Origin of the sequence: Streptomyces sp. 8N616 (assembly GCF_052246385.1) — a bacterium.
In the GTDB taxonomy this organism is placed as follows: Bacteria; Actinomycetota; Actinomycetes; order Streptomycetales; family Streptomycetaceae; genus Streptomyces.
Window position 1 is genome coordinate 1 of sequence record NZ_JBQQBY010000018.1, and the last position, 57,033, is coordinate 57,033.

The 57,033-nt window shown below is 69.8% G+C and carries 51 protein-coding genes and 1 pseudogene (1 of these 52 only partly in view); 35 read left to right on the forward strand and 17 right to left on the reverse strand.

Annotated elements, in window-relative coordinates; translation table 11 throughout:
• Positions 1-437 precede the first annotated feature (437 nt).
• Positions 438-2,111, forward strand: a complete 1,674-nt coding sequence (locus ACTWQC_RS18035; protein ID WP_443316842.1) for a protein kinase domain-containing protein — start codon at positions 438-440, stop codon at positions 2,109-2,111.
• Positions 2,108-2,977, forward strand: coding sequence for a hypothetical protein (locus ACTWQC_RS18040; protein WP_443316734.1), 870 nt, complete (start codon positions 2,108-2,110; stop codon positions 2,975-2,977). The genes ACTWQC_RS18035 and ACTWQC_RS18040 overlap by 4 nt, the downstream gene beginning before the upstream one ends.
• A gap of 260 nt (positions 2,978-3,237) precedes the next feature.
• Here ACTWQC_RS18040 and ACTWQC_RS18045 read toward each other — a convergent pair whose 3' ends face one another.
• The 3 genes from ACTWQC_RS18045 to ACTWQC_RS18055 form a co-directional block, all read right to left on the reverse strand.
• Positions 3,238-3,657: a BBE domain-containing protein gene (locus ACTWQC_RS18045; protein WP_443316735.1), complete on the reverse strand. Its 420-nt coding sequence runs from the start codon at positions 3,655-3,657 to the stop codon at positions 3,238-3,240.
• Between the two features lie 100 nt (positions 3,658-3,757).
• Positions 3,758-4,579: an SCO6745 family protein gene (locus tag ACTWQC_RS18050; protein ID WP_443316736.1), complete on the reverse strand. Its 822-nt coding sequence runs from the start codon at positions 4,577-4,579 to the stop codon at positions 3,758-3,760.
• Between the two features lie 3 nt (positions 4,580-4,582).
• Positions 4,583-5,455, reverse strand: a complete 873-nt coding sequence (locus tag ACTWQC_RS18055; RefSeq protein ID WP_443316843.1) for an alpha/beta fold hydrolase — start codon at positions 5,453-5,455, stop codon at positions 4,583-4,585.
• A gap of 258 nt (positions 5,456-5,713) precedes the next feature.
• Here ACTWQC_RS18055 and ACTWQC_RS18060 point away from each other — a divergent pair, with 258 nt between their 5' ends.
• From ACTWQC_RS18060 to ACTWQC_RS18125, 14 genes and pseudogenes are all read left to right on the forward strand, one after another.
• On the forward strand, positions 5,714-6,913 hold the full coding sequence (locus ACTWQC_RS18060; protein ID WP_443316737.1) for an acetyl-CoA C-acyltransferase: 1,200 nt from the start codon (positions 5,714-5,716) through the stop codon (positions 6,911-6,913).
• A gap of 118 nt (positions 6,914-7,031) precedes the next feature.
• Entirely contained in the window at positions 7,032-7,670 is a 639-nt protein-coding gene (locus ACTWQC_RS18065) for an HAD family hydrolase (protein WP_443316738.1), read from the forward strand.
• 210 nt (positions 7,671-7,880) lie between these two features.
• A complete protein-coding gene (locus ACTWQC_RS18070; RefSeq protein ID WP_443316739.1) occupies positions 7,881-9,407 on the forward strand; it encodes an AMP-binding protein in 1,527 nt (508 codons plus the stop codon).
• Between the two features lie 59 nt (positions 9,408-9,466).
• Positions 9,467-10,432 carry an NAD(P)H-dependent flavin oxidoreductase gene (locus tag ACTWQC_RS18075; protein ID WP_443316740.1) on the forward strand — a complete coding sequence of 322 codons (966 nt, stop codon included), beginning with the start codon at positions 9,467-9,469 and terminating at the stop codon, positions 10,430-10,432.
• Between the two features lie 2 nt (positions 10,433-10,434).
• On the forward strand, positions 10,435-11,184 hold the full coding sequence (locus tag ACTWQC_RS18080; RefSeq protein WP_443316741.1) for a TetR/AcrR family transcriptional regulator: 750 nt from the start codon (positions 10,435-10,437) through the stop codon (positions 11,182-11,184).
• Between the two features lie 312 nt (positions 11,185-11,496).
• Positions 11,497-12,315: an SDR family oxidoreductase gene (locus ACTWQC_RS18085; RefSeq protein WP_443316742.1), complete on the forward strand. Its 819-nt coding sequence runs from the start codon at positions 11,497-11,499 to the stop codon at positions 12,313-12,315.
• Positions 12,312-13,124 carry an enoyl-CoA hydratase-related protein gene (locus tag ACTWQC_RS18090; protein ID WP_443316743.1) on the forward strand — a complete coding sequence of 271 codons (813 nt, stop codon included), beginning with the start codon at positions 12,312-12,314 and terminating at the stop codon, positions 13,122-13,124. Before ACTWQC_RS18085 ends, ACTWQC_RS18090 begins: the two co-directional genes overlap by 4 nt.
• On the forward strand, positions 13,111-14,340 hold the full coding sequence (locus ACTWQC_RS18095; protein ID WP_443316744.1) for an acyl-CoA dehydrogenase family protein: 1,230 nt from the start codon (positions 13,111-13,113) through the stop codon (positions 14,338-14,340). Before ACTWQC_RS18090 ends, ACTWQC_RS18095 begins: the two co-directional genes overlap by 14 nt.
• A 1-nt stretch (position 14,341) precedes the next feature.
• Entirely contained in the window at positions 14,342-15,124 is a 783-nt protein-coding gene (locus ACTWQC_RS18100) for an SDR family oxidoreductase (RefSeq protein WP_443316745.1), read from the forward strand.
• Complete coding sequence (locus tag ACTWQC_RS18105; protein WP_443316746.1) at positions 15,117-16,151, forward strand: phosphotransferase family protein; 1,035 nt, start codon at positions 15,117-15,119, stop codon at positions 16,149-16,151. Before ACTWQC_RS18100 ends, ACTWQC_RS18105 begins: the two co-directional genes overlap by 8 nt.
• Positions 16,152-16,230: 79 nt before the next feature.
• Positions 16,231-17,889 carry an AMP-binding protein gene (locus tag ACTWQC_RS18110; protein ID WP_443316747.1) on the forward strand — a complete coding sequence of 553 codons (1,659 nt, stop codon included), beginning with the start codon at positions 16,231-16,233 and terminating at the stop codon, positions 17,887-17,889.
• A 20-nt stretch (positions 17,890-17,909) separates the two neighbouring features.
• On the forward strand, positions 17,910-18,791 hold the full coding sequence (locus ACTWQC_RS18115; protein ID WP_443316748.1) for an acyl-CoA thioesterase: 882 nt from the start codon (positions 17,910-17,912) through the stop codon (positions 18,789-18,791).
• Between the two features lie 62 nt (positions 18,792-18,853).
• The gene (locus tag ACTWQC_RS18120) at positions 18,854-20,929 is read left to right on the forward strand and encodes a 3-hydroxyacyl-CoA dehydrogenase NAD-binding domain-containing protein (protein WP_443316749.1); all 2,076 of its coding nucleotides are present in this window, start codon (positions 18,854-18,856) and stop codon (positions 20,927-20,929) included.
• Between the two features lie 12 nt (positions 20,930-20,941).
• Positions 20,942-21,079 (forward strand): annotated as a pseudogene (locus ACTWQC_RS18125) (excalibur calcium-binding domain-containing protein); the annotation flags it as partial.
• A gap of 278 nt (positions 21,080-21,357) precedes the next feature.
• Here ACTWQC_RS18125 and ACTWQC_RS18130 read toward each other — a convergent pair.
• The 5 genes from ACTWQC_RS18130 to ACTWQC_RS18150 form a co-directional block, all read right to left on the reverse strand.
• Positions 21,358-22,407 (reverse strand): NADP-dependent oxidoreductase, encoded by a 1,050-nt coding sequence (locus ACTWQC_RS18130; protein WP_443316750.1) that lies wholly within the window; start codon positions 22,405-22,407, stop codon positions 21,358-21,360.
• 47 nt (positions 22,408-22,454) lie between these two features.
• Positions 22,455-23,774 carry an aldehyde dehydrogenase family protein gene (locus ACTWQC_RS18135; protein ID WP_443316751.1) on the reverse strand — a complete coding sequence of 440 codons (1,320 nt, stop codon included), beginning with the start codon at positions 23,772-23,774 and terminating at the stop codon, positions 22,455-22,457.
• A gap of 84 nt (positions 23,775-23,858) precedes the next feature.
• Positions 23,859-24,563, reverse strand: a complete 705-nt coding sequence (locus ACTWQC_RS18140) for a type 1 glutamine amidotransferase domain-containing protein (protein WP_443316752.1) — start codon at positions 24,561-24,563, stop codon at positions 23,859-23,861.
• Positions 24,564-24,661: 98 nt separating this feature from the next.
• Positions 24,662-25,588, reverse strand: coding sequence for an NADP-dependent oxidoreductase (locus ACTWQC_RS18145; protein WP_443316753.1), 927 nt, complete (start codon positions 25,586-25,588; stop codon positions 24,662-24,664).
• Between the two features lie 74 nt (positions 25,589-25,662).
• Positions 25,663-27,165, reverse strand: coding sequence for an MFS transporter (locus ACTWQC_RS18150; protein WP_443316754.1), 1,503 nt, complete (start codon positions 27,163-27,165; stop codon positions 25,663-25,665).
• A gap of 151 nt (positions 27,166-27,316) precedes the next feature.
• Here ACTWQC_RS18150 and ACTWQC_RS18155 point away from each other — a divergent pair, with 151 nt between their 5' ends.
• The gene (locus tag ACTWQC_RS18155) at positions 27,317-27,787 is read left to right on the forward strand and encodes a MarR family winged helix-turn-helix transcriptional regulator (protein ID WP_443316755.1); all 471 of its coding nucleotides are present in this window, start codon (positions 27,317-27,319) and stop codon (positions 27,785-27,787) included.
• Positions 27,788-27,845: 58 nt separating this feature from the next.
• On the opposite strand, the gene ACTWQC_RS18160 is transcribed toward ACTWQC_RS18155, so the two are convergent.
• The 4 genes from ACTWQC_RS18160 to ACTWQC_RS18175 all read right to left on the reverse strand — a co-directional run bounded on the left by ACTWQC_RS18160 (position 27,846) and on the right by ACTWQC_RS18175 (position 33,066).
• The gene (locus ACTWQC_RS18160) at positions 27,846-28,499 is read right to left on the reverse strand and encodes a TetR/AcrR family transcriptional regulator (protein ID WP_443316756.1); all 654 of its coding nucleotides are present in this window, start codon (positions 28,497-28,499) and stop codon (positions 27,846-27,848) included.
• A 141-nt stretch (positions 28,500-28,640) separates the two neighbouring features.
• On the reverse strand, positions 28,641-29,885 hold the full coding sequence (locus ACTWQC_RS18165; protein ID WP_443316757.1) for an MFS transporter: 1,245 nt from the start codon (positions 29,883-29,885) through the stop codon (positions 28,641-28,643).
• Between the two features lie 89 nt (positions 29,886-29,974).
• A complete protein-coding gene (locus ACTWQC_RS18170) occupies positions 29,975-31,537 on the reverse strand; it encodes a long-chain-fatty-acid--CoA ligase (RefSeq protein WP_443316844.1) in 1,563 nt (520 codons plus the stop codon).
• A gap of 362 nt (positions 31,538-31,899) precedes the next feature.
• Entirely contained in the window at positions 31,900-33,066 is a 1,167-nt protein-coding gene (locus tag ACTWQC_RS18175; RefSeq protein WP_443316758.1) for an acyl-CoA dehydrogenase family protein, read from the reverse strand.
• 283 nt (positions 33,067-33,349) lie between these two features.
• Between ACTWQC_RS18175 and ACTWQC_RS18180 the strand changes: the two genes are divergently transcribed.
• The 4 genes from ACTWQC_RS18180 to ACTWQC_RS18195 all read left to right on the forward strand — a co-directional run bounded on the left by ACTWQC_RS18180 (position 33,350) and on the right by ACTWQC_RS18195 (position 37,457).
• Positions 33,350-34,537 carry an acetyl-CoA C-acyltransferase gene (locus tag ACTWQC_RS18180; protein WP_443316759.1) on the forward strand — a complete coding sequence of 396 codons (1,188 nt, stop codon included), beginning with the start codon at positions 33,350-33,352 and terminating at the stop codon, positions 34,535-34,537.
• Positions 34,538-34,568: 31 nt separating this feature from the next.
• On the forward strand, positions 34,569-34,703 hold the full coding sequence (locus ACTWQC_RS18185) for an SDR family oxidoreductase (protein WP_443316760.1): 135 nt from the start codon (positions 34,569-34,571) through the stop codon (positions 34,701-34,703).
• Positions 34,704-34,786: 83 nt separating this feature from the next.
• Positions 34,787-35,944 (forward strand): acyl-CoA dehydrogenase family protein, encoded by a 1,158-nt coding sequence (locus tag ACTWQC_RS18190; RefSeq protein WP_443316845.1) that lies wholly within the window; start codon positions 34,787-34,789, stop codon positions 35,942-35,944.
• Positions 35,945-35,960: 16 nt separating this feature from the next.
• Positions 35,961-37,457 carry an AMP-binding protein gene (locus tag ACTWQC_RS18195; protein ID WP_443316761.1) on the forward strand — a complete coding sequence of 499 codons (1,497 nt, stop codon included), beginning with the start codon at positions 35,961-35,963 and terminating at the stop codon, positions 37,455-37,457.
• A gap of 60 nt (positions 37,458-37,517) precedes the next feature.
• On the opposite strand, the gene ACTWQC_RS18200 is transcribed toward ACTWQC_RS18195, so the two are convergent.
• Positions 37,518-37,775 (reverse strand): hypothetical protein, encoded by a 258-nt coding sequence (locus ACTWQC_RS18200; RefSeq protein ID WP_443316762.1) that lies wholly within the window; start codon positions 37,773-37,775, stop codon positions 37,518-37,520.
• 211 nt (positions 37,776-37,986) lie between these two features.
• Here ACTWQC_RS18200 and ACTWQC_RS18205 point away from each other — a divergent pair, with 211 nt between their 5' ends.
• The 3 genes from ACTWQC_RS18205 (at position 37,987) to ACTWQC_RS18215 (ending at position 41,186) form a co-directional block, all read left to right on the forward strand.
• Positions 37,987-38,589: an LmbU family transcriptional regulator gene (locus tag ACTWQC_RS18205; RefSeq protein WP_443316763.1), complete on the forward strand. Its 603-nt coding sequence runs from the start codon at positions 37,987-37,989 to the stop codon at positions 38,587-38,589.
• 164 nt (positions 38,590-38,753) lie between these two features.
• Positions 38,754-39,794, forward strand: a complete 1,041-nt coding sequence (gene aroF, locus ACTWQC_RS18210; RefSeq protein WP_443316764.1) for a 3-deoxy-7-phosphoheptulonate synthase — start codon at positions 38,754-38,756, stop codon at positions 39,792-39,794.
• Positions 39,795-40,319: 525 nt separating this feature from the next.
• Complete coding sequence (locus ACTWQC_RS18215) at positions 40,320-41,186, forward strand: hypothetical protein (RefSeq protein ID WP_443316765.1); 867 nt, start codon at positions 40,320-40,322, stop codon at positions 41,184-41,186.
• Between the two features lie 80 nt (positions 41,187-41,266).
• On the opposite strand, the gene ACTWQC_RS18220 is transcribed toward ACTWQC_RS18215, so the two are convergent.
• Both ACTWQC_RS18220 and hppD read right to left on the reverse strand, forming a co-directional pair.
• Complete coding sequence (locus ACTWQC_RS18220) at positions 41,267-42,361, reverse strand: alpha-hydroxy acid oxidase (protein ID WP_443316766.1); 1,095 nt, start codon at positions 42,359-42,361, stop codon at positions 41,267-41,269.
• Positions 42,345-43,445 (reverse strand): 4-hydroxyphenylpyruvate dioxygenase, encoded by a 1,101-nt coding sequence (hppD, locus tag ACTWQC_RS18225; protein WP_443316767.1) that lies wholly within the window; start codon positions 43,443-43,445, stop codon positions 42,345-42,347. Before hppD ends, ACTWQC_RS18220 begins: the two co-directional genes overlap by 17 nt.
• A gap of 187 nt (positions 43,446-43,632) precedes the next feature.
• Here hppD and ACTWQC_RS18230 point away from each other — a divergent pair, with 187 nt between their 5' ends.
• From ACTWQC_RS18230 to ACTWQC_RS18265, 8 genes are all read left to right on the forward strand, one after another.
• Positions 43,633-44,727, forward strand: coding sequence for a prephenate dehydrogenase (locus ACTWQC_RS18230; protein ID WP_443316768.1), 1,095 nt, complete (start codon positions 43,633-43,635; stop codon positions 44,725-44,727).
• Positions 44,728-44,910: 183 nt separating this feature from the next.
• On the forward strand, positions 44,911-46,227 hold the full coding sequence (locus tag ACTWQC_RS18235) for an aminotransferase-like domain-containing protein (RefSeq protein ID WP_443316769.1): 1,317 nt from the start codon (positions 44,911-44,913) through the stop codon (positions 46,225-46,227).
• A 79-nt stretch (positions 46,228-46,306) separates the two neighbouring features.
• Positions 46,307-47,386 carry a 3,5-dihydroxyphenylacetyl-CoA synthase DpgA gene (gene dpgA, locus ACTWQC_RS18240; RefSeq protein ID WP_443316770.1) on the forward strand — a complete coding sequence of 360 codons (1,080 nt, stop codon included), beginning with the start codon at positions 46,307-46,309 and terminating at the stop codon, positions 47,384-47,386.
• A 14-nt stretch (positions 47,387-47,400) separates the two neighbouring features.
• The gene (gene dpgB, locus ACTWQC_RS18245) at positions 47,401-48,060 is read left to right on the forward strand and encodes an enoyl-CoA-hydratase DpgB (protein WP_443316771.1); all 660 of its coding nucleotides are present in this window, start codon (positions 47,401-47,403) and stop codon (positions 48,058-48,060) included.
• Positions 48,057-49,334, forward strand: a complete 1,278-nt coding sequence (dpgC, locus tag ACTWQC_RS18250; RefSeq protein ID WP_443316772.1) for a (3,5-dihydroxyphenyl)acetyl-CoA 1,2-dioxygenase DpgC — start codon at positions 48,057-48,059, stop codon at positions 49,332-49,334. Before dpgB ends, dpgC begins: the two co-directional genes overlap by 4 nt.
• Complete coding sequence (gene dpgD, locus ACTWQC_RS18255; protein WP_443316773.1) at positions 49,331-50,134, forward strand: enoyl-CoA-hydratase DpgD; 804 nt, start codon at positions 49,331-49,333, stop codon at positions 50,132-50,134. Before dpgC ends, dpgD begins: the two co-directional genes overlap by 4 nt.
• 44 nt (positions 50,135-50,178) lie before the next feature.
• Positions 50,179-51,672, forward strand: a complete 1,494-nt coding sequence (locus tag ACTWQC_RS18260; protein ID WP_443316774.1) for a tryptophan 7-halogenase — start codon at positions 50,179-50,181, stop codon at positions 51,670-51,672.
• Between the two features lie 2 nt (positions 51,673-51,674).
• Entirely contained in the window at positions 51,675-52,535 is an 861-nt protein-coding gene (locus tag ACTWQC_RS18265; RefSeq protein WP_443316775.1) for an alpha/beta fold hydrolase, read from the forward strand.
• Here ACTWQC_RS18265 and ACTWQC_RS18270 read toward each other — a convergent pair.
• Complete coding sequence (locus ACTWQC_RS18270; RefSeq protein WP_443316776.1) at positions 52,465-53,745, reverse strand: sensor histidine kinase; 1,281 nt, start codon at positions 53,743-53,745, stop codon at positions 52,465-52,467. The genes ACTWQC_RS18265 and ACTWQC_RS18270 overlap by 71 nt on opposite strands.
• A gap of 8 nt (positions 53,746-53,753) precedes the next feature.
• Positions 53,754-54,407 carry a response regulator transcription factor gene (locus ACTWQC_RS18275; RefSeq protein ID WP_443316777.1) on the reverse strand — a complete coding sequence of 218 codons (654 nt, stop codon included), beginning with the start codon at positions 54,405-54,407 and terminating at the stop codon, positions 53,754-53,756.
• 211 nt (positions 54,408-54,618) lie between these two features.
• On the opposite strand from ACTWQC_RS18275, the gene ACTWQC_RS18280 reads away from it, so the two are divergent.
• The 3 genes in view from ACTWQC_RS18280 to ACTWQC_RS18290 are tightly spaced (at most 54 nt apart) and all read left to right on the forward strand, a layout consistent with a single transcriptional unit that may run on beyond the window.
• Positions 54,619-54,825 carry an MbtH family protein gene (locus ACTWQC_RS18280; RefSeq protein WP_443316778.1) on the forward strand — a complete coding sequence of 69 codons (207 nt, stop codon included), beginning with the start codon at positions 54,619-54,621 and terminating at the stop codon, positions 54,823-54,825.
• Between the two features lie 54 nt (positions 54,826-54,879).
• Positions 54,880-56,916, forward strand: a complete 2,037-nt coding sequence (locus ACTWQC_RS18285) for an ABC transporter ATP-binding protein (protein ID WP_443316846.1) — start codon at positions 54,880-54,882, stop codon at positions 56,914-56,916.
• Between the two features lie 51 nt (positions 56,917-56,967).
• A protein-coding gene (locus ACTWQC_RS18290; protein WP_443316779.1) for an amino acid adenylation domain-containing protein crosses the window boundary here: on the forward strand, positions 56,968-57,033 show its beginning. It continues 10,746 nt past the right edge of the window; the window shows 66 of its 10,812 coding nt (coding positions 1-66); it begins with the start codon at positions 56,968-56,970; its stop codon lies beyond the right edge, outside the window.

The following is a 57,033-nucleotide window of genomic DNA, read 5'->3' on the forward strand; positions in this document are numbered from 1 at the left end:
CGCTACCGAACTCAACGGCCGCCCACGCAAGACGCTCGGCTGGGAAACCCCAGCCGAGCGCCTGTCTAAACTGCTCACCACCACACGTCAGTGATCACGTGTTGCGACGATCCCTTGAATCCAAGCAACACGAGCGGCAGCACGACGAACAGCGGCTTGCCCAACCATGACGGCATCCGGTCCACGGAGCTCCCCCTGCCCAGTGCTCTGGCGGAATCACGTCACCGCCGACGGATCAAGGCCTAGAACCTATCAACGCCGTAGCCCTACGAGTTGGGCATATAGCGGCCGCTCCCCGCGGACCGGCCGTAGTCCTTCCCCACGGAATCAGCGGGGGATCAGCCGGGAACCAGTCGCAACGCAATCGTGTCTCTGCCGGCGACGGCGGACGGCCTTTTGTCGGCTACGGTGCCGTACGTCCAGGGGGGTAGAGCGTGATGCGCGGATGGGTCGTACCCGGCTACAGCGAGTCCAGAGAGCTGGGCTCCGGTGCGAGCGGACGTGTCGTACTGGCCGTTCATGACGCCACCGGCACGCCGGTGGCCGTGAAGTATCTCAATGAGAAACTGCGGGCGGACGCCCGCTTCCTCCGCGAGTTCCGCGCGGAAGCCCGCCTGCTCGGCGACCTCGACTCCCTGCATGTGGCACGCCTCTACGAATACGTGGAGGCGCCCCAGGGCGCGGCGATCGTCATGGAACTGGTCGACGGCGTTGCGCTGCGCGCGCTCCTGCGGCAGGAGGGAGCCACCGGGCCCGAGGCGGCGCTCGTGGTGCTCAAAGGCTCGCTTCTCGGCCTGGCCGCCGCTCACGGTGCCGGTGTCGTGCATCGCGACTACAAGCCCGAGAACGTTCTGGTGGCGGCGGACGGCTCCTCCAAGCTCGTCGACTTCGGTATCGCCGCGCGCAGTGGTGACAGCGCCGGTGCGGCGGGAACCCCTACCTATATGGCGCCCGAGCAGTGGAGCGGGGAGCCGGCCTCACCTACGGCCGACGTCTACGCGGCGACCGCCACCTTCTACGAGTGTGTGACCGGCCGGAAGCCGTACACCGGTGAGAACTTCGCCGAGCTGGCCCTCCAGCACATCAACGCGCCCATCCCGGACGAGGAAGCGCCGGAGCCGGTGCGCGCATTGATCCGCCGCGGCCTGGCCAAGACCCCCGAGGAGCGTCCGGAGAACGCGGCCGCCTTCGTGGAGGAGCTCGAGTCGGTGGCCTGTGCGGCTTACGGCGAGGACTGGGAGGAGCGCGGACAGCGCAGGCTCGCGGCCCTGGCGGCGCTGCTGCCGCTGCTCTTTCCCTCGGCCGGGGGCTCGGCCGCCGGAACCACCGAACTGGCCACCACCGTGCTGCCCGACCGTGCCCGGGGCTTCGGCCGGGAACTGGGGTGGCGCGAACTGCTCACCGGTGTGGGCGTGCTGATCATCGCTGGAGTACTGACGTTCACGGCCGGGGCGACCAGTGGGAACCGTGAAGCGGTGGCCGAGACGCTCGCCACGACGAGCGCCGCCGCGAACACCGGCTCGCCGGGCGAGACGTCCCCGACCGCAGGCACTTCGTCGTCCGCCTCCCCGTCCACTTCCGCCGGCGGCACGCCTACGGGCAGCAGCTCCCCCTCCGCTTCCGCGTCCGCATCGGAAGGCGGCGACTCCGCTCCGGCCGGGGGTACGGACACGGGAGGTCTCGGCTCCCCGTCGGGGCCCGGGACAGCTACGGACCCGCCGGTCTCGAACCCGTCCACGAGCGACAGCGCGCCCAATGCCACCACAGAGCCATCCGCCACTCCCGTGCGAGTCACTTCGGTCTCCGTAGGGAGCCTGCAGCAGACCGGCTCGACGAGTGCCACCGCCTCGGTGAACGTCTCCACCACCGGGACGGGTGCCGTCACCCTGACCGTCACCTGGTACGCGAGCGACAGCAAGGGCAGTCTCGGCGAGCAGGACGGCGTTTCCCAGACTTTTGCCCTGAGCGGCCGGACGGCGTACACCATCACGGCTGATCACGTCTTCCGGAGCCCGGCCTGCTACTGGGGCGTGGTCGGGACCACCGACCCCGAGGCGGACAACGGCAGCTCATGGCAGCAGAAGCTGATCCGGCAGTGCGACATCCGATGAGCGATTCACAGAACCCGGGAACCCACGAGCCGACGGGCGCCGGCAGCGACCGCGACAACGGCTACAGCGCGACCGAGTTGGGCGACCACTGGGTCCACAGGCCCGACAGCCCGGACGCGGATCCGGATCCGGAGGATCCCGCCGCGCTCCATGAGTCCACCACGCCCACAGTGCTTCTGGGCCGTACGTCCGAGGCCGCGCCGCAGAGTGCGACTGTCCGCCTGGACGCGACCGTTCCGCAGGCGGGCACGGCCCGCCTGGATGCGAGGCTGGTGGGCGGCCGGGTCGCGAACTCCCCGGCCGCGAGCTCCCCGCCCGCCGACGCGGCGCCCCAGGGGGAGGGCATGGTGCTCCGCTTCGGCCCGGGAGTGACCGGCAGTGCCCTCGCCCGCAACAGCACCACAGCCGTGGACATCTGGCACGGCACACTCGCAGGAGAGCCCCACGGCCCCGGGCAGAGCGGGAAGCGGCGACGCGGAGGGCTGCGCCGCTACACCCTGGCCGGCGTCATCCTCATCGCCGTCATCGGGTTCCTTCTCTGGCAGCGGCTCGGCCCCGGTCTCGTCGTCGAGAGCGTGGCCGTACGAACCGACCCGAAAGGTCCCGCATGCGACGACACCGCCGATGTGATCGGCGTCGTCCGCACCAACGGCGCGCCGGGCACCATCGCATACCGCTGGGTGCGCAGCGACGGCACTATCTCCGGCACGCTGCGGGAGCGGCTCACACAGGGCCAGCGGGAAGCGCGACTGCATCTGCTGTGGACCTTCCGCGGCAGAGGCTCGCACGAGGCGCGGGCGGAACTCCGGATCACCTCACCCGGCGCCCAGACGGCCTCCACGCGCTTTACCTACAACTGCCGCTAGTGACCTCGTGGGAGAGTCGGCCCCGGCCATCCCGCAACGCCGGACAGGCACCGACGTTCGGTGCCGGCGGCGACGGGGACGCCGCCGACCACTCCTGACCGGCAGCGGAGGGACACGGGCAACACAGCGGCGTCCGAGCACAGGTCCTCGCCAGCGCCGGTCCTTCGCCGAGCTTGTTCAGCGGCACGTGGCTTGGTACGGCGACGAGTAACCGGATCAATCCGAGGGCCGGACTGCTTCGTTCGGCCGAGTGAGCTGCTTCAGTTCCGCGTCGCCTGCTGTCCGCGTGATGGCGGGCGGGTCGTTTTGACGTCTGTCAAACGGCCGAGGTTGGCGCCGTCATAGGCCTCCTTCCAGTTGGTCAGCCGCGGGTCGATGTAGTTCTGGTACGCCTGACCGCTGGCGTGCGGCCGCATGGCCTGGTGCAGGTTGTCCAGCCATGAGAAGTCGGAGCGGGCGGCGTAGGAGGCGCGCGCGGTGCGGCCGTCCGGGTGCTGACCGGGAAGGCTGCCGGGCAGGTGGCACTGTGCGGGTGGCCAGCCGCCGGCGCCGGCCATCACCAGCATCCGGGGTGACGAACAGATGCCCCGCAGTGCCTTGGGCAGCAGCCGAGCCAGTCCTGCGATCGCCGCCCGGTCGGCCCAGAACGGTTGTGGCCGGGCGACCTGGCGGCGCAGCACCGCGAGTTGGTGTCGCAGTACGACGGATCGCGGCGTCCTTCGAAGGTTTCCGATCGCGAGCAGATCAAGCAGGAAGCGGAGGGGGACGTGAAGGGCTCGGTCAGCCGATCTTGAGGAGGCCGGCTTCGACGACCGTGCGGCCGAAGGGGCTCGCAAGTTCGGCGAGGCGTTCGCAGTCGGCGTCACCCAGGGCGGCGTAGGCGGGAAGGGCCAAGTGGTCGGTGCGGTCCTCGATGTGCTGGCGCAGACGTACGCCTTCCGGGCTGAGGGAGTCGCCCTCGAGGAGACCTCGTGTGCGCAGGCGTTCCTGGGTTTCGGCCCACTCCTCCTCGGGCCAGGCGCGACTTCCCTTGAGGAAGTCGACGGGAACCTCACCGGTGGCAGCGTGCAGAATCAGGGACTCCAAGCCCCCGACGCCCTCGCTCAGCAAGCACGCGACATGGCCGTCTCCACGGAACTCCCGGAGCAGCGTCTGGGCGTGCCACAGCTGCAGTACCGGTTCCTCCGGCCAGGGCAGCGCGGCGTGCGCGGCGAACAGCGAGCGGCCCTGAGCGTGTTCGCAGGCCGCCTCGGCGGCTCTGCGGGCCAGCGCCAGGACCTCGTCAAAAGCGGGGAGTTCGTGGATCCCGGCCCGCCGCAGGGCCTCGCCCGCGGCGGCGTGCCGCGCGTCCAGCACCTGCTGCGGCGTCACCGCGTCCCAGGCCCCGTCGACCGCCTTCCGTACGAAAGCGGGGTTGAAGTTGTAGAAAGTCGAGATGACCAGATCGGCAGATGCTCGGCCGAACGCGGCGCTCCGGGAGGCGAAGTACCCGGCGCGTCCGCTGAGTCCGAGGTCCGCGTACCGTCGCCTTCCCTCGGGGGCGAAGTAGATCATGGCGTGTACGGGCTCGAGTCGGCGCCAGGCTGCTCGCGCTGTCTTCATGAGTCACCTCTTCTTGGGGTCGACAGACGGGGTATTCGCTGTGGTTCCGTACTCGCCGTGCGCTCGCAGATGGTCGAGCAGCAGGCGGCTCAGCGTCTCGGGCGCTTCCTCGGGGACCCAGTGGCTGACGCCCTGGAGGGTCTCGAACCGGTACGGCCCGTTGACCCACTGCCCGGTCTCCTGCGCGGCCGCTGGGCCGAACGCGCTGTCCTCCGTGCTCCAGACGTACAGCGTGGGCACGTCGATGACGCCGATCGCGCCGTCGGGGCGGCCGGCCCGGTACCAGTTCAGCGCGGCGGTGAGAGCGCCCGGCTGGGACAGGTGCCGCACGTAGGCCTCGGCACTGTCCTGCGGGATCTTTCCGGCGTAAGCGGCGCGAAGCTCCTCGGCATCGCCTGCGAGCATGCGCTCCTCGGTCGCGGGCGTTTCGCGCCAGTCGATCATGTAGTGCGATCGTTCGCGCTGGTCCGGGTCCGTACGCAGTGTGGTGGCCAGAGCGCCGGGGTGCGGGGTGGAGACGACCGTCAGGGTACGTACGCGGCCGGGGTGGGCATCGGCGGTCCACCACGCCACCGCGCCGCCCCAGTCATGGCCGACCAGGTCGAACGACGCCCAGCCCAATTCCTCGGTCATCGCGACGACATCCTCGACCAGGACGCTGATGCGGTAGTCCTCGGGCCGCTCGGGGCGGGCCCCGGGGGAGTACCCACGCTGGTCGGGTGCCACCACCCGGTAACCGTGCGTGGCCAACGCCGCGATCTGCCGTTGCCACACCAGTCCCGTCTGCGGGAAGCCGTGCAGCAACAGCACCGGGCGGCCCTGGGGCGGACCCGCCACGATCGCGTCGAACACGCCCGCAGCAGTGGAGATGCTCAGCTCGGTCACGATCCACCCTTCATACCGACTGGTCGGTCAGCTTTCAGTCGGGGAAATGGATTGTCAAGGTCGAGGGCACGCGCATCCCCGCAACCGCAGCTGCGCGGCCCCAGGGGAGTCTGGTTGAACTTGACGCCGGATTCAACTATAAACGATCGGGCGTTCGGTACCGCCCAACGGCATCGAGCCCGGCTCACGGTGCTGGGGATCCCCTGAAGCTCCCGAACGAACCGGACCGACAGGAAGCAGTGAGGCGACATGAGGGAAGCAGTCATCGTTTCGACGGCAAGGACGCCGATCGGGAAGGCGTACCGCGGCGCGTTCAACGACACCCAGGCGCAGGAACTTGCCGCCCATGCCCTCTCGCACGCGGTGCAGCGCGCCGGGCTCGAGGGGGGTGAGGTCGAGGATGTGATCTTCGGCTGCGCCGTGCAGCAGGGGTCCTCCGGTGGCAACGTCGCCCGCCAGGCTGCCCTCCGTGCCGGACTCCCGGACGCCGTGTCCGGGATGACGATCGACCGGCAGTGCTCGTCGGGCCTGATGGCGGTTGCGACGGCCGCCAAGCAGATCGTCGGCGACGGCATGCAGGTCGCTGTCGGCGGCGGTGTCGAGTCGATCTCCTTGGTGCAGAACGACCACATGAACACCCACCGCATGGCGGATCCCTGGCTGGTCGAGCACAAGCCGAGTATCTACATGCCGATGTTGCAGACGGCGGAGATCGTCGCCGAACGCTACGGCGTGAGCCGGGAACGCCAGGACGAGTTCGCGCTGGTGTCACAGCAGCGCACCGCGGCGGCGCAGGAGGCCGGGCGGTTCGACCAGGAGATCGTCGCGCGCGCCAGTGTCAAGAAGGTCCTGGACAAGCAGTCCGGGGAGGTTCGGGACGAGGCCGTGACCCTGACCCGGGACGAGGGCAACCGCGCGTCGACCACACTCGAGGGTCTGGCCGGGTTGGCGCCGGTGCTGCCGGACGGTCAGGTGACCGCGCATTCCAGCGTGACGGCGGGCAACTCCTCGCAGTTGTCGGACGGGGCTTCGGCGTCGGTGTTGATGGAGTCGAAGGAAGCCGAGCGCCGCGGACTGGAGCCGCTGGGCGTATACCGGGGTATGGCCGTCGCCGGTTGCGGGCCGGACGAGATGGGGATCGGTCCGGTGTTCGCCATTCCGAAGCTGCTGAAGCAGCACGACCTCTCCATCGACGACATCGGTCTATGGGAACTCAACGAGGCGTTCGCATCCCAGGCGCTGTACTGCCGCGACGAATTGAACATCGACCCGGAGCGGTTCAACGTCAATGGTGGCGGAATCTCGGTCGGCCATCCGTACGGAATGACCGGTGCCCGCCTGGTGGGGCACGCCCTGATCGAGGGCAAGCGCCGCGGCGTCCGGTATGTGGTGATCTCGATGTGTGTCGGCGGCGGAATGGGCGCAGCCGGGCTGTTCGAGGTCGCCTGAGGTCCATGTACCAGCTGGGCGCCGGCGGCGAGGGCCGGCCGGTGGTGACAGCCGGCGGAACATGGCTGCCGTCGTATGGGCCGGTGGGAAGCCGGCCGCGAGAGAGGGTGTGAATACGGTGTCGAGCGAGACGGAAAAGGCCCGAACGGCGGTCCTCGTGGACTTCGGCGGGGTCATCACCTCCAGTGTGTTGCGGGCTTTCACCGACTTCGGCGCCTCGCTCGGCGGTGACCCGCGCCTGCCGCTGGACCTCCTCAGCCGGGATCAGCCATCACGGACCCTCCTGGCCGATCACGAGTCCGGCCGCATCGACGCCGAAGCCTTCGAGCGAGGGTTCGCCGAGCGTCTCCGCGCTCACGGCGCCGACGTACAAGCAGAGGGACTCACGGCCCGGATGCAAGCGGGAATGTCGATCGACCAGGACGTGCTCGCCCTGCTCGGTGATCTCCGCACCGCCGGATATCCCGTTGCGCTGGTATCCAATTCGTTCGGAACCGGAACCTACGACAGCGTCGACCTCGCCGCTGTGGCCGACGCTGTCGTCATCTCCTCCGAGGTCGGGATCCGCAAGCCTTCCCGCCGGATTTACGCGATCGCATGTGAACGCCTCGGCGTCACCCCCGAGGAGGCAGTCATGATCGACGATCTGCAGCAGAACCTCGACGGGGCGGCGCGGATCGGGATCGGGGGCGTGCTGCACACCAGTGCCACCGACACCCGCCGCCAACTCGCCGAACACTTCAGGATCACCGTCTGACCGATCGACCGATCGACCGATCACCGATCGGCAAGATCGACGGTCGCGGGAGATCCGGTCATGCCCCGGATCGACACCGCCCGCGGGTCGAGCGGCAGTGCACTTCCGCCGTTCCGAAGACTTGAAGTCGAGGACGGATTCAAGTCTACTGGCGGACGAGGGTGGGATCCGCACCGAATCACCTGCTCACATCCCCGGAAGGCACCGCCCATGGCCAGTGTTTTCGACCCGGTCTGCCGCCACGCGGCTGCCACTCCCGACAACATCGCGCTGCGCGGCGGCGCGGATCAGTGGACCTACCGGCAGCTGCGCGACGCGAGCGTTCGGTATGCGAGTGCCCTGGCCGCCGCGGGCCTGACGCCCGGGGACCGGGTGCTGCTGGCGGCGCCGTCGGTGCCCGAGTTCGTGGTGGCCTACCTCGGGATCCAGGCCGCCGGCTGTGTTGTGGTGCCGGTCAACACGATGTCCACCCGGGCCGAGGTCGAATACGTCCTCGGCGACGCCGGGTGCTCGTTGGCGATCGCATGGCACGCTCTGGGCCCCGCCGTCACGGAGGCGGCCTCGGCGCTCAAGGTGCCCTCTTGGACGCTGTCCCCGGGCGCGACGGTCACCGATGCCGCTCCCGCCCCCGTCGTCGGCCGGGACCGCGACGAGACCGCGGCCATTCTGTACACCTCGGGTACGACAGGGCGGCCGAAGGGTGCCCAGCTCACGGTCGGGAACCTGTTGTCCGCCGGGGAGATCGGCGCCGAGTGCAGCCGCGGATCGAGCGCCGACCGTACCGGCACCGGACTCCCGCTGTTCCACGTGTTCGGCCAGGCGTCGGTCATGATGGCGACCTTGACCGTGGGCGGTTCGATGTCGTTGCTGGCCCGATTCGACCCGGCGGCGATGCTGGAGATGCTGCGCCGCGACCGGCTCACCATCATGGCCGGCGTACCGACCATGTGGAACGCGATGCTGCACGCGGCGGTTGATGCCAATCCGGCGGACTTCGCCGGGCTCCGTATCGCCGTCTCCGGGGGCGCGTCGCTGCCCGGGGAGATCGCCCGGGCCTTCGAGGCCCGCTTCGGCTGCACCATCCTCGAAGGCTATGGGCTCACCGAGACCACCGCGTTCGGCACCTTCAACGACATCGACCGCGGCGGCAAGACCGGGTACACCGGGCGGGCGGTCCCGCGGCTGCAGGTCCAGGTGCGTGACATCGAGGGCAACGAGTGCCCGCCGGGCACCGTCGGCGAGGTCCACATCAAGGGACCCACGGTGATGCGCGGATACTGGAACCGCCCCGCGGACACCGCCGCGGCAATCTCGCCCGACGGCTGGTTGCGGACCGGCGACCTGGGCGAAACCGACACGGACGGCGACCTGCGCATCGTCGACCGGATCAAGGACCTGATCATCCGCGGCGGCTACAACGTCTACCCCGGTGAGGTCGAGGAAGTTCTCTACGAGCACCCGGACATCATCGAGGCAGCCGTGGTCGGCGTTCCCGACGACCACTACGGCGAGGAGGTCGCCGCGCTGATAGCCGCCCGGCCCGGTTCGGACCTCGGTGCCGCTGAGGTGTCGAGCTGGACACGAGAGCGACTGTCCGCCTACAAGGTCCCGCGTATCATCCGGTTCGTCGACGCGCTGCCCAAGGGCCCGAGCGGGAAGATCCTCAAGCGCTCCATCGACCGTACGGAGCTGACCCGCGACCCAGCGATCGGCGACGTACCCGCCCGCCGGCACTGAACATCCGTCGACCGACGAGATGTGTCCGCCGTAGAAGAAAGACGCATGGTGAGTTACTCATGAGCCTGCCGCCCATCCTGCGGGACCGGCTTCGCCTGCCCGTGATCGCATCGCCGATGTTCATCGTGTCCAATCCGGAGTTGGTCATCGCCCAGTCGGCCTCCGGCATCGTGGGTTCCTTCCCCGCGCTGAACGCGCGGCCGCAGTCGGCGCTGCGCGAATGGCTGCAGCGCATAGCGGAGGAGTTGGCCAAGCACGACGCCGATCATCCCGAGACACCGTCCGCGCCGTTCGCGGTCAATCTCATCGTGCACAAGACCAACTCACGCCTGGAGGAGGACCTCGCGACCGTCGTGGAGTTCAAGGTGCCGATCGTGATCACCTCGCTCGGCGCCCGGGCCGATGTCAACGATGCGGTCCATTCCTACGGCGGCATCGTGCTGCACGATGTCATCAGCAACCGGTTCGCGCGCAAGGCGGTGGAAAAGGGCGCGGACGGCCTGATCGCCGTCGCCGCGGGCGCGGGCGGGCACGCCGGCACGCAATCACCCTTCGCGCTCGTCCAGGAGATTCGCGACTGGTTCGACGGCCCCCTTCTGCTGTCGGGCTCCATCGCCCACGGCCGCTCGATCCTCGCCGCGCAGGCCGCCGGCGCGGACCTCGCCTACGTGGGTTCGGCGTTCATCGCCACCGACGAGGCGAACGCGGAGGACCAGTACAAGCAGATGATCGTGGACTCCACCGCTGCGGACATCGTGTACTCCAACCTGTTCACCGGCGTGCACGGCAACTACCTCCGCGGCAGCATCGAGGCAGCGGGGCTCGATCCGGCCGCACTGCCCGGCTCCGATCCGTCCGCCATGGACTTCGGCAACCAGGACATCAAAGGGGCGAAGGCGTGGCGGGACATCTGGGGCGCGGGTCAGGGGGTCGGCGCGGTAGGGGCGGTACTTCCCGCGGCAGCGGTCGTCGAGCGCCTCGCCGGTGAGTACGCCGAGGCGAAGAATCGGCTTCAGCGCGTGTAACGGTGTGCGACCGCGCACCGGCGCGCATTTATGAGGCTGGTGTCGGATTCAAGTACACTTTAGGGATGGATACCACCGCGCCCGAGGAGAGCGAGAAGGCACCGCCGATGGCGCCCCTCTCGCCACTTCGCGAGCCGCCGACGACGAAGCGCGGAGCGCGGACACGCGCCGCTTTGGTGAAGGCCGCGCGGAAGGTGTTCGAGCGGGATGGTTACCTCGACACCCGCCTGGCCGACATCACCAAAGAGGCCCGGTGCGCGGCGGGGTCCTTCTACACCTACTTCACCAACAAGGAAGAGGTGCTTGCCGCCGTCCTCCTGGAGGCGCAGGAGGACATGCTGCACCCCGGCACGGGCCGGCTGCAGGACACCGACGATCCGTATGCGGTACTCGAGGCGAGTAACCGCGCGTATCTCGAGGCGTACAAACGGAACGCGAAGCTGATGGCACTGCTTGAGCAGGTCGCACAAGTGGAGCCGGAGTTCCGTAAGTTCCGAAGCCAGCGCACGGATGCGTTCATCCGCCGCAACGCCCGCGGCATCGCCGACCTGCAGGCGCGGGGTGTCGCAGACCGTGAGGTCGATCCGATGATGGCCTCGCGTGCGCTGTCGGGCATGGTCAGCGTCATGGCCTACAACGCCTTCGTGCTCGGCGAAAGGCAAGAAGAAGGCACGCCGGTGGACTTCGAGGAGCTCGTGTCCACGGTCACCCGGCTCTGGGCGAACGCCCTGCGGTTCCCCGGCCACCGCTGATCCGGCAGGAGCGCCGGCCGGGGCGGAGCCTGCCGCCTACGGCCGTTCGACGATCCAGGACCCGCGAGCTGCCCGCATCGGCGACGAGGACCAGCTTGCGCGAGCCTTCACACTCAACCACCTGACTCATCACGCCGTGCTACCGCAAGTCCGCAGTTCAGCGGAGGCGAGGCGGCCTTCTCCGCGTGGTCATGCGCACCAGACGGTTGAACTTGACTTCAGATTCAATTATACAGGTGGGCGGGGACCACGATCACTCATCTCGGGGCCCGTGCTCCGGCCCCGCACGCCCCGCCACGGAGAGGGTTCGCTGTGAACGTTGCAGGAAGAGTCGCCATCGTCACCGGTGGCGGTGGCGGCATAGGCGGCGCGCTGGTCGCACGGCTCGCTCGCGAGGGTGCCCGGGTCGTCGTCGCAGACCTCGACGCGGACACCGCGCGGGCGGTATCCGAGAGAGTCAACGCCGACCATCCGGGAAGCACCGTCAGCGCCGGCGCGGACGCCTCGGACACCGCCCAGATCCAGCAGTTGATCGACCTGGCGGAGAGCGCGTTCGGCTCCGTAGACCTCTACTTCGCGAACGCGGGCATCGCCGGGGCACCCGCCCTCGACGCGAGCGAGCAGGACTGGGACCTCTCGATCGACGTGAACCTGCGAGCCCACATCCGTGCGGCAACGCTGCTGGTGCCGCGGTGGCTCGAGTGCGGCGAGGGCTACTTCGTCAGCACCGCCTCGGCGGCCGGGCTGCTCACCCAGATCGGCTCCGCCACGTACGCCGTCACCAAGCACGCCGCGGTCGGCTTCGCCGAATGGCTGAGTGTCACCTATGGCGATCGCGGGGTCCATGTCAGCTGTCTGTGCCCGATGGGGGTGAACACCAGGATGCTGTCCTCGGGGAAGGACTCCGGGGACGCGCTGGGGCGAGCGGCCACGCAGGCCGTCACGTCCGCGGGTGACGTCCTCGAACCGGCCGAGGTCGCCGACGCCGTCCTCGCCGCGATCGAGGACGAGCGCTTCCTGATCCTGCCGCACGAAGAAGTTCTGGACATGTACCGGCAGAAGGGCTCGGACTACGACCGGTGGCTGCGCGGGATGCGCCGCTACCAGAGCTCCCTGCTGGCGCAGGCATGACCGGCGCGCCGGGCGAGCTCGTCCTCGCCGAACACCGCGGGCCCGTGCTGGTGCTCACGTTCAACCGGCCCGCCAAGCTGAACGCCTGGACCGACGAACTCGAGGACCGCTACTTCGCGCTGCTCGACGCCGCCGAAGACGACCCGGGCGTACGCGCCGTCGTGGTCACCGGCGCAGGCCGCGGATTCTGCGCCGGTGCCGACCTCCAGCGGCTGCAGGCGGCCGGCGAGGTCTCCGAGGCGGACAGGGCGCGGCGCCGGCCGCGCGACGTGCCGCTGACCCTGCGCAAACCGCTGATCGGTGCGGTGAACGGGGTGGCCGCGGGCCTGGGCATGGTGGAGGCGCTCTACTGCGACATTCGCTTCGGCACGCCCTCGGCCAGGTTCACCACGGCATTCGCGCAGCGCGGGCTGATCGCCGAGTACGGGATCTCCTGGCTGTTGCCCCGGCTGGTGGGGCACAGCCGGGCAACGGACCTGTTGCTGTCGAGTCGCATGGTGGACGCCGAGGAGGCATTCCGTATCGGACTCCTCGACCACCTGGTCCCCACCGGCAGTGTGGTCGATGCCGCTGTCGCGTACGCCGCCGATCTGGCGACGCGCTGCTCCCCGGCATCCATGGCCACCATCAAGAGCCAACTGCAGGGCGACGCGGACGGCACCTACGCCGATTCCGTGACCCGGGCGGAGGGCCTCATGCTCGAGGCCTTCCGCGGGGCCGATCTCGTCGAAGGCGTGGCCAGTCACCTCGACAAGCGCCCACCCAATTTTCCCTCCCTACCCGTCAGGAGTTCAGATGTCCCTGTTTGAGACGTCGGACCGCGCCAAGAAGTACCAGGCGGATCTGCTCGAGTTCATGGATTCGCACATCTACCCCGCGGAGGCGGTGTACGACGAGCAGATGCGCGCGTCGGGTGACCCGCACTTCCATCCGCCGATCCTCGAGGACCTCAAGGCGGAGGCGCGCAAGCGTGGACTGTGGAACCTCTTCCACCCGCACAAGGAGTGGGGCCCGGGGCTGACGAACCTCGAGTACGCGCCGCTGGCGGAGATCATGGGGCGCAGTCACATCGCCTCCGAGGCGTGCAACTGCAACGCTCCCGACACCGGCAACATGGAGGTGCTCACCCTCTTCGGCACCGACGAGCACAAGGAGAAGTACCTGGGGCCCCTGCTCGACGGGACGATGGCCTCGGCCTTCGCGATGACCGAGCCGCGCGTGGCCAGTTCCGACGCCACCAATATCGAGTTGCGGATGGAGCGCGACGGCGACGAGTACGTGCTCAACGGCCGTAAGTGGTTCGCCTCGAACGCGATGCACAAGAACTGCAAGGTGCTCATCGTGATGGGCAAGACCGACCCCACGGCGGCCCCGCATCGCCAGCAGTCGATGATGGTCGTCCCGATCGACGCCCCAGGGGTCACCGTGATCCGGAACCTCCCGGTGTTCGGGTACGCGGATCGCGAGGGCCACGCGGAGATCACCTTCGAGAATGTGCGGGTGCCGGCCAAGGACGTACTCAAGGGCGAGGGGGAGGGTTTCGCGATCAGCCAGGCCCGGCTCGGGCCCGGTCGTATCCACCACTGCATGCGGGCGATCGGCGCGGCCGAGCGGGCACTGGAGCTGATGTGCCGGCGCGCCCAGTCGCGGGTGACGTTCGGTCGTCCGGTTGCCGACCGGTCCAACATCCAGGACTGGATCGCCGAAGCACGTATCGACATCGAGATGATCCGGCTGCTCACGCTCAAGGCCGCGTATCTGATGGACACGGTCGGGAACAAGGAAGCGCGCACCGAGATCGCGGCGATCAAGGTGGCCGCCCCGGACATCGCGTTGAAGATCGTCGACCGCGCGATCCAGGTGCACGGGGGAGCAGGAGTGACCGAGGACTTCCCGCTGGCGATGATGTACGCGCATCTGCGGACGCTGCGGCTGGCGGACGGTCCCGACGAGGTCCACAAGCGGGCCATCGCCAGGCAGGAACTGCGGCAGTACCGCGACGCGGCCACGGCAGCGGTGAGCTGAGATGGCAGGACTGGATCTCACCGGTCGCACCGCGGTCGTCACCGGCGCCTCGCGCGGTATCGGGCTGGCTATCGCCCAGGCCATCGCCGCGGCCGGCGGAAACGTCGTCCTCACCTCCCGGTCCCAGGAGGCGGCGGACGCCGCCGCGGCCAGGGTGAGCGGCTCAGCGCTGGGGGTCGGTGCGCACGCGGTCGACGAGGAGGCGGCCCAGCGCTGTGTGGATCTGACGCTCGAGCGCTTCGGAAGCCTGGACATCCTCGTCAACAACGCGGGGACCAACCCGGCTTTCGGGCCGGTCATCGACCAGGACCACGGTCGTTTCGCCAAGACCTTCGACGTGAACCTGTGGGCTCCCGTCCTGTGGACGGGTCTGGCGACGCGGGCCTGGATGGGCGAGCACGGCGGGGCGGTCGTCAACACCGCGTCGGTCGGCGGCATGGCCTTCGAGGCGAACATCGGGTTGTACAACGCGTCGAAGGCCGCACTCATCCACCTCACGAAGCAACTGGCCCTGGAACTCTCGCCGAAGGTCCGTGTCAACTCCGTGGCGCCGGGTGTGGTGCGCACGAAGCTGGCCGAGGCCCTGTGGAAAGAGCACGAGCAGGCCGTGTCGGCGTCGACGGCGCTCGGGCGCATAGGGGAGCCTGCCGACATCGCCTCGGCAGTCGCCTTCCTCGTCTCGGATGCCGCGAGTTGGATCACCGGCGAGACCATGGTGATCGACGGCGGGCAGCTGCTCGGTGACGCGCTCCCGTTCAGGCAGGGAGCCGGCATCGGTGTCTAGCGCGGGCATCGTCGGAATCGACGCCGGGGCGGTGAGCCGCTGGTTCGGGACCCTCGGCGTCGACTTCGCCGGGCCGCCCGTCTTCGACCGGATCGGGCTCGGCCAGTCCAATCTGACCTACCTGGTACGGGACCAGGACGGCCGCAGGTGGGTGCTGCGGCGCCCACCGCTGGGTCACCTGCTGGCGTCGGCGCACGACGTGGCCCGCGAGGCGCGGATTCTGACCGCGCTGGAGGGCACCGCCGTCCCGACCCCGCGGGTGCTCGGGCTGACGGATGATCCTGCCGTGACCGACGTCCCGCTGCTGCTCATGGAGTTCGTGGACGGCCAGGTCGTCGACAGGATGTCGGTCGCGCAGTCGTTGACGCCCGAACGCCGCCGGGTGATCGGGATGTCGTTGCCACGGACGCTGGCGAAGATCCACGCGGTCGATCTCGGGGCGACCGGGCTGACCGGTCTGGCCAGCCACAAGCCGTATGCGCAGCGACAGCTCAAGCGGTGGTCGGGCCAGTGGGAGAAGTCCAGGACCCGCGAGCTGCCCGCCCTCGAGGACCTCACGCGGCGCCTTGTCGCAGCCGTCCCGGAGCAGCGCGAACTCACGCTCGTACACGGCGATTTCCATCTGCGCAACGTCATCACCTCCTACGACAGCGGGGAGGTGACCGCGGTACTGGACTGGGAGCTGTGCACGCTCGGGGATCCGTTGGCGGACATGGGCAGCCTGCTGGCCTACTGGCCGGCCAAGGGTGAGAACGCCTCAGGCGACTTCGTCGCGACCGCTCTCGACGGCTTCCCGACCCGCGAGGAACTCGTGGGGGCCTACTTGGCGGCGTCGGGACGCGACTTGACGACGCTGGGCTACTGGCACGCGCTGGGCCTGTGGAAGGTCGCGATCATCGCGGAGGGCGTCATGCGCCGCGCGATGGACGAACCGCGGAATAGGGCCGCGTCCGGTACCCCGACCGCAGAGCGCATCGACGCACTGGTGGCGAAGGCCCACGAAGTCGCGGACACGGCAGGTATCTGACCGATCGCCCGCCGTGAATGCCACCGCGCCACACAAGAACGCCCCCACACTCTCTCCCCTGAAAGGCGGTTCGGCGGCGATGAGCTGGTTCGACGACAGGCCGTGGACGGCCCAGTACACCAAGCGGATGGTGGAGGTGGAACCGGTCCCTGATCGCACCACGCTGGAACTGCTGGCCGACGCGGCGGCCACGGCACCCGACAGTCCGGCCATCACCTACCTCGGGGGCACGCTGACCTACCGGGAGGTGGACGAGCTCTCCGACGGGGTGGCGCACTACCTCCTCGAGCGCGGCTTCCGCCCCGGCGACCGGCTGGCGCTGTACTTGCAGAACGTCCCGCAGTTCGTGCCGGCCCTGTTCGGCGCCTGGAAGGCGGGGGGCGCGGTCGTCCCGCTGAACCCGATGTACCGGGACGAACTCCGGCACATCCTCACCGACGCGGGAGTGTCCGCGATCGTGTGCGATGAGCACGCCTGGGCGGAACACGTCCGTGAGCGGGCCACCGCGGCGGGGGTGACGATCGCGCTCACCGCCAACCCGCTGGACCTGCAGACCCTGGACGACCCGCGCATCTTCGCCGGCCTGACCCGGCGGCGCAGCGAGGGTGCCGACGACATCCTCGATGTGGCGAGGGCACGGGCGGGGCGGCGGCCTGCCCCTCCCGGGCTGACCCCCGACGACATCGCACTGATCTCCTACACCTCCGGCACCAGCGGACTTGCGAAGGGAGCGACCAACACCCACCGCAACCTGACCGTCAACGCGGTGCTGCTGCGGCTGTACGACGAGGTCCCCGTGGGCTCACCGATATTCGCACTGGCCCCGCTGTTCCACATCACCGGCATGGTCGTCCAGCTGCTCAACGCGGTCGACCTGGCGAGCCCTCTCGTACTCGCCTACCGCTTCGAGCCGGGGGTGGTGATCGACGCGCTGAAGCGGGAACGGCCCGCTTTCATGGTCGGGCCGTCCACCGCGTACATGGCGCTGATGGCACACCCCGACTACTCCGCAGAGGTGTTCGGCTCGCTCAGGACACTCAACTCCGGTGGCGCCCCGCTGCCCCCCGCGGTCGTCGAGCGGTTCCAAGAGCAGACGGGACGGTACATCCGCAACGGCTACGGGCTCACCGAGACCAGCGCCCCGTGCGTCGTGGTGCCCATGGACAGGGAGGCTCCCGTGGATCCCGACTCAGGCACCCTGTCGATCGGCCTGCCGCTTCCCACCGCCATGGTCCGTATCGTCAGCGAGGACGGCAAAGACCTGGGACCGAACGAGCTCGGCGAGATCGCGGTCGAGGGCCCCATGGTGGTGCCCGCGTACTGGAACAGGCCCGAGGCCACCGCGGAGTCGATCCCGAACGCGCGGCTGCTCACCGGCGACGTCGGTTTCATGGATCGGCAGGGCTGGGTGTACGTGGTCGACCGCAAGAAGGACATGATCAACGCCTCCGGCTTCAAGGTGTGGCCTCGCGAGGTCGAGGACGTCCTCTACCGGCACCCCGCGGTGCGCGAGGCCGCCGTGGTGGGGGTGCCCGACCCGTACCGCGGCGAGACGGTGGCGGCCTTCGTCAGCCTGAGGCCCGGCGGATCCGTCGAGCCCGAAGAGCTGGTCGCCTACTGCCGCGAACACCTGGCGGCCTACAAGGCCCCTCGGAAGGTCAGCATCCGCGACGAGCTGCCCAAGACCACCAGTGGCAAGATCCTGCGCCGCGAACTGCGCGGGGCGGCGTCCGCGTGACGGGCGAGAGGAGCTGAAGGATGGCCGGCCTGCCAGAGGTCCTGGCCCTCGACGAGATCGCACCGGACCGGTTCCGGTCCGGCCCGATCCCCAGCCAGTGGCCGCGGACGTTCGGTGGCCAGATCGCCGCCCAGTCGCTGATGGCCGCGGCGCGTACCCTCGACCGGTCGTACTCGGCCCACTCGATGCACGGGTACTTCCTGCGGCCCGGCCGTCCGCACGAGTCGACGGATCATCTTGTCGAGCGGATCCGCGACGGCGGCAGCTTCTGCACCCGCCGGGTGACCGCAGTCCAGGCGGGGGAGGCAATCTTCACGATGACGGCGTCTTTCCACCGCGGAGATGAAGGGTTCTCCCACCAGGTGGACATGCCGGCGGTGCCGGCACCCGGCCACATCCCGGAGTCCGACCTCATCAGCGGCTGGAGCATGCCGCGGCCCGCGGAATGGCGTGACTGGGAGATGCGGTGGGTGCCCAGAGGGGAGATCGGCCACGTTCCGGAGGCGCCGGCCTGCCAGCGGGTGTGGATCCGGTACGGACGTCAGCTGCCGGACGACGGTGCCGTCCACGCCTGCGCGCTGACCTATCTCAGCGACATGGCGCTGCTGGGATCCGCGCGGCTGCCCCATCCCCAAGCCGTCGTACAGGGTGCGTCGTTGGACCACTCGCTGTGGTTCCTGCGTCCCTTCCGCGCGGACGAGTGGCTGCTGTACGACCAGGTCTCCCCTTCGGCCGAGCACGGCCGGGCGCTCACCCGCGGAAGGCTGTTCGACACGTGCGGGCGTCTGGTGGCCGCCGTCGCGCAGGAGGGACTCATGCGCTTCGACCGGCCCCGGTCGGAGGCGGGCCGCGATACAGAGGAAGGGACGCAGGGTGCGCACGCCTCAGCGAGCGTTCCGTAATCCCCCGGCCCCGACCATCGCCGACGTCCGTTGATCAACGAATTCAGGAAGTGGTGCCACGCATGTCCACCCAGTACAGCGTCACCGGACGCACAGCGGTCCTCCGCATCGACAACCCTCCGGTCAACGGACTCGGGCACGCAACGCGGAAGGGCATCGTGCAGGGTCTGCAGCGTGCCCTGGACTCCGCCGATGTCGATGCCATCGTGCTCACCGGCCGCGAGGGATCCTTCTCGGCCGGAGCCGACATCTCGGAGTTCGGTACGCCCAGGACGACCGCCGCACCGAGCCTCGGCGACGTCATCGCGGCCCTGGAGGACGCCGGCAAGCCGGTCGTAGCGGCGATCGACGGCACCTGTTTGGGTGGCGGACTGGAACTCGCGCTGGGCGCCCACTACCGGGTCGCGACATCGAGCAGCAGGATCGGCCTCCCCGAGGTGCACCTCGGGCTGGTCCCCGGCGCCGGCGGCACGCAGCGGCTGCCCCGTGTCGTGGGAGCCGACGTCGCGGCGGACATGATCAGCGGCGGGGCACCTCGTACGGCGCGGGCGCTCGGAGACCTCCCGGGGCAACGGCTGTTCCATCGGATCGTGGACGGTGACGTGATGGCGGCGGCGATGGAACTCGCGGTCGAGGTCGCCGCGGTACGGCCGCTCCCTCGGATCCGGGACCTGAGCGTCGGTCGCGACGACGTGGGCGCGGTAAGTGCGATGCGGGAGCGCCTGCGTCGGCGCAGCCGCGGATTCGTGGCGCCCTCGGAGGCTCTGACTCTGGTCGAGAAATCGGGATCCACACCGTTCGAGGAAGGCCTGGCCGAGGAGCGCAGGACATTCCTGGAGCTGATGAACGGCGAGCAGTCGGCCGCGCTGCGCCATGCCTTCTTCGCCGAGCGGGCGGCCCGCAAGGTCTCCGACGTCCCGCCCGAGACGCCGGCACGGACGGTGGACAAGGTGGCCGTCATCGGCGCCGGAACGATGGGCGGCGGCATCGCGATGAACTTTCTGGGTGCGGGGATTCCGGTCACCATCGTGGAGAGCAGCCAGGAGGCGCTCGACCGCGGCTTGGACGTCATGCGCCGCAATTACCAACGTCAAGTGGACAAGGGGAAGTTGACGGCCGACGGGCTGGAGCAGCGCATGGCGCTCCTGACGCCGACCCTGGACTATGCGGACGTGTCGGACAGCGACCTGGTCATCGAGGCGGCCTTCGAGGATATGGACGTCAAGCGTTCGGTGTTCACCCGGCTCGACGAGGTGGCGAAACCCGGCGCGATTCTGGCCTCGAACACCTCGACCCTCGACATCGATGCGATCGCCGCGGTGACCGGACGCCCCGGGGACGTCCTCGGCATGCACTTCTTCAGCCCCGCGAATGTCATGAAACTGCTGGAGATCGTCCGCGGGGCCAAGACCGCGGACGACGTGCTGGTCACGGCCATGGCGGTGGGACAGCGGATCGGCAAGACCGGCGTGGTGGCCGGGGTATGCGACGGCTTCATCGGCAACCGGATGCTGGCCAAGTACCGGGATGCGGCGACGGCACTCCTCCGCGCGGGCGCGACACCGGCCGAGATCGACTCCGCCGCAGAGCACTTCGGTTTCGCCATGGGCCCGTTCCGGACTGCCGACCTGGCGGGCAACGACATCGGATGGGCGATCCGCAAGAGGCGCTACGCGGAGGACCCCGGCGTGCCCCGGGAGGAGATCTCCGATGCCCTGTGTGAAATGGGACGGTTCGGGCAGAAGGCTGGTGCCGGGTGGTACGACTACGCGCCCGGCAGCCGAGAGGCGATCCCGAGCCCTGTCGTCGAAGATCTGCTGGCTTCATTCCATGCCAAGCATGGCACCAAGCTCCGTACCTTCGAGGCGGATGAGATCGTGCAGCGCCTCGTCTTCGCACTCATCGACGAGGGCGCGCGCATCCTCGATGAAGGCATAGCCCTACGCGCCTCGGACATCGACGTCGTCTACATCGCGGGGTACGGCTTCCCGAGGTACCGCGGCGGACCGATGTTCTACGCCGACACGGTGGGTGCCGCACATGTCCTCTCCGGACTCAGGAGGTTCCACGGAGACGACGGTTGGGAGCCCTCGCCGTTGCTGATGCGGCTGGCCGGCGAGGCCGGGACGTTCAACTGACGCCACAGCGACAGCGGAGGTGGGGGCGTCTACTACCAGAACTGTGCAGCCGCTCGTGCCGCTGGAGCCGCCCCCGTCTACCGCGGTGAAGCCGGCTATGGTCGGCACCTCGACCGCGACGGAGACGGCGTCGGCTGTGACTGGGGCTGAGCGCACGACGCCCGCCCCCAACTCCTGGTGGGGAGCGGGCATCCGTGTCGCCCACCCAGTGGAGCCGAATTTCAGCACGGCCGTGCGCATACGGCGGTCCGCCGGTCGCTGGGTGTCGGCGTTCCCGTGACAGTGCACGGCCCGCTGCACGCGTACGTGGACACCCAGCCGCTCCTCGGGCTGGGTCGCAACCCCAGCGTGGGCCCGGCAGCAGGCCGGGCCCACGGGGTGAGCGGAGTGCGGAGTGCGGACTGCGGCGTGCGGTCCGCCCACGATGGTCAGTTGTCGACTGCGGCCCGTGTCGGCAAGGTGACGATCATCTTGCCGGTGTTGTCGCCGCGGAGCATGCCGAGGAATGCCTCGACGTTGTTCTCGATGCCTTCCACGACGGTCTCCTCGTAGTGGAGCTTCCCGTCGCGGATCCAGCCGCCGACCTCCTGCACGAACTGCTGTTGCAGGTCGTTGTGGTCGGAGACCAGCAGGCCGCGCAGAGTGAGGCGCTTGCCGATGGCGAGCGCGAGGTTGCGCGGGCCGGGGGCCGGTGCGGTCGCGTTGTACTGGGCGATGGCCCCGCACAGCGCTGCGCGGCCGTGCACGTTGAGGGTGCCGATCGCCGCCTCGAGGTGGTCGCCGCCGACGTTGTCGAAGTAGACGTCGATCCCATCCGGGGCCGCCGCCTTGAGTTGCTCGGCCACGGGCCCGTTCTTGTAGTTGAAGGCGGCGTCGAAGCCGTACTTCTCGAGGAGGAGTTCGACCTTCTCGTCCGAGCCCGCGCTGCCGATGACCCGCTTGGCGCCCTTGAGCCGGGCGATCTGCCCGACCTGGCTGCCGACCGCGCCGGCCGCGCCGGAGACGAAGACGGTGTCGCCCTCGTGGAACTCCGCCACGCGCAGCAGGCCTGCGTAAGCGGTCAGTCCGGGCATGCCGAGGACACCGAGGTACGTGCTCAGCGGAGCGTTCCCGGCATCGACCTTCACGGCGTTCGCCGCGTCGAGGAGCGCGTACTCCCGCCAGCCGAGCCCATGCAGGACGTGGTCACCGACTGCGACGGTCCCGGCGGGGGAGTCCGCGCCCACGGCGACGACGACGCCGACCGCACCCCCGTCCATCGGCTGGTCCAACTGGAAGGGAGGGACGTAGGACTTCACGTCGTTCATGCGGCCGCGCATGTACGGGTCGACCGACAGGTGCAGGTTGCGTACGAGGATCTGACCGGAGCCGGGCGCGGCGAGGGGCACCTCGCGCAGGGCGAAGTCCTGCGGCCGGGGCACACCGTTCGGGCGGGCGACCAGGTGCCATTCACGGCTGGTGGTGGGAAGGGCGTTCATGATGCGGATGTCTCTTTCCTCCGTGCTCACACACGGCTGGGGGCGGATCAGCTGAGGGGCTTGGCGAGGACGGCTTTGCGGTGGCTGAAGGTCTCGAGGGAGTAGCGGCCGTGGTAGCTGCCCATGCCGCTTTCGCCGACGCCTCCGAACGGCAGGTCGGAGATGGTGAGATGGGCCAGCGGCAGGCCGAACCCGAGGCCGCCCGAGGAGGTTTCGGCGGCGAGCCGCTCCCGGGTGGTGTCGGAGTCGGTGAACGCGTACAGAGCCAGCGGCTTGTCGCGGTCGTTGATGAAGTCGATGGCCTCGTCGAGCCCGGCCACCTCGACGATCGGGAGGATCGGGCCGAAGATCTCCTCCTGCATCACCGGCGCGTCGGGGGACACCTCGGCCAGGACGGTCGGCGCGATGTACTTCGTCTCGCGGTCGTGAGCGCCGCCGGTGACCTGGCGGCCGGAGGCGAGGAGGGCGGTCAGCCGGTCGAAGTGGCGTTCGTTGACGATACGGCCGTACTCCGGGGAGGCGGAGGCGTCCGGTCCGTACAGGCCCTCGACGGCCTTGGCCAGCGCTCCCTCAAGAGCCCGTGCGGTCTCACGGTCGGTGAGGACGTAGTCGGGGGCGACGCAGGTCTGTCCGGCGTTGAGGAACTTCCCGGCCGCGAGGCGGGCGGCGACGGTGTCCAGGTCGGTGCCCCGGTCCACGAACGCGGGGGATTTGCCGCCCAGTTCGAGGGTGACGGGGGTGAGGTACCGGGCGGCCGCGGCCATCACGATGCGGCCGACCGTGCCGTTGCCGGTGTAGAGGATGTGGTCGAAGCGCTGCTCGAGCAGGGCGGTCGTCTCCGGGACCCCGCCTTCGACCACGGCGACCGCGTCGGTGTCGAGGTACTGCGGCACGAGGCGGGCGAGGGCGGCGGAGGTGGCCGGGGCCAGTTCGCTGGGCTTGGCGACCACCGCGTTGCCCGCGGCCAGGGCACCGGCCACAGGGGCCAGCAGCAGCTGCGCCGGGTAGTTCCAGGGGGCGATGACCAGCACCACGCCCAGGGGGTCGTACTGCGTCCAGGCACTCGCCTCCCCGATGAACGCGGGGACGGGGGCCTGTTCGGGCCGCAGCCAGCCGTCGAGGTGCTCCAGGGTGTGGTCGATCTCCCGTATGACGAAGTCGATCTCCGTCCGGTATGCCTCGGTGGCGCTCTTCCCCAGGTCGGCGCGGAGGGCCGCGGCGAGCTCCTCACCGTGCTCGGTGAGCAGGGCACGCAGCCGGTGCAGTTGCCCGGTACGCCAGGCTACGGGCTTGGTGGTGCCGGTGCGGAAGGTGGCGCGCAGCCGGGCGACGAGCTCGGCGGGCTGCTCGGGCGCAGGCGTGTTCATGGTTCCCTCACAGGTCGATACGTGGACGGGGGGGTGTCGCCGGCGCCACGGGGCGGGCCCGGACGCCGGCGTCGGGCAAGGGGATCAGCCGCGGTTGAGGATCTCGATGATGTTCCGGGCGAGCTGGTCGGAGGAGGCGGGGTTCTGGCCGGTGTGCAGATTGCGGTCCGCCACGACGTGCGCGGTGAACGGGGAGGCGGCGTCGAATTCGGCACCGAGTTCCACCAGGCGGTCCTGGAGCAGCCACTTGGCCTTGTCGGCGAAGCCGGCCATGGTCTCCTCGGCGTTGGTGAAGCCGGTCAGGCGGTAACCGGCGAACGGCCAGCTGCCGTCCGCGCGCCGGGCGGCGAGCAGGGCCGCGGGGGCGTGGCACAGCACCGCGAGCGGCTTGCCGGAGTCCAGCGCCGCGGTGAGCAGGCGACCGGAGTTGGCGTCGACGGCGAGGTCCTCCATGGGGCCGTGGCCACCGGGGTAGAGGACGGCGTCGTACGCGTCGAGGTCGACCTCCTCGAGCTTGACCGGGTTCTCCAGGTCGGCGCGGATGGACTCCAGGTACGCGGCGATGGCGTCGGCCTGCTCCTTGCCGCCGGTGGACTCGGGAGCGAGGCTGGCGGCATCGACGGTCGGGGTCACGCCCCCCGGCGTGGCGATGGTGACGTCGAAACCGGCCTCGCGGAACAGCCGGTGCGGTGCGGCGAGTTCCTCCGCCCAGTAGCCGGTGGGGTGCAGGGTGCCGTCGGCGAGGGTCCAGTGGTCGGCGCCGGTGACGACGAACAGAACTGTGGTCACAACTGTCTCCTTGAAAGTGCGCACGGGTCGCGCGGTGGTGGGGTGTCTTCTCGTCCGGCAAGGGGTGTGCCGGTGGTGGCGTGCGGGCGGTGGGTGGCTCAGGCGACGGTGACGATCACCTTTCCGCGGGTGTGGCCTTGCCTGTTGAGCCGCTGTGCGTCGGCGGCATGCTCGAGCGGGAACGTGGCGGCCACTTCCACGCTCAGCTGCCCGCGCTCCGCGAGGACGGTGAGCGCCTCGAGATCCTGGGTCTCGGGTCGCACGAAGACGTACCCGCCACCGAGGCCGAGCACGGCGCCGTCCACGGCCGAGGCCAGGCGGCCGCCCTCGGCGAGCAGCCCTGGCGAGACCTTCAGGGCGTCTCCGCCGACGAGGTCGAGGACAGCATCCACGCCCTGCGGCGCCAGGGCGTTGACGCGGTCGGTGAGGCCTTCGCCGTAGGCGACCGGCTCGGCGCCGAGCCCGCTCAGGTAGTCGTGGTTGTGCTCGCTCGCCGTGCCGATGACGCGGGCGCCGAGCGCTCGGGCGATCTGTACGGCCAGCGACCCGACGCCGCCCGCCGCGGCATGCACCAGCACGGTGTCGCCGGCGCGCACCTGCAGGGACCGTGTCAGCGCCTGGTAGGCGGTGAGACCTGCCAGGGGAAGGCCGGCGGCCTCCTCGAAAGAGAGGTTGGCGGGCTTGCGGGCGAGCGTACGGATCGGGGCGGCAACGTACTCGGCGAAGGTGCCGCGTGAGACGAAGTCCTCGCGGACGTAGCCGATCACTTCGTCGCCCGGGGCGAACTCGGTGACCCCGACGCCGGCCTCCTCGACCACGCCCGCCACGTCCCAGCCGGGGATGACGGGGAAGACGGTGTCCATGACGCCGTCCAGGTATCCGGCCTGGATCTTCCAGTCGACCGGGTTGACGGAGGCGGCCTTCACACGGACCAGCACGGCGTCCGCGCCGAGCTTCGGGTTCGGGACGTCGCCGTACTCCAGGACGTCAGGGCCGCCGTAGGTGCGGTAGGTGATGGCCTTCATGGTGGTACTCCTTGGTGCGGTGGTGCGGTGGTGCGGTGGTGCGGTGGTGCGGTGGTGCAGATCGGGTTGGGACGTCAGGCAGCCGCGGTGGCGGCAGCCGGCTCGGGGGCCGTCTCGGCGGCGGGCCGGTGTTCCGCACGGGGCGCCTGCCGCTGCCGCTTCAGGCCGACCAGCGCAATGGCCAGGACGAAGGCGAAGGCGACACCGGCGATGGTGAAGCTCAGGGTGAACTGGCTCTCGGCGGGCAGCGGGGGCACTCCGGCCGGAAGGTGCTCGATGGTCCTGGAGGCGAGCAGCGTCGTGATCAGTGCGCTGCCGATCGAGCTCCCGACGGATCGGGAGATGGAGTTGATGCCGTTGGCGATGCCGGTCTGGTGGGGCGGCACCCCCGCGACGATCAGGGCGGGCATCGCGGCGTAGCCGAGGCTGATGGCTGTTCCGAGGGCCATTCCGGCGCCGATGACCGAGGGGGTCGAGGCGTGTGCAGCGGCCAGCCACGCGAACCCGACGATGCCGGTCACCGCGCTCAGGGCGAGGGTGAGGCGGGGGCCGATCCTGCGGATCAGCACGCCACCGAACTGGGAGGCGACGAGGGACGCGATCGTACCGGGCAGCAGGTACTCGACGGAGGCGCGGAGAACGGAGGCGCCGAAGCCGTAGCCCGCGATGTCCTGAGGGACCTGCGCCAGGTAGGAGATCCCGAGGAACTGGGCGAACATCCCGAATCCGACGAAGAGGCCCGCGAGGTTGCTGAAGAGCACCGGGCGGTGGAGGAACATCTTCATGTCGACCATCGGTTCGCGCACACGGCTCTCCGTGAAGGCCCAGACACCGGCCATGACGACTGCTCCGGCGAAGCTGCCCAGGGTGCGGGCGGACGTCCAGCCCCACTCGTGCCCCTGGGAGATCGGCAGCAGAAGCAGGACCAGGAAGAGCGCGAGGGTGAGCGCGCCGAGGAGGTCGGTGCGTCCGCCGGTCTTGGCGCGGCTTGCCGGTACGAGGAGGACGACGGCGAGGAGCGTGACCAGAGCCAGCCCGGCGGCCAGCCAGAAGACACGGTGGTAGTCGGCGTTGTCGCCGCTGGTCAGCAGGCCGGTGCTGACCAGCGCGAAGCCGCTGCCGAAGGCCAGGGTGCCGCTGACCAGTGACATCGCTCCGGGCAGACGGTGGGCGGGGACCTCCTCGCGGAGCACCGAGAGCGCGAGCGGGAAGATCGCTGTGGCGGCGCCCTGGAGAACTCGGCCCACGATCAGCCAGAGGAGCGAGTCGGTGGTGGCGGCCAGGACCGAGCCGGCGATCATCACCACCAGCACGCCGATCAGGGTCGGCTTCTTCCCGCGCTGGTCGCCCAAGCGGCCGAGCAGGGGGGTGAAGACGGCTGCGGAGAGCAGGGTCGCGGTCGTCACCCAGCTGACCTCGGCAGCAGTGCTGCCGAGGCTGCTCCCGATCAGACCGAGGATCGGGACCACCAGGGTCTGCATCATCGACACGACCATGGCGGCGAGGCTCAGGACCAGGACGACTGCGATCTCACGCGGGTGTCGGCGGGGCGGCGGGGGGACAAGGGTCTGGGACACGGGTGCTCTCTCCGGGCGGGACGTGGGGCCGGAGCCCGACGGGGGCTCGGCTCAACGAGTAGTTGCTTGATGCACTCAAGCAACGAGGTCCGAAGGTAGGGGTCAAAGGTTGAGGATGTCAAACTTTGATTCCTCACCTAGACTGGGAGCCATGTCCCGCACCCCCGCCGCGCACCCGGCCTCCGCGATCCCAGCCCCGCAGGGCAGCGACCCCACTTATGTCGAGCTCCTGGAGCGCCTGGCACGCGCCGCCGCCGGCTACTACCGGGACCTCACCGCGGCGGCCGCAGTGCACGGGCTCACCATGACGCAGGCCAAGATGCTCATCCTGCTTCGGCAACCGCTGCCCATGCGCGCCCTCGCAGGACGGCTCGCCTGCGACGCCTCCAACATCACCGGACTCGTCGACCGGCTGGAGGCACGTGGACTGGTCTCCAGACACCTCGACGCAGCCGACCGACGGGTCAAGAACGTGGTCGCCACCGAAGAGGGAAGGGAGGCCGTCCGCCTCATCCGCGCCGACATGCGGGCCACCTCGGCAGCCTTTGCGCGTCTGGACGAGGAGGGCCGTCGCAATCTCTACGAGCTACTGGGACGCCTGCACCCGGAGGAGACAACCTGATCGCGGCCGGGGCGCCGACCGCTGCATGTCACATCGCAGACATGCAGCGGTTCGCTCGTCAGGACTTCCCGGAATCCTCCGCGGGTGCGCCGACCCGGGCGTGCAGTGCCGTGAGACCGTCGAGGAACATGTCGAGGGCGAGTTCGAAGCTGTCGGGGTCGATCTCGTCTGCGTGCTCGCGCAAACGGTGGGCCCCGGCCAGGTGCGGGTATCGGCCGATGTAGACCTGGATATCGTCGTCGAACCCTCCGGCGAAGGAGCTCATCGCGGCACCGACCACCAGGTACTTGGTCGAAGCTCCGATCATCGTCGCGTACCGGGGCGGCCAGCCTCCGGCTACCAGACCGCCATGGACGGTGTTGGCGCGCTGCAACGACGCGTCGCGGTGCGCCGGTCCGTAGGCCAGGAACGGAACGATGTTGGGGTGAGCGGCGAGCGCAGCGCGATACGACCGTGCCCAGGACGCCACTCCATGACGCCAGTCGCCGGTCTCGAAGCCCGAGACATCCACGCTCGCCATGATGGTGTTCGCGACCTCGTGAAGGACATCGTCCTTGGTCTTCACGTGCTCATAGAGCGAGGAGACTTGGACCCCAAGGCTTCGGGCGAGCTTGCGCATCGACAGCTCGCCGAGGCCTTCCTCGTCCACGATGGCCAGCGCCGCGGTGCAGATGCGCTCCCGGCTGAGAATCGGTTTGGTCGGCCGAACCACCGATGCACCCCCCAGGGTCGTGTCGCGGGGCGGTCATCCGCAGTGCCCAGCTTCTGATCTCACCTTACAGGCAGGCCCTCCCCGCGGTCCGGGGTCCGGACCCCGGACCGAGGACCGCAGGGAGGGCACGGCGAGCGACGGCTATTCCGCCGGATCCCGAACGGGTTTGATCCGCCACAGGGACAGCAGGGCGACGGCCGCCATCACTGCCACGTATATGGAGATCGACATCGAAGTGTGCGTGGTCTCCAGCAGCAGAACCATCAGGAACGGTGCCAGGCCACCGCCGAGCACCGCGGCGATCTGGTAGCCGAGGGAGGCGCCGGAGTAGCGCACCTCAGCGCTGAACATCTCCGCGAACAGCGCCGCCTGGGGACCGTACGCCGCCGACAGACAGGTGACGCCCCCGACCACGGCAAGGACAACGAGCGGGAACTGCTTGGTGTCGACGAGCTGGAACATCGGGAACGCCCAGACACCTAGCGCGAGTACCCCGGCCGCGTAGACCCGACGGCGGCCCAGGCGGTCCGACAGCGCCGCGAAGAGCGGAAGCGCGACGATCTGGGCGGCGTTGCCCAGCAGTACGGCAGCGAGTACGGAGCTCTGGCCCATCCCCAGGTGCCTGCTGCCGTAGTCCAGCATGCCGGTCACCAGCAGGTAGAAGGTTGCATTGACGACGAGGAACGAGCCGGCGGCGAGAAGGATCTGCTTGGGCTGGGAGCGCAGCACCTCCAGTACCGGCGAGCGCCGCCGGGCTTCCTTGCTCTCGGCCATCCGCTCCTCCGCGCGCTGGAACGCCGGCGTCTCCTCCAGCCGCTTGTGAACGAACATGGCCAGCGCGATCATCACGACGCTGAAGAGGAACGGCACCCGCCATCCCCACGCCTCGAAGTCGTCCTTGGCGACCACGCTGGTCATGAAGAGGAAGGTCAGATTGCCGAGGATCAGGCCGATCGGCACGCCGAGTTGCACAAAGCTGCCGTACAGTCCTCTCCGCCCGGGCGGTGCGTACTCCGTCGCGACGAGCATCGCACCGCCCCACTGCCCCCCGACCGCCAGGCCCTGGGCGAAGCGGAGCAGAGCCAAGATGATGGGCGCGCCGATCCCGATCACGGAGAAGGTGGGCAGCAGACCGATCAGCGTGGTCGCCCCGCCCATGACGATCAGTGTCGCCACCAGAACGGGTTTGCGGCCGAACTTGTCGCCGTAGTGGCCGCAGACGATGCCCCCGAGCGGGCGGGCGGCGAAGCCGATGGCGAATGTCGCGAAAGCAGCGAGCACTCCGGCCACGGGGCTGAACGACGGGAAGAACTTGGTGCTGAACACGAGCGCGGCGGCCGTGCCGTAGATGAAGAAGTCGTACCACTCGATGGCGGAGGTGGCCATGGCGGTGAAGGCTGCACGGCGCACCTCGGAGCGCGGAACCGTCGCTGTATCGATGGGTTTCCGAGGGTCTGTCGTGGTGTTCTGAGCAGTCATGGAGTGACGGTCCTTTCCGTGGCACGGGGGGTGGCTTGCTCGGTCAGCTGCCGACGCAGTTCCCGCTTGAGCACCTTGTGGCTGGGTCCGAGCGGCAGACGGTCGACGACCTCGACGCGACGGGGGTACTTGTGGCGGCCCAACCGGTCGCGGGTCCACGCGATGAGGGCGTCGGGATCGATGCCGCGGCCGGAGCGCGGCACGACAACGGCGCAGATTTCTTCGCCGCGTTCGTCGTCGGGGATGCCGACGACGGCTGCCTCGGCGATGTCGGGATGGCGCGCCAGGGCTTCTTCGACCTCACGGGGATAGACGTTGAAGCCACCGCGGATGATGAGATCCTTCTTGCGGTCGACGATCGAGAGAAACCCGTCGGCATCCTTGAGTCCGATGTCGCCGGTACGGAACCAGCCGTCGACGATGGCGGCGTCGGTGGCCGCCGGGTCACCGAGATAACCGGCCATGACGTTGTGACCGCGAATGACGACCTCGCCCGTCTCGCCGGGCGGCAGCAGCTCGATGCAGCCCTCGATGTCCGCGTCGGCGATTTCCACCTCAACGCCCCACAGGGGATGGCCGACGGTGCCGGGCCGCCTCCCGTACCCGGGCTGGTTGACACTCGCGGTCGGGGACGTCTCCGACAGGCCGTAGCCCTCGTACACGGTGGTGGTGAAGGTCTTCTCGAAGCGCTCAAGCACTGTGACCGGCAGTGATGCACCGCCGGAGATGCACATGCCCAGCTGCGGTAGCTCCGGCCGATCCGCCGCGCTGTCCAGGAGCCTGACGAACATCGTCGGTACGCCGTAGAACGCGGTGACCCCTTCGTCCCGCATGAGGGTGATGGCGCCGTCCGGATCGAACCGGGGCTGCAGCACGAGCACGGCACCTGCGCGGAAGGTGGCGTTCATGGCCACGGTCTGGCCGAAGGTGTGAAACAGCGGCAGGCAGCCGAGTACGACGTCGTCAGAGCGCAGATGATTGGCGTCGAACGCGTTCACCGTCGCGTTCATGACCAGATTGAAGTGGGTGAGTACAGCACCTTTGGGGCGTCCTGTGGTGCCGGAGGTGTAGAAGATGACGGCTGGGTCGTCGGTATCCCGGGTGATGTACCTACGCAGAGGGTCGGCCGAGCGCGCGAGTGCGTCCAACGATCCGCTGTTGTGACGGTCCCCGAGAGGCAGGAGGGAGATCCCCGCCGTTTGCGCCGCCTTCCGGCCGAGATCGAGGTGGCTCACCTCGGCGACGAGCGTTCGGGCGCCGGAGTGCTCGAGGATATACGCGGCCTCGTCGGCGTTGAGCAGCGTCGGCACCGGCACCACGACACCGCCGAGAGCCAGGATGGCGTAGTAGGCGCGAACGAAGTCCGCAGTATTGGGGCACAGCAAGGCCACACGGTCATCGGGGTGCACGCCTTGCTTCCGCAGCGCGGCGGCGTAGCTCAGGGCCTCGGCCCACAACTCGCCATAGGTCAGGCGGACGCCGCCTTCGACCAGCGCGAGGCTGCCGGGGGAGCGACGGGCGGGTTCGGCGAGCGTAGCCGCAAGTGACAAAGCAGCCATAAGGTCTCCTGCCATCACAAAAGAGCGCTGACATGGGTCAGCGAAGGACTGGCGGACATGGGTCCTGGGTCGACGGCCGTACGAGGCTCGGAGCGTGCCTGTGGGTAGCTCGGAGAGTCGGCTGCGCCGGAGGGATGCAACAGATGAACACGAGGGGATGGGCGCCCGGTGGTGGCGCGGCAACGGTCGTGACCGCGCTCTGTGAGCCGGGCAGCGCTCGGGGGTGGCCGATCAGTGTTCGGTTATTGGGCAGAGTAAACCGAACGACGATCGGTTACAAGGGGGCGACAGACCAGCCTTGCAGGCGAGGCCCGGCCCCGGTGTGAGCAGCCGTTGCCAGGGGCCGGTCAGGAGTGCGGCGTTCAGGTTCCGGCGTCTCCGGAGAACGCGCTGACGCCGGTGAGGGCCCGTCCGATGAGCAGCTTCTGGATCTGGCTGGTGCCTTCGTAGAGGGTCATCACCCGGGCGTCCCGCAGGTATTTGCTGACGGGGTACTCGTCGATGTAGCCGTAGCCGCCGAACACCTGGATCGCCAGGTTGGAAGCCCTGACGGCGGCTTCACTGGCGAACAGCTTCGCCATCGATGCCTCGGTCCCGAACCGCTCGCCGCGGTCGATGAGGTCGGCGACCCGCCACGCCAGCAGCCGGGCGGCGTCGGTCTCCACCGCCATGTCGGCGAGCATCTCCTGGACGAGCTGGTATCCGGCGATGGGGCGCCCGAACTGCTCGCGCTCACCGGCGTACCGCAAGCTGGCCTCCAGGGCCCCGCTCGCGATGCCCACGCAGCCGGCCGCCACCGACATCCGGCCCTTGTCCAGCGCCGACATGGCGATACGGAAGCCCTGGCCACGCTCACCGAGACGGGCTGAGTCCGGCACCCTGACGCCGTCGAAGGTGAGCTCCGCGGTGGCCTGACCGCGCAGGCCGAGCTTGCCGTGGATCTCGCGCCGTGTCAGTCCTGGGCTGTCGGTCGGCACCAGGAACGCGGTGATTCCCCTCGGACCCGGGCCGTCGGTGCGGGCGAAGAGCAGCACCACGTCGGCCCAGGTGCCGTTGGTGATGAAAGTCTTCTGACCGGTGATCAGCCAGTCGGTGCCCTCGGGTTCGGCGCGGGTGACGAGCCCGGCAGCGTCGGAGCCCGTGCCGGGCTCGGTGAGGCCGAAGCACCCCAGGGCCTGGCCCGAGCAGAGCCGGGGCAGCCAGTCGCGCTTCTGCTGCTCGGTTCCGTAACTGCCGAGGGACTTGGCGACCAGCCCGAGCGAGACCGAGACGATCCCACGCACCGAAGAGTCCCCGCGGCCCAATTCCTCCATGATCAGGCAGTAGGTCAGGTGGTCGCCGCCGGAACCGCCGTACTCCTCGGGAACCGTCAGCCCCAGAAAGCCCAGGTCGCCCAGCTTGCCGACGATCCCGCGGTCGACTTGCTCGGCACGGTCCCACTCTGTGGCGTACGGGACGACATCCCGGTCCACGAAGTCACGAGCGAGTTCTCGTGCTGCGGCCTGTTCTGGGGAGAGATGCAGGTCCATCGATGTCTCCTTTGAAACCGATCGCTGTTCGGTTTCGGATGCTGGCACGCCTGTGCGGTCCGCGGCAAGAGGGGTCGACCGTTGGGTGGGCACGTATCGAGTCGCTGCTCGGGGTAGAGCCCCTTCACAACCAGCGGCGTTACGGGTTACAGTCCCAAAAAACTTGCAGCGCTAGTTTAATTTCGGCGGTACGCCGCCCTCTCAGCGCTCCCTTGCACCCGATGGCGATGTGTACCCCCACGGATCTTGAACCCCGCCACCGCCCAGCCGAACAGGAGGCCCCGTGCGCCCTGTGTACTTCGCCGCCGCCCGCCGCACCCCCATCGGTCGGCTGCGTGGCGCCCTGTCCACCGTCCGCCCCGACGACCTCGCCGCAACCGTCCTCAAAGGCCTGCTCGCGGATGTGCCCGCCCTGGACCCGGTCCGTATCGACGACGTCTATTGGGGTGCCGCCAACCAGGCCGGCGAGGACAACCGCAACGTCGCCCGGATGGCAGTGCTGCTGGCCGGCCTGCCGGAGTCCGTGCCCGCAGCCACGGTCAACCGGCTGTGCGCCTCGGGCATGGAGGCGGTCACCGCCGCTGCTCGGACCATCGCCGCGGGCGAGGCCGAGGTGGTGGTGGCCGGCGGCTCGGAGTCGATGAGCCGCGCCCCGTTCGTACTGCCGCGCCCGGACGAGGCGCTGCCGCACAACGTCGAGACGTACGACACCCGGCTCGGCTGGCGGCTGACCAACCCGCGCATGCACCAGCTGCACGGCGTGCTCTCCATGGGTGAGACCGCCGAGGAGGTCGCCGAGCGCTTCGGTGTCGGCCGCGAACAGCAGGACACCTTCGCGCTGCGCAGCCACCGGCGCGCCGCCGCCGCCCGCAAGGACGGCCTCTTCGACGCCGAGATCCTGCCCGTCACCCGGCCCGACGGGGTTGTCGTCACCGCGGATGAGGGCATCCGCGAGGACACCACCGCCGGGCGCCTCGCCTCCCTCAAGCCGGTCTTTCGCCAGGGCGGCAGCGTGACCGCCGGCAATGCCTCCCCGATGAACGACGGTGCTGCCGGGCTGCTGCTGGTCAGCGAGGAGGCGCTGCGCGAACTGGAGCTGGAGCCGCTGGGCCGCTACGCCGCCGGCGCCAGTGCCGGGGTGCACCCCGACACCATGGGCATCGGCCCGGTCCCCGCCACCCGCAAGGTGCTGGCCCGGCTCGGCTGGGACATCGCCGACCTCGAGGAGGCCGAGTTCAACGAGGCCTTCGCCGCCCAGGCACTGGCCTGTATGGACCAGTTGGGCATCGACCCGGAGCTCGTCAACCCGACCGGCGGCGCCATCGCGCTCGGCCACCCCCTCGGCTGCTCCGGCGCCCGCATCCTCACCACCCTGCTGCACCGTATGCGCCGCACCGGCGCATGCCGCGGGCTGGCCACCATGTGTGTCGGCGTCGGCCAGGGCAGCGCCGTGGTCGTCGACCGCGGCTGACACCCACTCCGCACCCGAGGAGCACCAGCGAATGGCCGCCGAGCGCACCCCGCTGCGCCGCGTCGGGCAGCCGGAGGAGATCGCCGCCGTGGTCGCCTTCCTCGCCAGCGACGATGCCTCGTACGTCAGTCGCCAGACCCTGTACGTCAACGGCGGAGCCCGCTGACCCCGATGCCCGTCACGTCATCACGTCTCATCACGTAAGGAAGCTCTGTGAGCAACAGCCATACCCTCGCTCGGTTTGACCCGATGGATCCGCTGGGTCTGGACTCCCAGCTTTCCGAGGACGAACTGGACGTCCGCGACACCGTCCGGAAGTTCTGTGCGGAACACGTGACCCCCTACGTCGCGGACTGGTTCGAGGCCGGTGATCTGCCGACCGCGCGGGAACTCGCCAAGGAGTTCGGCAAACTTGGCGTGCTCGGCATGCACCTCGAGGGCTACGGGTGCGGTGGCGCGAGCGCGGTGCACTACGGTCTGGCCTGCCTGGAACTGGAAGCCGCCGACTCGGGCATTCGCTCGATGGTCTCCGTGCAGGGCTCGCTGGCGATGTACGCGATCTGGGCGAACGGGTCCGAGGAGCACAAGCAGGAGTGGCTGCCGCGCATGGCCGCCGGCGAGGCCATCGGGTGCTTCGGCCTGACCGAACCCGACTCCGGATCCGACCCAGGCTCGATGACGACCAGGGCCCGGCGCGACGGCACGGACTGGATCCTGAACGGCCGCAAGATGTGGATCACCAACGGCAGCATCGCCGACGTCGCCGTGGTCTGGGCGTCCACCGAGGACGGAATCCGTGGTTTCGTCGTTCCGACCGGCACGCCTGGATTCAGCGCCCACAAGATCAAGCACAAGCTTTCCCTGCGGGCATCGGTGACCAGCGAACTGGTGCTGGACGACGTCCGGTTGCCCGGCAGCGCGATGCTGCCCGAGGCGAAGGGGCTCTCCGGGCCACTCGGCTGCCTGTCCGAGGCGCGGTACGGAATCATCTGGGGTGCCATGGGCTCCTCCCGGTCCGCCTGGCAGGCCGCGCTCGAATACGCCCAGCAGCGCACGCAGTTCGGCAAGCCGATCGCCGGCTTCCAGCTCACCCAGGCCAAGCTCGTCGACATGGCGGTGGAGCTGAACAAGGGCCTGCTGCTGGCTCTGCACCTCGGTCGTCAGAAGGACAAGGGGGGCCTGCGCCCCGAACAGGTCAGCTTCGGCAAGCTCAACAACACGCGCGAGGCGCTGGAGATCTGCCGGACCGCGCGCTCCATCCTCGGCGGCAACGGCATCTCACTGGAGTACCCGGTGATCCGGCACATGGTGAACCTCGAAACGGTGCTGACCTACGAGGGCACGGCCGAAATCCATCAACTGGTGCTCGGCCAGGCGTTCACCGGGCACAACGCGTTCCGCGGATAGGAGACAACGATTCCGGATGACCGCAACCCTCTGCTTCGAAGACAAGGAGATCGCCCCCGAGGAGCTGGATGCGCGGGCGCGCAAACTGGCCGGCGGACTGGCGGCGCTGGGGATGCGCGAGGGCGATGTGGTCGCGGTGCTCCTGCGCAACGACCCCGTCTACGTGGACATCATCCTCGCCTGCCGGATCGGCGGGTTCTCCTACTGCCCGATCAACTGGCACTTCACGCCGTCCGAAATCGGCTACATCCTCCAGGACTGCGGTGCCCGGGCGGTGATCGGCCACGCCGATCTGCTGGGCGCGGCACGCGCCGCGCTGCCCCACGGCGTGCCCACACTCGCCGTCGCGGGCGATGCCGGCGGAGAAGCGGCCGCGTATGAGAAGTGGCTGGTACATCAGCCGGATTACAGCGGCCCGGCCGTCGCACCGCGCGGGCACATGGCCTACACCTCGGGCACGACGGGACGGCCCAAAGGTGTGGTCCGCGCCCCCATACCCCTGGGGGAAGTGGAGCTGTACCGGAGGCGGTCCCTGGAGGTGATGGAGGCCAGCTTCGGGGTGCGGGCAGGCTGCCGTGCGCTGATACCGGCTCCGCTGTACCACAGTGCGCCGAGCGGTTTCGCGCAGTGGACGAGCCAGGTCGCCGACACTCTCGTCATCGCGCCTCGCTTCGACGCCGAGCAGACGCTCGCCCTGATCGAGCGCCACCGCGTCGACACCCTGTACTGCGTCCCGACCATGTACGTCCGCCTGCTGAAACTGCCGCGCCGTGTGCGTGAGCGCTATGACGTGTCCTCGCTGCGGTTCGTCGGATCCACGGGCGCGCCGTGTGCTCCCGAGGTGAAGAAGGCGCTGATCGACTGGCTCGGTCCGATCGTGCACGAGACGTACGCCTCCAGCGAGAGCGGCTGGATCACCGTCATCGACTCGGAGGAGGCACTTGAGCGTCCCGGCAGCGTCGGCCGTCCGGTCGGCGAGGCGCGGATCCGCATCATCTCCCCGGACGGCGTGGACTGTCCCCCCGGTGAGACGGGGATCATCTACGTGCGGCAGCCCGCGTACACCGACTTCACCTACCGGAATCACCCCGATGCGCGTGATCGCGTCGGCCTGGACGACTTGATCACCCTGGGGGACATGGGTTACCTCGACGCGGACGGCTACCTCTATATCTGCGATCGCGCGGTGGACATGGTGATCTCCGGCGGAGTCAACATCTATCCGGCCGAGATCGAGAACGCGATCCTTGCGCAGCCCGGTGTGCTCGACTGCGCGGTGTTCGGTGTGCCCGACCCGGAGTTCGGCGAGCGGCTGCACGCCCTGGTGCAGCCGGAGCGCGATGCCGTGATCGAGCCGGGGGAGCTCGGCCAGGCCCTGCGCGCCGGCCTCGCCGGATTCAAGGTGCCGCGGAACATCGAGATCGTCGACGACCTGCCGCGCGACGACAACGGCAAGATCGCCAAGCATCGCATCCGTGCGCATTACGCGGAGCCCGGGGCGCGACAGGCCTGACGGCCCGTTCAAATCCCGCCATCGCATCACGCGTTACGGACAGGACTTCTGGAAAGCCGCTCAGCCGGAACCGCCGTCGGCCGCGACGATCAGATTGAGCACGGTGATGTGCTGCCCGCAGTTCGGACACTCGTGGTCGGTGTCGAGCGAGGGCACCAGCGACCGGCGGCGATCCTGGTCCGCGGCGTCTGCGCGACGGCGGTGGGCCCGCCACCACCGGGTCTTGCACCTGGAGCCGCAGAACCTGCGCGTCGGGTTCCTGCTGGTCCAGGTGAACTCGGCGCCGCACTCGGCACACCGCCGGGCTGCGGTGACCATGTAGCCTCCTCTTCGGCTCGCGGTGAGACTGATTCCGCCTGCATGCATCCAGTAGAGCCCTGCTCCGGTTTCGGCACCGTAACGCCAGTTGTTGCCCCGGCGTCATCCGCTGCCGGTCGGCGCGGTCCGGCCGGACGAGGTGAAACCTCGCCGAAACCACCCTGCATGGAGGATGAGCGCGCCGACAACAGGGGCAGGTGAGGTGTGCACGATGTCCATCCCCGTGAATGGGCGGACGACCATGCGACGAACCGGATTGTCACTCCCTCCCGATCTGTCACTGTCCGAGTGGCGCCACCTCGGCCAGCAGATCCATATCATCGCGGACTCCTCGGCATGGTGGCTGGGCGACTGGCTCATCTTCGGCCAGGAGCACTATCCCGACCGCTACCGACGGGCGCTGAAGCAGACCTCGCTCGACTATCAGACACTCCGCAACTACGCCTGGGTGGCACGGAAGTTCGAGCCCGGCCGACGGCGGGGCAAGCTGAGTTTCCAGCACCACGCAGAGGTAGCCGCCGCCCCGGAGGCCGAGCAGGACGCATGGCTGACCCGGGCCGAGGAGGGCGGCTGGACCCGCAACGAATTACGTCGGCGCATGCGGATGGAGCGGAAATCTCCGGAAGCCTCGGATGAGTCGGCCGTGGTCCAGGTGAAAGTCTTCGCCGAGCGCAGAATCCGTTGGCAGCGCGCGGCGGACATCGCCGGGCTCGGGCTCATGGATTGGATCGTCCAGATGCTGGACGAGGCGGCCGACGACCCCGTCCCGCGTATTCCAGGACCCGCAGCCGCCCCGCCGGCCTTGGGTGTGTAACAGTTCCTCTTTGAACAACCTTGCCGATGGTTGCTGTCCCGCCGGCGGGACAGCAACGGCGGTGTTTCTGGACAGCGTTCCCGCGATTCTTCCGATGCTATCTTCGGCGGCGCTCAGGAAAACGGATGAAGCAGCCGCGGGAGGTATTTCGCATGGTCGTGGTGATGGCCCCGGAGGCCACTCAGGAAGATATCGACGCAGTGGTCCGCCGGGTGCAGGCAGCGGGCGGAAAGGCGTTTGTCAGCCGTGGCGTGACGCGCACGATCGTGGGCCTCGTGGGCGATGTCGGCGAGTTCGACGCCCTCAACCTCGGCCGCCACAGCGGGGTCGCCGACGTGGTGCGGATCTCGGACTCGCACAAGCTGGTCAGCCGCGAGCACCACCCCGCCCGGTCCGTGGTCCGGGTCGGCGGGGTGCCGATCGGCCCTGGCACCCTGACCGTCATCGCCGGCCCGTGCGCCGTCGAGACGCCGGAGCAGACCCTCGCCGCGGCCATGATGGCCAAGGCCGCCGGGGCGTCGCTGCTGCGCGGCGGGGCGTTCAAGCCGCGCACCTCGCCGTATGCCTACCAGGGGCTCGGCGAGGAAGGGCTGCGCATCCTCGCGGACGTCCGGGCCGAGGCCGGCATGCCGATCGTCACCGAGGTCATCGATCCGAGCAGCGTCGAACTCGTCGCCCGCTACGCGGACATGCTTCAGGTCGGCACCCGCAACATGCAGAACTTCGCACTGCTGCAGGCGGTGGGCTCGACAGGGAAGCCGGTACTCCTCAAGCGCGGTTTCGGCGCCACCATCGACGAATGGCTGATGGCCGCCGAGTACATCGCGCAGCGCGGCAACCTCGACATCGTGCTCTGCGAGCGCGGCATTCGGACGTTCGAGACCGCTACCCGCAACACTCTCGACATCAGCGCCGTGCCGGTTGTTCAGCGGCGTTCTCATCTGCCGGTCATCGTGGATCCCTCGCACTCCGGCGGACGGCGAGAACTGGTCGTTCCGCTGACGCGCGCGGCACTGGCCGTCGGCGCCGACGGCGTCATGATCGATGTGCATCCCGAACCGGCCGCAGCCCTCTGTGACGGCGCCCAGGCCCTTGTGGAGGCTGACCTCGACGAGATCTCGAGCATCGTCACGATTCTTTCTCCGCTCATGGGCCGCACGCTCACCCAGCCGGTGCCGCGCGGGGGTTTGAATCCGGTGGGCTGACCGGTACTCAGTTTGAACGGGCGGTGGGGGGCCAGGCGTGATGCGCGCTCGGATCTTGGAAAGCGGGTGAACGTCGAAGGGCGCCACCAGCCGTGATCACACCATCCAGCACCACGAGTTCAAATTGAGTAACTGCCGTACGCCGTCCGGACACGGGGTGTCTAACCGCCGGGCCCGCTGTTAGAGTCGGCGTCGGAAGAGGGGAACGGCCATTCGCGTTTTTTCGCGAAGTGGAGCAACGGGGGGTGGCCGAATGTGTTCGGCCATGGTCAGTGATCTTCAAATGCGGCGTCCAAAGTTCGCCCGCTTTCCCCCGATGGAATTCATTCATTTCTGGACGAGCTCGCGCTGGAGTGGGGGGTGGCGATGTTCGAGCAAGAACACGGGGAAGTGGTCGCCGAAGTCGACATCGCGTCGATTTCGACAGCTGAAACACCGCGAAGTTCAGGGGAGGACCCGGAGCACGTACGAGCGCTGGCGGAGGCTGAAGTTCCGTTACCGCCCATCATCGTCCACCGATCCACGATGCGGGTTGTCGACGGTGCCCACCGGCTACGGGCCGCGGAGCTCCGCGGCGACACAACGATCAGAGTCAGATTCTTCGACGGCAGCAAGGCCGACGCGTTCGTCCTCGCCGTCGGATCGAACATCGCTCACGGCCTGCCGCTGTCCATGGCGGACCGGAAGTCCGCGGCCGCACGCATCATCGTGTCGCACCCCCAGTGGTCGGACCGGATGATCGCGTCGGTCTCGGGGGTCTCGGCGGGCACCGTCGCCGAGATCCGCCGGCGGACGTCGGCCGAGGACGTGGGCAGTGGCAGCCGGATCGGCCAGGACGGCCGGGTCCGTCCCATCAACAGAGCCGCGGGGCGCGAACTGGCGAGCAGGCTCATCACGGCGAACCCGGGCCTGTCGCTGCGGCAGATAGCCCGGGCCGCGGGGATCTCCCCGGAGACGGCCCGGGATGTCAGAAACCGGATGAGCAGAGGCGAGGACCCCTTGCCGAAGCCGCGCGGCGCGGTAGAGGCGGCCGGGAGCCGGCGAGCCGAGGTCCTGAGCCGGGCCACGGCAGGTGCGGCCGCCGCCGAGGTGGTCCCGGTGGCCGAGCGCCTCGCGGCCGTCCACCGCCTCAAGTCGGACCCCGCCCTGCGGTTCAACGAAACGGGCCGCAGGCTGCTCCGGCTGCTCAACGTCAACATGCTCAGCGCAGAGGAATGGCAGGAGATCATCGAGAACGTACCGCCGCACTGCAGCAGCATCGTCGCCCGCCTTGCCCGTGAGTGCGCGGGGATGTGGGACGAGATCGCAGTCCGGGTGGATCTCCAGCTCGCCCAGTCAGGCACCCAACCTCGGGCGTCCAAGCAGCGAGAATCTCTGGTTGGACAGCTCTGACTGAACACATGGCCTAAAAAATCCGGCCAGGACGAAGGCACCCGTCCTGGCCGGTTCGTGTGTGCGGCGGCAGCCGCGGCTCAGCGTACGGTGCGCAGCTCCCGGGCCTCCGTGACATCGGCGCAGCCCGCCAGCCCCAGGGACGTCCGCAGCTCGGCGGCCAGCAGCTCGAACACCCGCCGGACGCCTGCCTCACCGGCCGCGGCCAGGCCCCAGATCACCGGCCGCCCCACCAGCACCCCGGCCGCGCCGAGGGCCAGGGCCTTGAGGATGTCCGTACCGCTGCGGACGCCGCTGTCGAGCAGCAGTTCACAGCGGCCGCCGAGCACGGGCGCCAGCTCCGCCAGCGCGTCGAGGCTCGGCACGGCGCCGTCGAGCTGCCGTCCGCCGTGGTTGGAGACCACCACCGCGTCGACCCCGGACTCGGCGGCGCGCACTGCGTCCTCGGGCGCCAGGATGCCCTTGAGCAGCAGCGGCAGCCGGGTGCGCTCCCTCAGCTGGGCCACCGCCGCCCAGGTCACCGCCGGGGAGAACGCCTGGCTGGTGTGCGCGGCCACGGCCGAGGCGTCGGCGGGCCGGATGTGCGCCGTCCCGCCGGCGTTGATGTTGGCGGCCCGCACCTCGGCCGGGAGCGTGAACCGATTGCGTACGTCCCGCAGCCGGCGGCCCATCCACGGCACGTCGACGGTGAGCATGACCGCCTCGCAGCCGGCGTCCTCGGCCCGGCGGGCGAGCTCCAGGGTCCGGTCGCCGTCGCGCAGCCAGTACAGCTGGAACCAGACGGACCCGCCGACCGCGGTGATCTCCTCGACCGGCACGCTGCTCAGCGTGCTGACCGTGAACGGCACCCCCGCGGCCTTCGCCGCCCGGGCGGTGGCGAGTTCACCGTCGGGGCTGACCAGCCGGTGATACGCGACCGGGGCCACGGCCAGCGGCATCCCCGCCGGCCGGCCGAGCAGCGCGGCGTCCGTCGTGCACTGCGAGACGTCCCGCAGCACCCGGGGGACGAGGAATGTGCGGTCGAACGCCGCGCGGTTGGCGGCCAGCGTCGTCTCGTCGCCGCTGCCGCCCGCCACGAAGTCCCGGACGTCGGGGGGCAGGACGGCCGCGGCGGCGTGCTCGAAGTCGGCCAGGCACTCGGCGGCGGCCGCGGGGCGGTCAGCGCCGGAACTCACGCTGCCCGGTCCTCTCCAGCTCCACGGCCTCGTACAGCGCCTTGATGTTCGCGCTGCCAAAGGTCTGGGCCCCCTGCCGCTCGATGACCTCGAAGAAGAGGGTGTGCCGCGGGTGGTTGGAGGCGGTGAAGATCTGGAACAGCTGCCCGTCGTGGTCCTCGTCGGCGAGCACCCCGGTGGCGCGCAGGTCGTCGAGGCGCTGCGGGCTGAGGTCGATCCGCTCGCCGAGCAGGTCGTAGTACGCGTCGGGCGTGGTGAGGAAGGTGACGCCGCGGCCGGCCAGGACGCGTACGGAGCGGACGGCGTCCTGTGAGGAGAAGGCGAGGTGCTGCACGCCCGCGCCCTGGTGGCTCTTCAGGAACTCGTCTATCTGCCCAGGCAGGGCCGTGCTGTCGGGCTCGATGAGCGTGAGCGTGACGGTGCCGGCTCCGCCCTGCACGACCTTCGAGTTCATCGCCTGGGCGCCGACGACGATGTGCTCCGCGAAGACGTCCCGGAAGCCGAGCGCATGCTGGTAGTACGCAACGGCCGGGCCGAGGTCGCCGGTGTTGAGGCAGACCGCGATGTGGTCGATGTCGAGCAGGCCCACGTCGGCGCTCGGCGGACCGGCCGCGGGCAGCGCCGGCACAAAGCCGACGGGCAGCCCGGGGCCGGCGTCCGGGGCGCGCTGGACGAGAGTGTGGACGACGTCCCCGAAGCCCTGCACCGCTGCGGTGACGGCCGGGCCGTCCCCGGCGTGCCGGGTCGGCTGCCGGTGGATCCGGGCGCCGTTCGCCACTGCGGCCTCGAAGGCCGCCCGCACGTCGGCGGTGCGCAGTGCGATGTCCGCGACGCCGTCGCCGTGGGTGAGCACGTACGCCGAGGCGGGGTGGTGGTCGGAGGTCGCCTCGGTGAGCACCAGGGTGATCTCCCCGTGCCGCAGCGCCAGGCTGCGGTGTTCCGCGGAACCGCCGCTGCCGACGACGGTGAACGCATACCGGTCGACCCACTGGAATGCGGCCGACTCCAGGTTCTCCACATACAACTCGATGTAGTCGATGGCGAGATCAGCGAGCGGCTCCGCTGCTTTCGATGAATTCCGCATGTCCGTCCCCAGATCCGGAAGAAAATCGAGTCCGCCGAACTCTAGGCGGCCGTTCGGGCGTCCAGCCATCCGCGCCATTCCAGCGATTACCGGGCTCGTGGACACCGGGCCTTCTCCATAAACTGTGCCGCGCTTTTGTTTCCGGGCCGCGGTCCCCTCGGACAGGTGATGTCTTGTGATTCGCTCCATGGCTGTCATCGGCACCGGCCTGATCGGTACGTCGGTCGCGCTCGCCGCCAGCAGGCAGGGCGTGTCGGTGTATCTCTCCGACCGGAACAGGGCCGCCGCCAGGACCGCCGCCGCACTCGGCGCGGGCCGGGCGGAGGACCCGCCGGAGCAGGTCGACCTGGCCGTGCTCGCGGTGCCGCCGAGCCAGATCGCCGCCGTCCTCATCGCGCTGCAGGGCCGCGGTCTGGCCCGCGCCTACACCGATGTGGCGAGCGTGAAGGCCGGCCCGGAGCAGGCCGTGCTCAGCCGCGCCCCCGAACCCGCCCGGTACGTCGGCGGCCATCCGCTGGCCGGCCGGGAGCGGTCGGGGCCGCTGGCGGCGCGGGCCGAGCTGTTCCAGGGCCGGCCCTGGGCGCTGACGCCGCACCGGCTGACGTCGCGCGCCGCCCTCGACCGGGGCCTGGAGCTGGCGGAGTTGTGCGGCGCCGCCCCGGTGGTGATGCGGAGCCGGGAGCACGACGAGGTGGTGGCACTGACCTCGCACGTTCCGCATCTGCTGGCCAGTCTGATGGCGGCCCGGCTGCGCGAGGGCCCGGCCGGGGTGCCACTGCTGGCCGGGCAGGGCCTGCGCGATGTGACCCGGATCGCCGCCGGCGACCCGCGGCTGTGGGGCGACATCCTGCAGTCCAACGCGGCCGCCATGGCCGGGGTGGTGAAGGACCTGCAGGCGGATCTGTCCCGGGTGGCGACGGCGCTCGACGTGCTCGCCGGGGCGGACGACGGGGGCCGGACCCAGGGCGTACGGACCCTGGAGGACCTGCTCGCCCGGGGCATCGCCGGGCTCGCGGAGCTCCCGCGGCCGGGCGCAGGACCGTCCGTGGGCGAGGCGGCGCTACGGGTCCTGGTCCCGGACCGTCCCGGGGAGCTGGCCCGGTTCCTGGGTGCCGTCGCGGTGCTCGGCATCTGCGTCGACGACGTCGCCGTGGAGGCCGCGGAGGAGAGCGGGCTGAGCGTGTGCATCCCCGTTCCCGCGGCCGATGCCGAGCGGATCGAGGCCAAGCTCAGCGCCGACGGATGGGACACCGTACCGGGCGAATTGGTGCCCGGGAGATAGCGCCCGACAAGGCCGTCGACAAGGCAGTCCAAGCGCGCAGTTCGGCCAGTTGGACGGCGTTGTCGAGACGCTGGCGAGCGTGTGATGCTGAGGCTTCCAAGCCCTCATTCATTGTCACCCCGGGGGAAATTCATGGCAGGAACCACCGTCGCCGCGCAGACCCGTTCGCGGGATTATCTGGAAATGGCAGAGCTGCACGGCAGCGTTTCCGCGCCGGTGCTGGACACGATGAACTTCCTCAATGAGGTGACCCATCGCTATCCGGACGCGATTTCCTTCGCCCCGGGCCGGCCGTACGACGGCTTCTTCGACACCGAGCAGGTCTTCGCCCACGTCCGGCGGTATCTGGACCACCTGGCCGAGCAGGGGAGTTCGGAGGCCGACATCCGCACCGCGCTGTACCAGTACGGGCCGACCGCGGGGCTGATCCGCGGGATCATCGCGGACTCGCTGCGCGCGGACGAGGACACCGACGTGCCGGCCGAGTCCATCGTGGTGACCGTCGGCGCCCAGGAGGCCATGCTGCTGGTGCTGCGCGCGCTCATCGCCGGCCCCGACGACGTGCTGCTGCTCTCCAGCCCTTGCTATGTGGGGATCACCGGCGCGGCCCGGCTGCTCGACGTGGCCGTGCGCCCGGTGGAGGAGCGCGAGGACGGGTTCAGCGCCGCCGACCTGGAGGCCGCGGTGCTGGCGGAGCGGGCGCGCGGCCGCCGCCCCCGCGCGTTCTACGTGGTGCCCGACCACTCCAACCCGTCCGGGAACACGATGGGGCCGCAGGCCCGGGAAGAGCTGCTGGAGCTCGCCGAGCGCCACGACTTCCTGGTGCTGGAGGACAGCCCGTACCGGCAGGTGAGCCCCGGCACGCCGCAGCCGACGCTGAAGTCCCGGGACCGTGCCCGCCGCGTCGTGCACCTGGGCTCGTACTCCAAGACCGTCTTCCCCGGCGCCCGGGTCGGCTTCGTCGTCGCCGACCAGCGGGTCCGGGACGCCGCGGGCGGCGAGCATCTGCTGGCGGACGAACTCGCCAAGATCAAGAGCATGGTGACGGTGAACACCTCGTCGCTGAGCCAGGCCGCCGTGGCGGGAGCGCTGCTCGGCGCCCGGGGCCGGCTGTCGGAGCTGAACGCCGGGGCGGCCGCGTACTACGGCGACGCGATGCGGGAGATGCTGCGGCAGCTGGACGCCCAGCTGCCCGCCGCCCGCCGGGAGGCCCTCGGGGTGCGCTGGAACAAGCCCAGCGGCGGCTTCTTCCTCACCATGCGCGTCCCGTTCCGGGTGGACAACACCGTACTGACCACGTCCGCAGAGGACTTCGGCGTGATCTGGACGCCGATGACGCACTTCTATCCCGGCACCGGCGGCCACCACGGCATCCGGCTGTCGACCAGCTGTCTGACGCCTGCCGAGATCGAAGAGGGCACGGCGAGGCTCGCACGCTTCGTCGAGGCGCACAGCACGCCGCTTATGAACCAGCAGGTTCCAACGAGCAGTTCCCAGTGAGAAAGGCGAGGCACATGTCCGGACTGAGTCGCCATCGACGACCGCGGAGCAAGCCGCGTATGTGGGGGTGGACCTTCCGATGACCCTGGCAGCCGAGTTACGGCCCCGCGCCCTCGGCGTGGGTACGGCGGTGACGCCCACGTCGTACACCCAGCAGGAGGTGCTCGACGCCTTCGAGATCACCGACCCCAAGATCCGTTCGGTCTTCCTGAACAGCGCCATCGAGCGCCGTCATCTGACGCTCCCGCCGCCGGACGGCAAGGGAGGCCGGGTCTACGAGCCGCAGGGCGACCTGCTCGACAAGCACAAGGCCAAGGCCATGGAGATGGGCGCCGACGCGCTGCGCGCCTGTCTGAAGCGGGCCGGCGCCGAGCTCTCCGATCTGCGCCATCTGTGCTGTGTGACGTCCACCGGACTGCTCACCCCGGGACTGAGCGCCCTGCTCATCAAGGAGCTCGGCATCGACCGGCACTGCAGCCGCTCCGACATCGTGGGCATGGGCTGCAACGCCGGCCTGAACGCCCTCAACGTGGTTGCGGGCTGGACCGCGGCGCACCCCGGCGAACTCGCCGTCGTGCTCTGCGCGGAGGCCTGCTCCGCCGCGTACGCCATGGACTCGACGATGCGCACGGCCGTCGTGAACAGCCTCTTCGGCGACGGCGCGAGCGCGATCGCGCTCCGCTCGGGCGCGGGCCCGGACGACGCGGCCGCCCCCGAAGGGCCGCACATCCTCAAGTTCGCCAGCTGCATCATCCCGGACGCCTCCGACGCCATGCGCTACGACTGGGACCGGGAGCAGGGCCGCTTCAGCTTCTTCCTGGACCCGCAGGTCCCCTACGTGGTCGGTGCCCACGCCGAACTGGTCGTGGACCGGCTGCTGGCGGACACGGGCCTGCGCCGGAGCGACATCTCCCACTGGCTGGTGCACTCCGGCGGCAAGAAGGTCATCGACGCCGTCGTGGTCAATCTCGGGCTGACCCGGCACGACGTCCGGCACACCGTCGGTGTACTGCGCGACTACGGCAACGTGTCGAGCGGCTCGTTCCTGTTCTCGTACGAACGGCTCCTGGACGAGGGAGTCGCCAAGCCAGGTGAGTACGGCGTGCTGATGACCATGGGGCCCGGCTCCACGATCGAGACGGCCCTGGTCCAGTGGTGAACGCGGAGGGTGTCATGGAAGAACTGCTGGCCGTTGTGATCGACGGGTCCGAGCCGCTGTCGGCCGCGACCGTGAAGGCCGTGCAGGCCGTGTGCGACGAGGCCGAGGACCGCCCCGGCTCCGGCGTCGTCGCCCTTCAGATCAGCGGGGCCCCGGCACAGGGCTGGACCAGCGGCCTCGACGTGATGCAGGTCAGCAAGTGGGAGCGGACGCTGCGCCGGCTGGAGCGGCTGCCGCGGGCCACCGTCGCGGTGGCCTCGGGCGACTGCGGCGGCGCGGCCCTGGACGCCTTCCTCACCTGCGACGTCCGGGTGGTCACCCCGGGCACCCGGCTGCTCGTCCCCGGGGACGGGACGGCGACCTGGCCCGGGATGGCCGGCTACCGGCTCGTCCAGCTGGCCGGGGCCGCGCGGGTCCGCCGGGCGCTGCTGTTCGGCTTGCCCATCGAGGCCCCCGAGGCGCTCACGCTCGGCATCGCCGACGAGCTGGCCTACGACCCGGCCGCTGCCGTCGCGACCGCCGCCGGGCTGGTCAGCGGGCTGGCCGGCAAGGAGGTCGCGATCCGCCGGCAGCTGCTCTTCGACGCCTCGACGACCAGCTTCGAGGACGCCCTCGGCCCGCATCTGGCCGCCTGCGACCGGGCGTTGCGGGTGCCCGTGGCGGAGGCGTCGTGAGCGTCCCGCTCTGGCCGGAGCTGCAGGAGGCGGCCCACCGCGTCGACGAACTCGTGGTGGCGCTGCCCGAGCCCGGCGCGCGGCTGCCCGAGGAGCGGGCGGAGATCGCCGCGGCGAAGGACGCCGCCCGGGCGCTGCGGATGCGCTATCTGCAGACGCACGCCGACGCCGTGTACGCCCACCTCACCAGCGACGGCCTCGAAGAGCTCCGCCCCGCGGAGCTCGTCAAGGCCGCCGCGGCCGAGTTCCCCGCGCTGGTGCCGACGGCCGGGCAGCTCGCGGCCGACCGCAGCAGGCGGCAGGCGGACAAGGAGGGGTACGAGATCGACCAGGGCATCTTCCTGCGCGCCGTGCTGGGCTCGCCCCAGGCGGGACCGCATCTGCTCGACGCGATGCTCCGGCCGACGCCGCGGGCGCTGCGGCTGCTGCCGGAGTTCACCCGGACCGGCGTCGTCGAGACGACGTCCGTCCGGGTGGAGCGCCGGGACGACGCGGCGTATCTGACGATGTGCCGGGACGACTGCCTGAACGCCGAGGACGACCAGCAGGTCGACGACATGGAGACCGCCGTCGACCTCGCGCTTCTCGACCCGGAGGTGAGGGTGGGTGTGCTGCGCGGCGGCACGATGACCCATCCCCGCTACCGGGGCCGGCGGGTGTTCAGCGCGGGAATCAACCTCAAGAGCCTGCACTCCGGCGGTATTTCGCTGGTCGGCTTCCTCCTGCGCCGCGAGCTCGGCTATATCCACAAGCTCCTCAGGGGAGTACGCACCGAGGACGCGCCCTGGCACTCCCGTACGGTCGAAAAACCCTGGGTCGCCGCCGTCGAGACGTTCGCCATCGGCGGCGGCACCCAGCTGCTGCTCGTCTTCGACCATGTGCTGGCCGCGTCGGACGCCTATCTCAGCCTGCCCGCGGCCCGTGAGGGCATCGTGCCCGGGGCGGGCAACTTCCGGCTCGGCCGGCACACCGGACCGCGGGTCTCCCGGCAGATCATCCTGCAGGGCCGCCGGATCCGGGCCACCGAACCCGACGCCCGGCTGCTGATCGACGAGGTCGTCGAGCCGGAGGAGATCGACGCGGCCGTGGCCGGCGCCGTGGAGCGGCTGCGCAGCCCGGCGGTCGTGCCCAACCGGCGGATGCTCAACGGAGCCGAGGAGCCGGTCGAGGAATTCCGCCGCTACATGGCCGAGTTCGCGCTGCAGCAGGCCCTGCGTCTGTACGGCGAGGACGTCATCGGCAAGGTGGGCCGCTTCGCGGGGCAGGGCGCATGACCGCCGCCCGCGCCCGGGTGCGCTACGAGAAGAAGGACAACATCGCCCACGTCACGCTCGACCGGCCCGAGGTCCTCAACGCGATGGACCGGCGGATGCACGAGGAGCTGGCCGGTATCTGGGACGACATCGAGACGGACGACCAGGTGCGGGTGGCGGTCCTCACCGGAGCGGGCGAGCGGGCCTTCTCCGTCGGGCAGGACCTCAAGGAGCGGGCCAGTCTCGACGCGGCCGGCACGCCGGTGACCACGTTCGGCAGCCGCGGGCTGCCGGGCCGGCCGCGGCTGACCGACCGCTTCACGCTGTCCAAGCCGGTGCTCGCCCGGGTGCACGGCTATGCGCTGGGCGGCGGCTTCGAACTCGCACTGGCCTGCGACCTGATCGTCGCCTCGGACCAGGCCGTCTTCAGCCTGCCCGAGGCGCGGCTCGGTCTGATTCCGGGCGCGGGTGGGGTGTTCCGGATGGCCCGGCAGCTGCCGCAGAAGGTGGCGATGGGCTATCTGCTGACCGGCCGCCGGATGAGTGCGGCGACCGCGCTTGCGCACGGGCTGGTCAACGAGGTGGTGCCGGCGGAGCAGTTGGACCGGTGCGTGGCGGAGTGGACGGACGACCTCGTCCGCAGCGCTCCGCTGTCGGTCCGGGCCATCAAGGAGGCAGCGCAGAAGTCCGTCGACATCCCGCTGGAGGAAGCGTTCACGACCACGTACGTCTGGGAGGAACGCCGCAGGCGCAGCACGGACGCCGTCGAAGGAGTCCGGGCGTTCGTGGAGAAGCGCCGTCCCGTCTGGTCCGGCCGCTGAGGGCGCGGACCGCCGCATGAGCAACTACGCCAGGAGGCGGAAGCATGGGTAGTGAGGGTCGTCAGGAGTACGACGTCGTGGTGGTCGGGGGTGGTCCCGGTGGTTCGACACTGGCCGCACTCGTCGCGATGCAGGGGCACCGGGTCCTGATTCTGGAGAAGGAGACCTTTCCGCGGTATCAGATAGGCGAGTCGCTGCTGCCGTCGACGATTCACGGCGTCTGCAAGATGACCGGGGTCTCGGAGAAGCTGGCCGCGGCCGGGTTCACGCCGAAGAAGGGCGGGACGTTCCGCTGGGGCGCCAACCCGGAGCCGTGGACGTTCTCCTTCTCGGTGTCCCCGAAGATCGCGGGGGCCACCTCGCACGCGTATCAGGTCGAACGCTCGAAGTTCGACAACATCCTGCTGGAACACGCGGTGGAGAAGGGCGCGGAGGTCCGCTTCCAGGCGTCGGTCTCCGATGTGATCGAGGACGGCGAGCGGGTCACCGGGGTGACGTACACCGACGCCGACGGGACCGCGCACGAGGTGCACGCGAAGTTCGTCGTGGACGCCTCGGGCAACGGGAGCCGGCTGTACAAGCGGGTGGGCGGCACCCGGGAGTACTCGGAGTTCTTCCGCAGCCTCGCCCTGTTCGGCTACTTCGAGGGCGGCAAGCGGCTGCCCGCCCCGAATTCGGGCAACATCCTGTCCGCGGCGTTCGAGAGCGGCTGGTTCTGGTACATCCCGCTCACCCCGGACCTCACCAGCGTCGGCGCGGTCGTCCGGCGGGAGAACGCCGACAAGATCCAGGGCGATCCGGAGCAGGCCCTGCAAGCGCTGATCGACGAGTGCCCGCTGATCAAGGAGTATCTGGCGGACGCGAGCCGGGTGAAGGACGGCCAGTACGGCCAGCTGCGGGTGCGCAAGGACTACTCGTACCACCAGACGAAGTTCTGGCGGCCCGGCCTGGTGCTCATCGGCGACGCCGCCTGCTTCGTCGACCCCGTCTTCTCCTCCGGCGTCCATCTGGCCACCTACAGCGCCTTGCTGGCGGCCCGATCGATCGGCAGCACGCTGGCCGGGCTGGTCTCCGAGGAGGCGGCGTTCACCGAGTTCGAGGCCCGCTACCGCCGGGAGTACGGCGTCTTCTACGAGTTCCTGATGTCCTTCTACGACATGCACGTCGACGAGAACTCCTACTTCTGGTCGGCGAAGAAGGTCACCCAGAACCAGCACACGGAGCTGGAGTCGTTCGTCGAGCTGGTCGCCGGCGTCTCGTCCTCGGAGTTCGACCTCGACGGGGCCGAGTCGGCCGCGCTGCGGATGAAGTCGAAGTCGGCGGAGTTCGTCTCCGCCATCGACGAGGTGTCCGCGGACAGCGAGGGGAACATGACGCCGCTGTTCCGCTCCTCCGCGGTGCGGCAGGCGATGCAGGAGGGGGCGCAGGTGCAGAGCCGGGCGTTCCTCGGCGAGGACCTCGGCGCGGACGTGCCGATGTTCCCCGGCGGGCTCATCACCTCCGACGACGGCATGCTCTGGCAGCCCGGACCGGCCTGACGATGCCTGTCGTCCGGATCAACGGGAGCCGGGTGAGCTACGAGGAGCACGGAGCGGGGGACCCGGTCGTCATGGTCACGGGCACCGGGGCCCCCGGCCGGATGTGGCGTACGCACCAGGTCCCCGCCCTCAAGGCGGCCGGCTTCAAGGTGGTCACCGTCGACAACCGCGGGATCCCGCCGAGCGATCCGTGCCCCGAGGGCTTCACCCTCGACGACATGGCGGCGGACGTCGCGGGCCTCATCGAGCACCTCGGCGCGGGCCCGTGCCGGGTCGTGGGCTTCTCCCTGGGCGGCATCGTCGTCCAGGAGCTGATCCTCGCCCGGCCGGAGCTCGTCCGGTCGGCCGTGCTGATGGCGACCAGCGGCCGGGCCGACACTTTCGCGACCGCCCAGGCGGTCGCGGAGATGGACCTGGCCGACAGCGGGGTGAAACTGCCGCCCCGCTACGCAGCCTATGTGAACGCGCTGCAGAGCCTCTCCCCGCAGACCCTGGGCGACGAGGAGCAACTGCGCGACTGGCTGGACATCTTCGAGATCTCCGCCGTCGACCTGGCCTCGGTCCGCGGCCAGCTCGGCCTGCAGCTGATCCCGAACCGGCTGCCGGCGTACGGGGCCATCCGCTGCCCGTGCCTGGTCCTGGGGTTCCAGCACGACCTGACCGTACGGCCGCAGCTCACCCGGGAGGTCGCCGACAGCATCCCCGGGGCCGTCTTCACCGAGATCCCCGGCTGCGGGCACTACGGCTACCTGGAGAAGCCGGCCGCGGTGAACGCCGCGCTCGTCGACTTCTTCACCGCTCCGGCTCCTGCTGGGGTGCCGTCCCGGACCCGTGGGCAGGCGGGTGCGGAAAGCCGACCGTGAAGACGAGGCCGCCCTCCGGGCGGGCCTCGGCGGCGAGGGTGGCGTCGTGCGCGGCCGCGATGGCCTGCACGATCGACAGCCCCAGGCCGAGGCCTTCGCCGTTGGTCCGGGGGTCGCCGAGCCGCTGGAACGGCTGGAAGATCTGGTCGACGGCGCTCGGCGGCACCACCGGACCGGAGTTGGCCACGGTCAGGACGGCCCGGCCGTGCGCATCCGCCGTGGCGACCTCCACCCAGCCGTACGGCTCGTTGTGCCGCAGCGCGTTGTCGACCAGGTTGATGACGAGCCGCTCGGCCAGCGGCCGGTGTCCCGCCGCGAACGTGGCCGACAGCGAGCAGCGCAGCGTGACCAGCCACTGCTCCGCATCCGTCCGGCGGGCGGCGACGACCTCCTGCGCGAGCCGGCCCAGGTCGAACGGCCGGCTCACCTCGATGCCCGCGTTGCTGCGGGCCAGGGTGAGCAGCGCCTCGATGAGCCGCTCCTGCTGGGAGCCCGCAGCGAGGATCCGCTCGTGCGCCGCGCGCAGCGACTCCACGTCCGCGTCGGGGTCCGACAGGGCGAGCTGCCCCAGCGTCCGCTGCCGGGCGAGGGGGGTGCGCAGCTCGTGCGAGGCGTTGGCGACGAACCGGCGCTGTGCCTCGAACGACGTCTCCAGCCGGCCGAGCAGACCGTCGAAGGTGTCGCCCAGCTCCTTGAGTTCGTCGCTCGGGCCGTCGAGGGCGAGGCGCTGGTGCAGGCTCGTCGCCGAGATGTCCCGGGCGGCAGTGGTGATCGTACGCAGGGGGCGCAGTATCCGCCCGGAGACGACCCAGCCCAGCGCGATCGAGATCACCGACATCAGCGCGAGCGCGATGGCGGACTGCACAAGGAGGTCGTCCAGCACGGCGTCCCGCTGCAGTTCCATGATCTCCCGCGCCTGGGCCGGGAGGACGTCCCGGGTGCTTTCCCCGCCGCGCCCCTGGGGCGGCGGCACAGGCGGAGTGCTTCCGGCGGTCTCGGCCGGCCGCGTGCCGCCGCCGCCCGGGGCGGACTGGCCGCCGGAGAGAGAGCCGCTGTCGGAGTTGAGCACCAGCAGATACGTCATCGTCAGCAGCGCCGCCCCGGAGACGAGGAACAGCGCCCCGTACAACAGGGTCAGCCTCAGCCGGACCGTACGCCGTGGCAGCAGCGGGTTCGTGAGCCGGCTGGTGAGCCGGGAGAGCAGCGGCATCGGCGGCCTCAGATCCGGTAGCCGCGCTTGGCGACGGTCTCGATCACCGGCGGATCCCCCAGCTTGGCCCGCAGCCTGCTGATGGTGATCTTCACGGCGCTGGTGAACGGATCGGCGGCCTCGTCCCAGACCCGCTCCAGCAGCTCCTCCGCCGAGACGGCCCGGCCCTTGGCCGACAGCAGCAGCTCCAGCACGCCGAACTCCTTGGGCGCAAGCTCCAGCGGCCGGCCCGCCCGGGTGGCCTTGCGGCGCGCCGTGTCGACGACGAGGTCGCCGTGGCGCACCACCGGCGGCACGGCCGGATGCGTCCGCCGCGCCAGCGCGCCGATCCGGGCGACCAGCACCGGGAAGTCGAACGGCTTGGCCAGGTAGTCGTCGGCCCCCAGATTGAGCCCGTCGACGAGCTCCTCCGCCGAGGCGGCGGCGGTCAGCATCAGCACCTTGCTGCGGCAGCCGGACGCGATCAGCTCGGAGCAGATCTCGTCGCCGTGCCTCCCGGGCAGATCCCGGTCGAGCACGATCACGTCGTAATCACTGAACAGGGCGCGCTCCAGACCGCTCTCCCCGTCGTACGTCACATCGACGGCCATCTGCGCCCGCCGCAGGCCGACGGCCACCGCCTGCGCCATCTCCTGGTCGTCCTCCACCACGAGCACCCGCACTCGCTGCCCCCCTGCGTATGTCCAACCGGCCAAGAACATCTTGACGACGGGATTCAGAATGTTCCAGCCCTGGTTTCCGCAGGGTTTCAGCCGTTGTCCAAGAGTCGAGATTGCGCGGTTGGACGCCACTTCAATAGTCGACCTTGCCGCTCACGGCGGCTCTCGTTAGTTTGAATTCCGGCCTGCCCCAGGGAAGTTGAGAGGAGTGGTTATGACCAACCCGTTCGACGACGAAAACGGTTCTTTTCTGGTCCTGCTGAACGAAGAGGGCCAGTATTCGCTGTGGCCCGCCTTTGCCGAGGTGCCGGCCGGCTGGCGTGCCGTATTCGGCGAGGACGCCCGCAAGAGCTGCCTGGACTACATCGAGGAGAACTGGCAGGACATGCGCCCGAAGAGCCTCATCGACCAGCTCACATAGCCCGGAACGACCGAAGCCGAGGAGAGCGTCGTGTCCATAGGCGGCCCAGGGCCGATGATGATACGCGCGGTGGGCCCCGACCCATCCGTGACCAAGCAGAAAATAAAAGCCGGGACCGCGAAACGGATACTTCCGCTCACCCGGCCGTACCGCGTCAGCATAGGTCTGCTGCTGCTCATGACCCTGCTGAACGCCGCCATTGTGGTGGCCACTCCTGTCCTCTTCAAATACCTCATCGACAATGGCATCGCCAAGCACGACTCCGATGTCGTCGTGGGCATCGCCATGGCGGTCGCCGGGCTGGCCGTGTTCGGCGCCCTGCTGGGGCTCGGGGAGGCCTGGTACTCGGCCCGGGTCAGCGAGGGGCTCGTCTACGGGCTGCGCACCAAGGTCTTCGACCACGTCCAGCGCCAGCCGCTGGCGTTCTTCACCCGGGCCCAGACCGGCGCCCTCGTCAGCCGGCTGAACGCGGATGTGGTCGGGGCGCAGCAGGCCCTCACATCGCTGCTGTCCACGGTCGTCTCGGCCGCGCTGACCCTGCTGTTCGTCCTCGTCACGATGTTCTACCTGTCCTGGGTGATCACCCTGATCTCCCTGGTCGTGCTCCCCCTCTTCATCCTGCCCGGCAAGGTCGTCGGGAGCCGGCTCCAGCGGCTCATGCGGTCCCAGATGGAGAAGAACGCCGAGATGGGCGCGCTGATGAACGAGCGCTTCAACGTGACCGGCGCGCTGCTGGCCAAGCTGTACGGCCGGCCGAGCCGCGAGATGCGCCAGTTCTCCGGGCTGGCCGCCAAGGTCCGCGACCTCGGCGTCGTGACCGCCGTCAACGGCAAGCTGCTCTTCCTGTCGATGGCCCTCCTCAGCGCGCTCGCCACCGCCGTGGTCTACGGCGTCGGCGGACGCCTCGTCATCGATGGCGCCTTCCAGATCGGCACCCTGGTGGCCCTGGCCACGCTGCTCACCCGGCTCTTCGGCCCGATCACCCAACTCTCCAGCGCCCAGTCCAACGTGATCACCGCCATCGTCAGCTTCGACCGGCTGTTCGAGATCCTCGACCTGAAGCCGCTCATCTCCGAGAAGCCCGACGCCATCCCCCTGCCCCGCAACGGCAGCGCACCGGACATCACCTTCGACGGTGTCTCGTTCTCCTATCCGGCCGCCGCGGACGTCTCGCTCGCCTCCCTCGAACCGATCGCCATGCCGCTGCCGGAACGCGCCAAGAACCAGTGGACCCTGCGCGATCTGAGCTTCCGGCTGCCCGCCGGAAAGCTCACCGCCCTCGTCGGCCCCTCCGGCGCCGGCAAGACCACCATCACGCATCTCGTACCCCGGCTGTACGACCCCGGTGAGGGCACCGTCAGCATCGGCGGGCACGATCTGCGCGATCTCACCCTGGCGTCGCTCTACGACACCATCGGCGTCGTCACCCAGGACGCCCATCTCTTTCACGCCACCATCGGCGGCAACCTCCGCTACGCCCGCCCGGAGGCCACCGAGCAGGAGATGATCGACGCTTGCAAGGCCGCCCAGATCTGGGGCCTGATCGAGTCGCTGCCCGACGGCTTCGACACCGTCGTCGGCGACCGCGGCTACCGGCTCTCCGGTGGCGAGAAACAGCGCATCGCCATGGCTCGCCTGCTGCTCAAGGCGCCGCCGGTCGTCGTCCTCGACGAGGCCACCGCGCACCTCGACTCCGAATCCGAGGCCGCCCTGCAGCGGGCACTGGAGACCGCGCTCGCCGGCCGCACCTCGCTGGTGATCGCCCACCGGCTGTCCACCATCCGCAATGCCGACCAGATCCTCGTGATCGACGACGGCCGGGTGCAGGAGAGCGGAACCCATGAGGAACTCCTCGCCCTGGACGGCCTCTACGCGGAGCTGTACCGCACCCAGTTCGCCGGCCAGGCGTCGGCCAACGGCCACGCGTCGGTCCCCGAGCCGGTCGGCTCCCGGGGGCCCCACCCGGCCGGTCCGGGAGCCGGCCCCTTCCCGGGGCCGGGTCCCAGCCCTGTCCCCTTTCCGGGGCCGGGCCCCGGCCCCTTTCCGGGCCCGCGGATGATGCCCGGCGGCCCGCCGCCCGGGCACGGCTGAGCACGTAGATCCGAGCACCGCCACCGCGTACAGCAGCAGAGGGAGATGTCCATGCATGGCACGACCGAATCCTGGCGCTCGCTGGGCGAGTTGTTCGACGCGCAGGCGGGGCGGTCG

Bases quoted from the DNA above. Each gene is read 5' to 3' on its own strand.
- ACTWQC_RS18235 (WP_443316769.1), top strand. From the start codon at position 44,911: ATGGCAGAGCTGCACGGCAGCGTTTCCGCGCCGGTGCTGGACACGATG.
- aroF (WP_443316764.1), top strand. From the start codon at position 38,754: ATGGCCCCGGAGGCCACTCAGGAAGATATCGACGCAGTGGTCCGCCGG.
- ACTWQC_RS18135 (WP_443316751.1), bottom strand. From the start codon at position 23,774: ATGAACACGCCTGCGCCCGAGCAGCCCGCCGAGCTCGTCGCCCGGCTG.
- ACTWQC_RS18205 (WP_443316763.1), top strand. From the start codon at position 37,987: ATGTCCATCCCCGTGAATGGGCGGACGACCATGCGACGAACCGGATTG.
- ACTWQC_RS18090 (WP_443316743.1), top strand. From the start codon at position 12,312: ATGACCGGCGCGCCGGGCGAGCTCGTCCTCGCCGAACACCGCGGGCCC.
- ACTWQC_RS18270 (WP_443316776.1), bottom strand. From the start codon at position 53,745: ATGCCGCTGCTCTCCCGGCTCACCAGCCGGCTCACGAACCCGCTGCTG.
- hppD (WP_443316767.1), bottom strand. From the start codon at position 43,445: ATGCGGAATTCATCGAAAGCAGCGGAGCCGCTCGCTGATCTCGCCATC.
- ACTWQC_RS18035 (WP_443316842.1), top strand. From the start codon at position 438: ATGCGCGGATGGGTCGTACCCGGCTACAGCGAGTCCAGAGAGCTGGGC.
- ACTWQC_RS18155 (WP_443316755.1), top strand. From the start codon at position 27,317: ATGTCCCGCACCCCCGCCGCGCACCCGGCCTCCGCGATCCCAGCCCCG.
- ACTWQC_RS18230 (WP_443316768.1), top strand. From the start codon at position 43,633: ATGGCTGTCATCGGCACCGGCCTGATCGGTACGTCGGTCGCGCTCGCC.
- dpgA (WP_443316770.1), top strand. From the start codon at position 46,307: ATGACCCTGGCAGCCGAGTTACGGCCCCGCGCCCTCGGCGTGGGTACG.
- ACTWQC_RS18260 (WP_443316774.1), top strand. From the start codon at position 50,179: ATGGGTAGTGAGGGTCGTCAGGAGTACGACGTCGTGGTGGTCGGGGGT.
- ACTWQC_RS18115 (WP_443316748.1), top strand. From the start codon at position 17,910: ATGGCCGGCCTGCCAGAGGTCCTGGCCCTCGACGAGATCGCACCGGAC.
- ACTWQC_RS18185 (WP_443316760.1), top strand. From the start codon at position 34,569: ATGGCCGCCGAGCGCACCCCGCTGCGCCGCGTCGGGCAGCCGGAGGAG.
- ACTWQC_RS18110 (WP_443316747.1), top strand. From the start codon at position 16,231: ATGAGCTGGTTCGACGACAGGCCGTGGACGGCCCAGTACACCAAGCGG.
- ACTWQC_RS18215 (WP_443316765.1), top strand. From the start codon at position 40,320: ATGCGGGTTGTCGACGGTGCCCACCGGCTACGGGCCGCGGAGCTCCGC.
- ACTWQC_RS18130 (WP_443316750.1), bottom strand. From the start codon at position 22,407: ATGAACGCCCTTCCCACCACCAGCCGTGAATGGCACCTGGTCGCCCGC.
- ACTWQC_RS18175 (WP_443316758.1), bottom strand. From the start codon at position 33,066: ATGGACCTGCATCTCTCCCCAGAACAGGCCGCAGCACGAGAACTCGCT.
- ACTWQC_RS18190 (WP_443316845.1), top strand. From the start codon at position 34,787: ATGGATCCGCTGGGTCTGGACTCCCAGCTTTCCGAGGACGAACTGGAC.
- ACTWQC_RS18170 (WP_443316844.1), bottom strand. From the start codon at position 31,537: ATGGCTGCTTTGTCACTTGCGGCTACGCTCGCCGAACCCGCCCGTCGC.
- ACTWQC_RS18095 (WP_443316744.1), top strand. From the start codon at position 13,111: ATGTCCCTGTTTGAGACGTCGGACCGCGCCAAGAAGTACCAGGCGGAT.
- ACTWQC_RS18075 (WP_443316740.1), top strand. From the start codon at position 9,467: ATGAGCCTGCCGCCCATCCTGCGGGACCGGCTTCGCCTGCCCGTGATC.
- ACTWQC_RS18265 (WP_443316775.1), top strand. From the start codon at position 51,675: ATGCCTGTCGTCCGGATCAACGGGAGCCGGGTGAGCTACGAGGAGCAC.
- ACTWQC_RS18280 (WP_443316778.1), top strand. From the start codon at position 54,619: ATGACCAACCCGTTCGACGACGAAAACGGTTCTTTTCTGGTCCTGCTG.
- ACTWQC_RS18040 (WP_443316734.1), top strand. From the start codon at position 2,108: ATGAGCGATTCACAGAACCCGGGAACCCACGAGCCGACGGGCGCCGGC.
- ACTWQC_RS18050 (WP_443316736.1), bottom strand. From the start codon at position 4,579: ATGAAGACAGCGCGAGCAGCCTGGCGCCGACTCGAGCCCGTACACGCC.
- ACTWQC_RS18195 (WP_443316761.1), top strand. From the start codon at position 35,961: ATGACCGCAACCCTCTGCTTCGAAGACAAGGAGATCGCCCCCGAGGAG.
- ACTWQC_RS18070 (WP_443316739.1), top strand. From the start codon at position 7,881: ATGGCCAGTGTTTTCGACCCGGTCTGCCGCCACGCGGCTGCCACTCCC.
- ACTWQC_RS18060 (WP_443316737.1), top strand. From the start codon at position 5,714: ATGAGGGAAGCAGTCATCGTTTCGACGGCAAGGACGCCGATCGGGAAG.
- ACTWQC_RS18145 (WP_443316753.1), bottom strand. From the start codon at position 25,588: ATGAAGGCCATCACCTACCGCACCTACGGCGGCCCTGACGTCCTGGAG.
- ACTWQC_RS18165 (WP_443316757.1), bottom strand. From the start codon at position 29,885: ATGGCCACCTCCGCCATCGAGTGGTACGACTTCTTCATCTACGGCACG.
- dpgD (WP_443316773.1), top strand. From the start codon at position 49,331: ATGACCGCCGCCCGCGCCCGGGTGCGCTACGAGAAGAAGGACAACATC.
- dpgB (WP_443316771.1), top strand. From the start codon at position 47,401: ATGGAAGAACTGCTGGCCGTTGTGATCGACGGGTCCGAGCCGCTGTCG.
- ACTWQC_RS18100 (WP_443316745.1), top strand. From the start codon at position 14,342: ATGGCAGGACTGGATCTCACCGGTCGCACCGCGGTCGTCACCGGCGCC.
- ACTWQC_RS18120 (WP_443316749.1), top strand. From the start codon at position 18,854: ATGTCCACCCAGTACAGCGTCACCGGACGCACAGCGGTCCTCCGCATC.
- ACTWQC_RS18285 (WP_443316846.1), top strand. From the start codon at position 54,880: ATGATGATACGCGCGGTGGGCCCCGACCCATCCGTGACCAAGCAGAAA.
- ACTWQC_RS18200 (WP_443316762.1), bottom strand. From the start codon at position 37,775: ATGGTCACCGCAGCCCGGCGGTGTGCCGAGTGCGGCGCCGAGTTCACC.